General features: G+C 61.8%; 50 protein-coding genes, 2 tRNA genes and 1 other RNA gene (1 of these 53 only partly in view). 28 read left to right on the forward strand and 25 right to left on the reverse strand.

Annotated features, from left to right (window positions below; translation table 11 throughout):
• Window positions 1–24: 24 nt before the first annotated feature.
• Complete coding sequence (clpB, locus tag GOX01_RS08575; protein ID WP_011252999.1) at window positions 25–2,625, reverse strand: ATP-dependent chaperone ClpB; 2,601 nt, start codon at window positions 2,623–2,625, stop codon at window positions 25–27.
• 91 nt (window positions 2,626–2,716) lie between these two features.
• Window positions 2,717–3,796, reverse strand: a complete 1,080-nt coding sequence (locus GOX01_RS08580) for an aldo/keto reductase (RefSeq protein WP_011252998.1) — start codon at window positions 3,794–3,796, stop codon at window positions 2,717–2,719.
• A gap of 198 nt (window positions 3,797–3,994) precedes the next feature.
• Here GOX01_RS08580 and GOX01_RS08585 point away from each other — a divergent pair, with 198 nt between their 5' ends.
• Complete coding sequence (locus GOX01_RS08585; RefSeq protein WP_011252997.1) at window positions 3,995–6,214, forward strand: S9 family peptidase; 2,220 nt, start codon at window positions 3,995–3,997, stop codon at window positions 6,212–6,214.
• A 77-nt stretch (window positions 6,215–6,291) separates the two neighbouring features.
• Here the strand turns inward: GOX01_RS08585 and grxB are convergent, their stop codons facing one another.
• Together grxB and GOX01_RS08595 are read right to left on the reverse strand one after the other, a co-directional pair.
• A complete protein-coding gene (gene grxB / locus GOX01_RS08590; RefSeq protein ID WP_011252996.1) occupies window positions 6,292–6,945 on the reverse strand; it encodes a glutaredoxin 2 in 654 nt (217 codons plus the stop codon).
• Window positions 6,946–6,994: 49 nt separating this feature from the next.
• Window positions 6,995–7,609 carry a YqgE/AlgH family protein gene (locus GOX01_RS08595; RefSeq protein ID WP_024716743.1) on the reverse strand — a complete coding sequence of 205 codons (615 nt, stop codon included), beginning with the start codon at window positions 7,607–7,609 and terminating at the stop codon, window positions 6,995–6,997.
• A 134-nt stretch (window positions 7,610–7,743) separates the two neighbouring features.
• On the opposite strand from GOX01_RS08595, the gene GOX01_RS08600 reads away from it, so the two are divergent.
• Genes GOX01_RS08600 through GOX01_RS08610 form a run of 3 tightly spaced genes read left to right on the forward strand, consistent with a single transcriptional unit; the run spans window position 7,744 to window position 10,479 of the window.
• Window positions 7,744–8,499: an SDR family NAD(P)-dependent oxidoreductase gene (locus tag GOX01_RS08600; protein WP_011252994.1), complete on the forward strand. Its 756-nt coding sequence runs from the start codon at window positions 7,744–7,746 to the stop codon at window positions 8,497–8,499.
• Window positions 8,489–9,367 (forward strand): polyphosphate kinase 2 family protein, encoded by an 879-nt coding sequence (locus GOX01_RS08605; protein ID WP_011252993.1) that lies wholly within the window; start codon window positions 8,489–8,491, stop codon window positions 9,365–9,367. The genes GOX01_RS08600 and GOX01_RS08605 overlap by 11 nt, the downstream gene beginning before the upstream one ends.
• 8 nt (window positions 9,368–9,375) lie before the next feature.
• Window positions 9,376–10,479, forward strand: a complete 1,104-nt coding sequence (locus GOX01_RS08610; RefSeq protein ID WP_011252992.1) for a glycosyltransferase family 61 protein — start codon at window positions 9,376–9,378, stop codon at window positions 10,477–10,479.
• 63 nt (window positions 10,480–10,542) lie between these two features.
• Here the strand turns inward: GOX01_RS08610 and GOX01_RS08615 are convergent, their stop codons facing one another.
• A complete protein-coding gene (locus GOX01_RS08615) occupies window positions 10,543–12,354 on the reverse strand; it encodes a DEAD/DEAH box helicase (RefSeq protein WP_011252991.1) in 1,812 nt (603 codons plus the stop codon).
• 162 nt (window positions 12,355–12,516) lie between these two features.
• The gene (locus GOX01_RS08620) at window positions 12,517–13,167 is read right to left on the reverse strand and encodes a class I SAM-dependent methyltransferase (protein ID WP_011252990.1); all 651 of its coding nucleotides are present in this window, start codon (window positions 13,165–13,167) and stop codon (window positions 12,517–12,519) included.
• Window positions 13,168–13,251: 84 nt separating this feature from the next.
• On the opposite strand from GOX01_RS08620, the gene dapF reads away from it, so the two are divergent.
• From dapF to ftsY, 3 genes are read left to right on the forward strand one after another with little or no spacing between them, the layout of a single operon-like run.
• Window positions 13,252–14,025, forward strand: coding sequence for a diaminopimelate epimerase (gene dapF / locus GOX01_RS08625; protein WP_062269362.1), 774 nt, complete (start codon window positions 13,252–13,254; stop codon window positions 14,023–14,025).
• On the forward strand, window positions 14,022–15,224 hold the full coding sequence (locus GOX01_RS08630) for a MiaB/RimO family radical SAM methylthiotransferase (protein ID WP_062269346.1): 1,203 nt from the start codon (window positions 14,022–14,024) through the stop codon (window positions 15,222–15,224). Before dapF ends, GOX01_RS08630 begins: the two co-directional genes overlap by 4 nt.
• A 60-nt stretch (window positions 15,225–15,284) precedes the next feature.
• Window positions 15,285–16,244, forward strand: coding sequence for a signal recognition particle-docking protein FtsY (gene ftsY, locus GOX01_RS08635; protein ID WP_011252987.1), 960 nt, complete (start codon window positions 15,285–15,287; stop codon window positions 16,242–16,244).
• Window positions 16,245–16,269: 25 nt separating this feature from the next.
• On the opposite strand, the gene GOX01_RS08640 is transcribed toward ftsY, so the two are convergent.
• From GOX01_RS08640 to argC, 7 genes are all read right to left on the reverse strand, one after another.
• Complete coding sequence (locus GOX01_RS08640; RefSeq protein WP_062269348.1) at window positions 16,270–16,740, reverse strand: hypothetical protein; 471 nt, start codon at window positions 16,738–16,740, stop codon at window positions 16,270–16,272.
• A gap of 9 nt (window positions 16,741–16,749) precedes the next feature.
• Complete coding sequence (locus tag GOX01_RS08645; protein ID WP_062269350.1) at window positions 16,750–18,720, reverse strand: serine/threonine-protein kinase; 1,971 nt, start codon at window positions 18,718–18,720, stop codon at window positions 16,750–16,752.
• 89 nt (window positions 18,721–18,809) lie between these two features.
• Complete coding sequence (locus GOX01_RS08650; RefSeq protein ID WP_062269352.1) at window positions 18,810–20,099, reverse strand: adenylosuccinate synthase; 1,290 nt, start codon at window positions 20,097–20,099, stop codon at window positions 18,810–18,812.
• Window positions 20,100–20,153: 54 nt separating this feature from the next.
• On the reverse strand, window positions 20,154–21,293 hold the full coding sequence (locus GOX01_RS08655) for an ATP phosphoribosyltransferase regulatory subunit (protein WP_011252983.1): 1,140 nt from the start codon (window positions 21,291–21,293) through the stop codon (window positions 20,154–20,156).
• Window positions 21,290–22,447: a phosphoserine transaminase gene (locus GOX01_RS08660; RefSeq protein ID WP_062269354.1), complete on the reverse strand. Its 1,158-nt coding sequence runs from the start codon at window positions 22,445–22,447 to the stop codon at window positions 21,290–21,292. The genes GOX01_RS08655 and GOX01_RS08660 overlap by 4 nt, the downstream gene beginning before the upstream one ends.
• Window positions 22,448–22,501: 54 nt before the next feature.
• Window positions 22,502–22,585, reverse strand: a tRNA-Leu gene (locus GOX01_RS08665).
• 74 nt (window positions 22,586–22,659) lie between these two features.
• Window positions 22,660–23,559, reverse strand: a complete 900-nt coding sequence (argC, locus tag GOX01_RS08670; protein ID WP_011252981.1) for an N-acetyl-gamma-glutamyl-phosphate reductase — start codon at window positions 23,557–23,559, stop codon at window positions 22,660–22,662.
• A gap of 174 nt (window positions 23,560–23,733) precedes the next feature.
• Between argC and mazG the strand changes: the two genes are divergently transcribed.
• The 6 genes from mazG (at window position 23,734) to GOX01_RS08700 (ending at window position 30,808) form a co-directional block, all read left to right on the forward strand.
• Window positions 23,734–24,516 (forward strand): nucleoside triphosphate pyrophosphohydrolase, encoded by a 783-nt coding sequence (gene mazG, locus GOX01_RS08675; protein WP_062269356.1) that lies wholly within the window; start codon window positions 23,734–23,736, stop codon window positions 24,514–24,516.
• Window positions 24,517–24,696: 180 nt separating this feature from the next.
• Complete coding sequence (locus GOX01_RS08680) at window positions 24,697–24,960, forward strand: hypothetical protein (RefSeq protein WP_011252979.1); 264 nt, start codon at window positions 24,697–24,699, stop codon at window positions 24,958–24,960.
• 129 nt (window positions 24,961–25,089) lie between these two features.
• Window positions 25,090–27,510, forward strand: coding sequence for a glucose/quinate/shikimate family membrane-bound PQQ-dependent dehydrogenase (locus tag GOX01_RS08685; RefSeq protein WP_011252978.1), 2,421 nt, complete (start codon window positions 25,090–25,092; stop codon window positions 27,508–27,510).
• Window positions 27,511–27,599: 89 nt separating this feature from the next.
• The gene (gene queA, locus GOX01_RS08690) at window positions 27,600–28,643 is read left to right on the forward strand and encodes a tRNA preQ1(34) S-adenosylmethionine ribosyltransferase-isomerase QueA (protein WP_024717160.1); all 1,044 of its coding nucleotides are present in this window, start codon (window positions 27,600–27,602) and stop codon (window positions 28,641–28,643) included.
• Window positions 28,644–28,672: 29 nt separating this feature from the next.
• Window positions 28,673–29,818, forward strand: a complete 1,146-nt coding sequence (tgt, locus tag GOX01_RS08695) for a tRNA guanosine(34) transglycosylase Tgt (RefSeq protein WP_034954469.1) — start codon at window positions 28,673–28,675, stop codon at window positions 29,816–29,818.
• A gap of 210 nt (window positions 29,819–30,028) precedes the next feature.
• Complete coding sequence (locus GOX01_RS08700) at window positions 30,029–30,808, forward strand: MgtC/SapB family protein (RefSeq protein WP_011252975.1); 780 nt, start codon at window positions 30,029–30,031, stop codon at window positions 30,806–30,808.
• A gap of 12 nt (window positions 30,809–30,820) precedes the next feature.
• Here the strand turns inward: GOX01_RS08700 and GOX01_RS08705 are convergent, their stop codons facing one another.
• Window positions 30,821–31,897, reverse strand: a complete 1,077-nt coding sequence (locus GOX01_RS08705) for a purine nucleoside permease (protein WP_011252974.1) — start codon at window positions 31,895–31,897, stop codon at window positions 30,821–30,823.
• Entirely contained in the window at window positions 31,894–33,435 is a 1,542-nt protein-coding gene (locus GOX01_RS08710; protein ID WP_062269358.1) for an adenosine deaminase family protein, read from the reverse strand. Before GOX01_RS08710 ends, GOX01_RS08705 begins: the two co-directional genes overlap by 4 nt.
• A gap of 157 nt (window positions 33,436–33,592) precedes the next feature.
• Between GOX01_RS08710 and queG the strand changes: the two genes are divergently transcribed.
• Both queG and GOX01_RS08720 read left to right on the forward strand, forming a co-directional pair.
• On the forward strand, window positions 33,593–34,651 hold the full coding sequence (gene queG, locus GOX01_RS08715; RefSeq protein ID WP_024717158.1) for a tRNA epoxyqueuosine(34) reductase QueG: 1,059 nt from the start codon (window positions 33,593–33,595) through the stop codon (window positions 34,649–34,651).
• A complete protein-coding gene (locus GOX01_RS08720; protein ID WP_024717157.1) occupies window positions 34,648–34,878 on the forward strand; it encodes a ribbon-helix-helix domain-containing protein in 231 nt (76 codons plus the stop codon). Before queG ends, GOX01_RS08720 begins: the two co-directional genes overlap by 4 nt.
• On the opposite strand, the gene GOX01_RS08725 is transcribed toward GOX01_RS08720, so the two are convergent.
• On the reverse strand, window positions 34,875–35,159 hold the full coding sequence (locus GOX01_RS08725) for a hypothetical protein (protein ID WP_371858533.1): 285 nt from the start codon (window positions 35,157–35,159) through the stop codon (window positions 34,875–34,877). The two genes, GOX01_RS08720 and GOX01_RS08725, sit on opposite strands and share 4 nt — an antisense overlap.
• A 232-nt stretch (window positions 35,160–35,391) precedes the next feature.
• Between GOX01_RS08725 and GOX01_RS08730 the strand changes: the two genes are divergently transcribed.
• Window positions 35,392–36,222 carry a TerB family tellurite resistance protein gene (locus GOX01_RS08730; protein WP_041111801.1) on the forward strand — a complete coding sequence of 277 codons (831 nt, stop codon included), beginning with the start codon at window positions 35,392–35,394 and terminating at the stop codon, window positions 36,220–36,222.
• A 74-nt stretch (window positions 36,223–36,296) separates the two neighbouring features.
• Entirely contained in the window at window positions 36,297–36,449 is a 153-nt protein-coding gene (locus GOX01_RS08735; protein WP_080504750.1) for a DUF3309 family protein, read from the forward strand.
• Window positions 36,450–36,522: 73 nt separating this feature from the next.
• Here the strand turns inward: GOX01_RS08735 and GOX01_RS08740 are convergent, their stop codons facing one another.
• The 3 genes from GOX01_RS08740 to GOX01_RS08750 all read right to left on the reverse strand — a co-directional run bounded on the left by GOX01_RS08740 (window position 36,523) and on the right by GOX01_RS08750 (window position 40,805).
• On the reverse strand, window positions 36,523–37,980 hold the full coding sequence (locus tag GOX01_RS08740; RefSeq protein WP_011252969.1) for a mannitol dehydrogenase family protein: 1,458 nt from the start codon (window positions 37,978–37,980) through the stop codon (window positions 36,523–36,525).
• 149 nt (window positions 37,981–38,129) lie between these two features.
• On the reverse strand, window positions 38,130–39,197 hold the full coding sequence (locus GOX01_RS08745; RefSeq protein WP_011252968.1) for an FUSC family protein: 1,068 nt from the start codon (window positions 39,195–39,197) through the stop codon (window positions 38,130–38,132).
• A 27-nt stretch (window positions 39,198–39,224) separates the two neighbouring features.
• Window positions 39,225–40,805, reverse strand: coding sequence for a Do family serine endopeptidase (locus GOX01_RS08750; protein WP_011252967.1), 1,581 nt, complete (start codon window positions 40,803–40,805; stop codon window positions 39,225–39,227).
• A gap of 124 nt (window positions 40,806–40,929) precedes the next feature.
• Here GOX01_RS08750 and GOX01_RS08755 point away from each other — a divergent pair, with 124 nt between their 5' ends.
• The 3 genes from GOX01_RS08755 (at window position 40,930) to GOX01_RS08760 (ending at window position 42,435) form a co-directional block, all read left to right on the forward strand.
• Window positions 40,930–42,129, forward strand: a complete 1,200-nt coding sequence (locus GOX01_RS08755; protein ID WP_011252966.1) for an Mrp/NBP35 family ATP-binding protein — start codon at window positions 40,930–40,932, stop codon at window positions 42,127–42,129.
• Entirely contained in the window at window positions 42,126–42,281 is a 156-nt protein-coding gene (locus tag GOX01_RS12880; RefSeq protein ID WP_165919966.1) for a hypothetical protein, read from the forward strand. Before GOX01_RS08755 ends, GOX01_RS12880 begins: the two co-directional genes overlap by 4 nt.
• Window positions 42,282–42,360: 79 nt before the next feature.
• Window positions 42,361–42,435: transfer RNA gene (locus GOX01_RS08760), tRNA-Thr, on the forward strand.
• A 639-nt stretch (window positions 42,436–43,074) separates the two neighbouring features.
• Here the strand turns inward: GOX01_RS08760 and thyX are convergent.
• A complete protein-coding gene (gene thyX / locus GOX01_RS08770; protein WP_011252965.1) occupies window positions 43,075–43,986 on the reverse strand; it encodes an FAD-dependent thymidylate synthase in 912 nt (303 codons plus the stop codon).
• A gap of 94 nt (window positions 43,987–44,080) precedes the next feature.
• Between thyX and ssrA the strand changes: the two genes are divergently transcribed.
• The 3 genes from ssrA to GOX01_RS08785 all read left to right on the forward strand — a co-directional run bounded on the left by ssrA (window position 44,081) and on the right by GOX01_RS08785 (window position 45,565).
• Window positions 44,081–44,405: a transfer-messenger RNA gene (gene ssrA / locus GOX01_RS08775) on the forward strand.
• A 99-nt stretch (window positions 44,406–44,504) separates the two neighbouring features.
• Window positions 44,505–45,080 carry an SspB family protein gene (locus GOX01_RS08780; protein ID WP_011252964.1) on the forward strand — a complete coding sequence of 192 codons (576 nt, stop codon included), beginning with the start codon at window positions 44,505–44,507 and terminating at the stop codon, window positions 45,078–45,080.
• Window positions 45,081–45,172: 92 nt separating this feature from the next.
• Entirely contained in the window at window positions 45,173–45,565 is a 393-nt protein-coding gene (locus tag GOX01_RS08785; RefSeq protein ID WP_011252963.1) for a VOC family protein, read from the forward strand.
• 34 nt (window positions 45,566–45,599) lie between these two features.
• Here GOX01_RS08785 and GOX01_RS08790 read toward each other — a convergent pair whose 3' ends face one another.
• The 3 genes from GOX01_RS08790 to GOX01_RS08800 form a co-directional block, all read right to left on the reverse strand.
• Window positions 45,600–45,818, reverse strand: coding sequence for a hypothetical protein (locus GOX01_RS08790; RefSeq protein ID WP_011252962.1), 219 nt, complete (start codon window positions 45,816–45,818; stop codon window positions 45,600–45,602).
• Between the two features lie 93 nt (window positions 45,819–45,911).
• Window positions 45,912–46,709 carry an ABC transporter ATP-binding protein gene (locus GOX01_RS08795; RefSeq protein ID WP_011252961.1) on the reverse strand — a complete coding sequence of 266 codons (798 nt, stop codon included), beginning with the start codon at window positions 46,707–46,709 and terminating at the stop codon, window positions 45,912–45,914.
• Window positions 46,710–46,713: 4 nt separating this feature from the next.
• Window positions 46,714–47,583, reverse strand: coding sequence for an ABC transporter permease (locus GOX01_RS08800; RefSeq protein WP_011252960.1), 870 nt, complete (start codon window positions 47,581–47,583; stop codon window positions 46,714–46,716).
• 207 nt (window positions 47,584–47,790) lie between these two features.
• Between GOX01_RS08800 and GOX01_RS08805 the strand changes: the two genes are divergently transcribed.
• From GOX01_RS08805 to GOX01_RS08815, 3 genes are read left to right on the forward strand one after another with little or no spacing between them, the layout of a single operon-like run.
• Window positions 47,791–49,149 (forward strand): lytic transglycosylase domain-containing protein, encoded by a 1,359-nt coding sequence (locus tag GOX01_RS08805; RefSeq protein ID WP_011252959.1) that lies wholly within the window; start codon window positions 47,791–47,793, stop codon window positions 49,147–49,149.
• A gap of 51 nt (window positions 49,150–49,200) precedes the next feature.
• On the forward strand, window positions 49,201–49,749 hold the full coding sequence (locus GOX01_RS08810) for a peroxiredoxin (RefSeq protein ID WP_011252958.1): 549 nt from the start codon (window positions 49,201–49,203) through the stop codon (window positions 49,747–49,749).
• Window positions 49,746–50,333 (forward strand): DUF1643 domain-containing protein, encoded by a 588-nt coding sequence (locus GOX01_RS08815; RefSeq protein WP_011252957.1) that lies wholly within the window; start codon window positions 49,746–49,748, stop codon window positions 50,331–50,333. Before GOX01_RS08810 ends, GOX01_RS08815 begins: the two co-directional genes overlap by 4 nt.
• 32 nt (window positions 50,334–50,365) lie before the next feature.
• Here the strand turns inward: GOX01_RS08815 and GOX01_RS08820 are convergent, their stop codons facing one another.
• The gene (locus tag GOX01_RS08820; RefSeq protein WP_024717154.1) at window positions 50,366–50,992 is read right to left on the reverse strand and encodes a POTRA domain-containing protein; all 627 of its coding nucleotides are present in this window, start codon (window positions 50,990–50,992) and stop codon (window positions 50,366–50,368) included.
• Window positions 50,993–51,240: 248 nt separating this feature from the next.
• On the opposite strand from GOX01_RS08820, the gene GOX01_RS08825 reads away from it, so the two are divergent.
• Complete coding sequence (locus GOX01_RS08825) at window positions 51,241–52,800, forward strand: carbohydrate porin (protein WP_062269177.1); 1,560 nt, start codon at window positions 51,241–51,243, stop codon at window positions 52,798–52,800.
• Window positions 52,801–52,948: 148 nt separating this feature from the next.
• On the forward strand, window positions 52,949–55,198 hold the full coding sequence (locus GOX01_RS08830; protein WP_062269179.1) for a TonB-dependent receptor: 2,250 nt from the start codon (window positions 52,949–52,951) through the stop codon (window positions 55,196–55,198).
• An 87-nt stretch (window positions 55,199–55,285) separates the two neighbouring features.
• Here the strand turns inward: GOX01_RS08830 and GOX01_RS08835 are convergent, their stop codons facing one another.
• On the reverse strand, window positions 55,286–56,706 hold the 3' portion of the coding sequence (locus tag GOX01_RS08835) for a carbohydrate porin (RefSeq protein ID WP_131973871.1). 142 nt of this gene lie beyond the right edge of the window; 1,421 of the gene's 1,563 nt are visible here — the last part of the coding sequence; its start codon lies beyond the right edge, outside the window; it ends in the stop codon at window positions 55,286–55,288.

Consider the following 56,706-nt stretch of genomic DNA (forward strand, 5'->3'; position numbering starts at 1 on the left):
AACCGAAACCGGTTTTGACGGGGGTCAGTCTGCCAAGACAGCTTTCCCGTCAATCGTGAGGTCCTTGTCATTGGCCGAAACCTTGACCGTTTCCCCATCATGGATGCTGCCTTCCAGCAGCAGACTGGCAAGCGGGTTCTGCAGGCTGCGCTGGATGACCCTCTTGAGCGGACGGGCACCATAGACAGGATCGTATCCTGCCGCGGCCAGCCACTCGGTTCCCTTCTCGTCCAGCTCCAAGTCGATCTTACGATCTTCCAGCAGCTTCTGCAGACGGCTGATCTGGATCTTGACGATCCGGTCCATGTCCTTGCGCTGCAAACGGGAGAACAGGATGATCTCGTCCAGACGGTTCAGGAACTCCGGCCGGAAGTGGTTGCGGACCACCTGCATAACCTGCGGACGGACTTCATCCACGGATTCACCATCCGGCAGATTGGCCAGCACTTCAGAGCCGAGGTTACTGGTCAGGACGATGATCGTGTTGCGGAAGTCCACCACGCGTCCCTGCCCGTCCGTCAGACGTCCGTCATCGAGCACCTGAAGCAGGATGTTGAAGATGTCCTCATGAGCCTTCTCCACCTCATCGAACAGGATCACCTGATAGGGACGACGGCGAACGGCCTCGGTCAGCACGCCACCTTCATCGTAACCGACATAGCCCGGAGGCGCGCCGATCAGACGGGAAACTGCGTGCTTCTCCATGAATTCGCTCATGTCGATCCGCAGCAGGGCCTTCTCGTCATCGAACAGGAACTGCGCCAGAGCCTTGGTCAGCTCCGTCTTGCCCACGCCCGTCGGGCCAAGGAACAGGAACGAACCGATCGGACGGTTGGGGTCCTGAAGACCGGCACGTGCCCGGCGCACAGCATTCGATACGGCAACCAGCGCCTGCTCCTGCCCGACCACACGCTCACGCAGCGTGTCTTCCATCCGGATCAGTTTGGCGCGCTCCCCTTCGAGCATCCGGTCCACCGGAACACCGGTCCAGCGGGAGACGACCGAAGCCACGCCCTGCTCCGTCACGGTATCGGCGAACAGTCCGCTCTTTGACGAGGCGTCCTCTTCTTCCTGAGCCTTGGCGATCTGGGCCTCAAGGTTCGGGATCAGGCCGTACATCAACTCAGACGCCTTGCCGAGATTACCCTGACGCTGCGCCACTTCCACATCGGAACGTGCCGTGTCGAGCTGTTCCTTCAGCTTCTGGATCGCGTTCACCCGATCTTTTTCGGCGTGCCATTCAGCACCCATCGCATCGGACTGTTCTTCCAGATCGGCCAGTTCCGCCTCAAGCGCGACCAGACGGTCCTTCGAGGCTGTGTCGTCCTCCTTGCGGATGGCTTCACGCTCGATCTTGAGCTGGATGATGCGGCGGTCGAGTTCGTCCAGCGCTTCCGGCTTGCTGTCGATCTGCATGCGCAGACGGCTGGCAGCCTCGTCGATCAGATCGATCGCCTTGTCCGGCAGGAAGCGGTCCGTAATGTAGCGGTTGGAAAGCGTCGCTGCCGCAACGATGGCGTTGTCCGTGATGCGGACACCATGATGGAGCTCGTACTTTTCCTTGATGCCACGCAGGATCGAGATCGTGTCGGCAACGGACGGCTCACCTACGAAGACCGGCTGGAAACGACGGGCCAGAGCCGCGTCCTTCTCAATATACTTGCGATATTCGTCGAGCGTCGTCGCGCCCACGCAGTGCAGCGTGCCACGGGCCAGTTCGGGCTTGATGAGGTTAGACGCATCCATCGCACCATCGGACCGACCGGCACCGACCAGCGTGTGCATTTCGTCGATGAAGAGGATGATCTCGCCTTCAGCGGTCTCGATTTCCTTGAGAACAGCTTTCAGACGTTCTTCGAACTCACCGCGATATTTTGCACCAGCGATCAGCGCGCCCATGTCGAGCGACAGCAGCTTCTTGTTGCGCAGGGCCTCAGGCACATCGCCATTGACGATCCGCTGTGCAAGCCCTTCGACAATGGCCGTCTTACCAACGCCCGGCTCACCGATCAGAACCGGATTGTTCTTGCTGCGACGGGCCAGGACCTGAATGGTCCGGCGGATTTCCTCGTCACGGCCGATAACCGGATCAAGCTTGCCTGCCTGCGCGACAGCGGTCACGTCACGGGCATATTTCTTCAGGGCGTCAAAGGTGTTTTCCGCCGAAGCACTCGTGACAGTCCGTCCCTTGCGGATTTCCGCAACGGCACGTTCCAGAGCAGGCGCCCCCGCCTTGCCGTCAACAAGCGCCTTGCCCGCAGGCGTATGGCTGGCAGCAATCGCCACGAGCAGACGATCCTGCGCAACATGACTGTCACCAGCGACCTTTGCCGCGGATTCAGCAGCATCGAGCAGACGCGCCAGATCCGGCGTCATCTGCGGCTGGCCCGCACCGGCACCCTGAACTTTTGGCAGTTTTGCAAGGGCTGCGTCATTGGCGGTCTGAACGACCTTCGGATCACCGCCTGCGGCACGGATCAGGCCGGATGCCGCACCCTGTTCATCATCCAGCAGGGCCTTGAGCAGATGCTCCGGCGTCAGCTGCTGGTTGTAATCCCGAAGCGCAATGGTCTGTGCGGCCTGAAGAAAGCCCTGGCTGCGTTCGGTGAAATTCTGAATGTCCATTCTCTTAAATTCCTCTCATGCCCCGTTACGGCAGCATTGATGTGCTTGGCCGCCCCCCGGAGGCAGCGGCCTGTGATTAATATTTAGGCAGTCATTTTTTCGTTTCAAGGGCCTCCCGATGACGTTTTGCCGGTCCCTGCAAAACAAGATCCGCCTTGGAGAGACGATCAAAGGCATTCCGGTTCTGATGCCAGTACGGATAGATGAGATCCGGAGCGCTGACATCGTCAAGCCGGCGAACCTGTTCCTGCGTCAGACGGAGCGACGCGGCCGCCAGATTATCCAGAAGCTGGCTTTCCTGGCGTGCGCCCAGAACCAGTGACGTGATCGCCGGCTTGTGCAGCGTCCAGGCCAGTGCCACACGGGCAGCGGAAACGCTGTGCTCTTCGGCGATCTGCACCAGAACCTCAACCGTATCGTAGAGCTTCTTCAGATCCCGGACTTCCGGCTCAGGCCAGCCGGAAATGCGGCGGGAATCTTCCGGCGCCGTCTTGCCGCGCCGGTATTTGCCCGTCAGCAACCCACAGGCGAGCGGACTCCAGACCTGCACGCCCAATCCCTGATCGACGGCGAGCGGCAGCAGTTCATATTCGGCGTCGCGGGCTTCCAGCGAGTAATAAAGCTGCTGACTGACCGGCGCGATCAGACGGTCCCGCTCGGCGGCGCCCAGCAGTTTCATGGCCTGCCAGCCCGCAAAATTGGAAATCCCCGCATAGCGGATCTTGCCCTGATCGCGCAGGGTCTGGAGCGCCTCAAGCGTCTCCTCGACCGGCGTCAGACCATCCCATTCATGCAGATAATAGAGATCGATGTGATCGCGCCCCAGGCGACGCAGACTGTCGTCGCAGGCATTGAGGATATGGTGACGCGACAGACCCTGTTCGTTCGGCCCTTTTCCCGTTGGGAAACGCACCTTGCTGGTCACGAGCAGTTCGCGGCTGCGCCCCTGAAGGACGCGGCCGAGAATTTCCTCGGCTTCACCGCCGGAATAGGCATCGGCCGTATCAAACATGTTCACGCCGTGCTCGACGCAGATGTCCACCATGCGGGTCGCTTCGGCGATGTCCACCTTGCCGGTGGCGGCAAAATTGCCCTGTCCGCCGAACGTCACCGATCCGAAATTGAGTGCTGAAATCTTGAGGCCCGAGCGACCAAGCTGACGATACTGCATATCCATCAGGCTCCTTCTTGCTGAGACATACCACGATACACAACACACGAACCCGGGATCGGTCCCGGTAAAATCGCCCCCGCTCCCATAAACGTGAGAAGGGGGCGTTCCTCTCTTTTGGAAACCCTGTTCACAAACGACGGCCCGGTCCATGATCGACGTCAAAATCCTGTCCGTCGTCATGCTTACGGAGATGCAATGCTGTCACGTCCCCTGCGCCTTCCCCTGCGCCGAACCCTTCTGGCCTGCGCCATCCTGTCGCCGCTGCTGTCAGCCGGCGCCCTTCAGGCCACAGAACCTCCCGCCTGCATGGTCGATCTCGCAAAGACCCGGAATGGCTCACTTGGTCTGCCCAATCACGCCGAAGTCACGCCAGATGGGCATTCCGTCCTGTTCCTGCGCTCGGGGCCGTTCGACACGCATCTGCATCTTTACCGCTACGACCTGCCCGACCATTCGCTGCATGAACTGGCTGCCCCCGCCTCGGGTCCGGAGCATCTGTCGGTCGAGGAAAAGGCCCGGCGTGAACGGGCGCGCCAGATCATGTCGGGCATCACCGACTATCAGATGAGCGAGGACGGCGGCACGGTTCTGGCATCTCAGGGCGGGCAGCTTGAACGCATCGCCACCGATGACGGCCGTGTCACGCCGATTGAAGGTCAGTGGATTGCCCCGCGCCTTTCCCCGGACGGGCTGACCCTTGCCGCGGTGCGGGACAATGACCTGTACAGCGTCGATCTCGTCAGTGGCCACGAGACACGCCTGACGACGGGCGGCAGCGACACCCTGACGCATGGTCTCGCCGAATTTGCCGCGGCTGAAGAACTGGAGCGCGCGGATGGCGCCTGGTGGTCTCCTGACAGCAAGACCATCCTGTTCGAGGAAGCCGATAACAGCGACGTCGAAAAGCATTACATCACCAATCCCGAAACCCCGCAGACCGAGCCTGTCTCGTTCCGCTATCCCCGCGCCGGGACAAACAACGCGAAAACGCGCTTTGGTCTCGTGGACGCAAAAGGCGGCCCGGTCCGCTGGATTTCCTGGGATCACGAGACATGGCCCTATCTTGGTCGCGTGGTCTGGCGGAAGAACGGTCCTCTCGCCGTCGTGCTGCTCAACCGTGCCCAGACGCAGGAACAGCTTCTCACGATCGACCCTGCAACCGGCGCCACCCATCTCCTGCTCGCCCAGTCCGACCCCGCCTGGATCGAACTGGACCCGCGCGCGGCCTCCGGCGGACACAGCCTCCCCGTCTTCCTCGCCAATAATGCCGGTTTCCTGTGGGCCGCCGACCGGGGCAAGGACTGGCAGCTCGAACTCCATGCGCCTGATGGGAAACTCCAACGCGTCCTGACGCCCCCCAGCCTGTCCTATGTCGCCTTCGACGATTACGACGCCGAACACAACACGATCACCGTGACGGTCCGGACCACCCGGCTGGACAATGAGGTCGTGCATATCGACCTTGCAACCGGTGCCGTAACGCCGTTCGTGACGGAGCGTGGCATCCATAATGTCCATGTCACGAATGGCACGCATACGGCCATGGTGGACACATTCGCCAGCGCGAATGGCACGCGCCAGACGCTGGTCCGGAATGAGAACGGTCATGTCATCGCGACACTGCCCAGCGTGGCACAGCCGCCGAAACTTCCGGTTCATGTCGAGTTCACGACGGCCGGTCCGCGTGAGTTCGATGCGGCTATCATCCGCCCGGAAAACTTCAGCGCCTCAAAACGCTATCCGGTTGTGCTGTCGGTCTATGCCGGTCCGGGCTCCAAGATGGTCCATGACACGCCGACCTCCTATCTCGATGACCAGTGCCTGGCCAATCAGGGCTATATCGTCGTCACGCTTGATGGGCGCGGAACGCCGGGACGTGATCATGATTTTGAGCGCGCCATCAAGGGCAACCTGATCGACCTGCCGCTTCAGGACCAGATCGACGGACTTCAGGCGCTCGGCAAGCGCCATCATGAAATGGATCTCTCCCGCGTCGGCGTGCATGGCTGGTCCTTTGGCGGCTATTTCACCGCCATGGCGACCATCCGCCGTCCGGACGTGTTCAAGGTTGGCGTCGCGGGGGCGCCTCCCGTCGATTTCGCGGATTACGACACGGCCTATACCGAGCGTTATCTCGGCACGCCACAGGAAGACCCGGAAGGTTATCGCAAGAGCAACGTCCTGACCTATGCCGACACGCTGAAACAGCCTCTGCTGCTCATGCACGGCATTACGGATGACAATGTCTATTTCGAGAACACCATGAAGCTGACGCAGGCCCTGCTTCATGCCGGCAAACCTTATGACCTGCTGCTGCTGCCGGGCACGCACATGCTGCCTGATCCAGTTATTCGCGCCCGGGTGGCCGAACGGCGCGCGCAATTCCTGAGCACGGTTCTCCAGCCCGGAAAATAACGTTCCGTCATACAGACATAAAAAGGGGGCCGGATCACACGATCCGGCCCCCTTATTTTTGTAAGGCTTGTCTGAAATCAGACGGCGATATCGTCGAACAGACCCACGCCAGAGCGTGCGGCCATGGCCTGTCGGTAGGCTTCGACCTCGGCCGGATATACGACGCCCCGGATCAGCGACATGCTGTGCAGATGCGCATAAAGATGGATGTCATCCGTGGAGAGTTCGCCATTCACGGCCTCGGGCGAACGGATGAGCGGCGCCAGTTCCTTCAGCATCGCATTCAGCTGCGTGAGCTCGTCGGTCTTTTCTTCCAGAAGGGCACTGAACGAACCCACAGACGGCTCCTTGCGCCGGATGAAGCCAGCACGCGCGGATGTCGTCGCAAATTCCGGCAGAGGAGCCGCCGCAGCGCGGGGCAGGAACAGGCGATAGAGCGGCGTTCCCGCCTTCTTCAGCCAGGCCGCGATCTCGGGACGAGTCTCACCCGTCAGGACAGGGGTTCCGATCGCATCGATATGGGCGACGATATCCATGCTTTCGGGCATGAATGTCCCGTTTTCCTCCAGGATGGGCACAACCTTGCGGCCGACCATGCGGACCGGGCCGTCAACATCGTCATTGAGCAGGATGCGCTGCTCATACGGGATGTTCTTCAGCCCGAAGATCATCCGCGCTTTGGTGCAGAACGGGCAGTGTTCATAGATGTAAAGGATATGGGGTGTGCTCATGCTGCCCTCCTGTGTCTGGTGGATCATTTCTGCGGAACAGGACGCCTTTTCAGGCTTCCCCGACCGAGGACGAAAGAAGAAGCGGGTCAAAATCTATGGCGACGAGGGCCTGTCGCCATTTTTTCGCATGATCGGTTCCGAACACGATCTCGTCGGTCGCAGGCGCGATGAACCATGAACTGTCGCGCAGGATTTCCTCTTCGAGCTGCCCCGGCGCCCAGGCGGCATGTCCGAGCGCCATCACGGCCTGTCTGGGGCCATGCCCCGCGGCGATCTCACGCAGGATGTCCAGACTGGCGGTCAGGGTCGTATGCCCATCGACATCCAGACTCCCCTCCCCCGCCCAGTCCGCCGAGTGCAGGACAAACCCACGGGCATGCTCGACCGGGCCGCCCATGCACACACCGATCCGGCGTTCAGGGGGGCTGGGTTCGATTCCCAGCTGGGCGAACAGGTCATCCAGCCCCGGCTGGGACAGGCGCCTGTTGACGATCAGTCCCATCGCGCCGTCCTGCTCCGAATGGGCACAGAGATAGATCACCGTCCGTTCAAAGAACGTCTCCGCCAGTGCAGGCGCAGCCACGAGCAGTTTTCCCGTAAGACCGAGTTCCATGAGACCGGCGTCTGTCAGGTTGTCATTCCGTCCGTCGAGTGTTTTCTTCATGCCTGCCAACATGGGTGCATCCCTTCCTGTATTGCAAGCGTTTGCCTTCAGGAGTGTTAATGACATCCAATGTCACTGACCTGGGTATCCCGTGCCGCCCCTGCCGGGTGCGGCCTGTCCGTCTGGAGATTGCCATGCCTCTCACCGTCCTCGTCACCGGCGCAACCGCAGGTTTCGGTCACGCCATAGCAACGCGCCTCGTCCGCGAAGGTCACCGTGTCATCGCGACCGGCCGCCGCAAGGAACGTCTGGAAGCCCTCAAGGACGAACTGGGCGAGAGCGTCCTTCCCTATACGCTCGACATGACCGACCGTGAGGCCCTGCGCGCCCTGCCGGCCGCGCTGCCCGAGGAGTGGCAGGATATCGACGTGCTGGTGAACAACGCCGGTCTCGCACTCGGCATGGAGCCGGCGCAGGATGCCGAGCCCGACAACTGGGAATCGATGATCGCCACGAACGTTTCGGGCGTCGTGGAGCTGACCCGCGCGCTCCTGCCGGGGATGGTCCAGCGCAATACGGGCTACATCATCGCACTGGGCAGCACGGCCGGGACCTATCCCTACACCGGCGGCAACGTCTATGGCGCGACCAAGGCCTTCGTGCACCAGTTCACCCAGAACCTGCGCACGGATCTGCTCGGCACCCGCATCCGCGTGACGAATATCGAACCCGGCCTGTGTGGCGGCAGCGAGTTCAGCAACGTGCGTCTGGGCGATGATGCCAAGGCGGCCGCTGTCTACAAGGACACGACGCCGCTGACGCCCGAAGACATCGCCGGGACCGTCTCCTGGCTGATTGGCCTGCCCTGGCATGTGAACGTCAATTATCTGGAAATGATGCCGGTCTGTCAGGCCTCGGGTGGACTTGCGGTGAACCGTCATGTCGGCTGAAACCGGGCTTCCTTCCCAACTTCGCATTACGGACGGAAAGAAGTTCCTTCTGTCCTCCATCGCGACGAACGACAAGCTCGGCCGCCAGAAGAACACATCCCGCACCCGGATCCGCGACTGCGTGGACCGGATGTCCGTCCTGCAGCAGCGGCTCGCGGCCTATGCCACCCACGGCATTCTGGTCGTGCTTCAGGGTATGGACACCGCCGGCAAGGATGGGGCGATCCGTCATGCTTTCTCCGGCCTGAATCCGCAGGGCGTGCATGTCACGTCCTTCAAGGCTCCCGTCGGCATTGCCACACGTCATGACGATCTGTGGCGCATCCATCTTGCCGTGCCGTCGCGCGGGGAGATCGGTATTTTCAACCGCAGCCATTATGAAGATGTCCTGGTGGAGCGCGTGCATCCGGACATGGTGCGGGCGCGCGGGCTCGACCCTGATCTTCCGGATTTCTGGGATCACCGTCTCGGCGATCTGCGCAATTTCGAGAGCTATCTGCGTCGGCAGAACATCATCGTCCTCAAGCTGTTCCTGCATATTTCACCCGAAGAGCAGCGGCAGCGCCTGCTCAAGCGGCTGGACCATCCGGAAAAGCGCTGGAAGTTCAGCCCGTCGGACCTGAAGGAACGCGAGTTCTGGCCGCATTATACCGCAGCCTACGAAGAAGCCATCCGTGCGACCGCAACGCCGGACGCCCCCTGGATCGTCATTCCGGCGGACCATAAATGGCTCGCCCGCGTGCTTGTGGCCGAGGCTTTGCTGGATACGCTGGAAAGCCTGCACCTCAAGGAGCCGGAACAGAAAATGTCCGATGCGCTCAAGGAGGCCCAGCAGGCCCTGCTCAAAGGCGCGGCCAAGACCGTCTGACCCTGACCATGCCACTTTTCTCCCGTCTCAGGCGCCTGTTCTCTCCACCAGCCGGCCCCTCCGGTCTGGCGGAGATCGCACGTAGCACGACCATTCTCGAAACCTGTCCCGTCCGACCGGTTCCCGCGCCCTGCGCCTCTGCCCTGAGCCATCCGGAACGCAACCCGTTCCGGGACTGGGAGAGCATGCCGGTTACGGTCAGTCAGTTCGCCCTGCGCGACGTCGTGCTGGACCAGCCGCTGATGACGCTGCTGCATGCAGGTTATCCGGTCACTGAAACCGCCTATGTCCAGGATCCGGAGGCCGTGCGTAACCTGAAGCTGCGTTCTGCGGATATCGTCCGCTGCGCACCCTTCAAGGGCGTGACCGCAAGCTGTGTCGATCACTGGGCTTCGAACTTTTATCACTGGGTCGCTCATACGGTCCCCACCCTGCATGTCCTGTCCCAGGCAGGCAGGCCGGTGCGCCTTGGCCTGCCCGAACATATGCATCCGTGGCAGTTCGAGACGCTGGAGCTTTTTGGACTAAACGGTGACGCCCATATCCGTCTGCAGCAAGGGCGGCAGTACGCCTTCCAAGCCCTCGACTATATCGCCTTCGTCAATGGCAGCGCCGATTTCGCTGTCTCCGACCTGTCACGCGCCGCCTATGCACGGCTGCGTCAGGCCGCAGGTGCCACAACGCCATCTGCCGGACGACGGCTCTATATCGAGCGTGGCAGTTCGGCCAACCGGCATGTTCCTAACGAAGCCGAACTGGCGGCAGGGCTGGAAAAACTCGGCTTCGAGCGCGTGCATCCCGAAACGCTGTCGCTATCCGAGCAGATCCGTCTGTTCAGCGACGCCGGGATGGTCATGGGGATGCTGGGGGCCGGCATGGCTAATATCGCCTGGTGTCAGCCGGGAACGCTCGTTTACGAACTCGTTCCGTCCCATCACATCAATCCCTGTTTTGCCGCCATGGCGACACAGGGCGGGCTGAAATACTGGGCGGATGTCTTCGAGACAGGGGCGGCACGGGAAAACCATACGGACGATGCCGCCATCCCGCTTTCGGTCGCAGACATCCTTGACCGCGTCCGGGAACTGGTAGCTCTTCTTCCCGACGCCTGAAAAAACAACCCCGCCGGAGACCTGCTCCGGCGGGGTTCTGTTTCTTAGATCCTGAAAGACGGATCAAGAACGGCGCTTGCGGCTCGAACCGTCACCGCGCGGACCGTCACCGGCTGCGGGCTTCGGACGGCCATAGCCCGAACCGCCGCGGCCCTTGTAACCACCGCCGGCACCACCGCGCGGACCGCCCTTGAAGCCACCGCCCGAACGGCCACCGCCGCCAAAGCGCTTGCCTTCACCCGGGTTGCGGCCACGGGGACCCATGCCACCGGCAGGGGCCTCGGACGGCTCGATCGTCACTTCGTCGGCTTCCGCGCCGGCGAGGCAGGACTTGAAGCGGGCCACGCTCTCATCCGCGATCTGGAAATAGGTCTGTTCCTGATCGATGCGGATGCTGCCGATCTCACGCTTCTGCACGCCACCCAGACGGCAGATCAGCGGGATCAACCATTTCGGATCAGCACGTTCGGTGCGACCAACGCCCATCTTGAACCACTCACCGGACATGGTGTGCTCTTCACGCGGTGCACGCTCGCCACGCTCCGTACGGCGCGGAGCCTCGACGGACATCGGGCGGATCTGCTCGACCTTCGGCAGACGCGCACGATACAGACCGACCAGCGCGGCTGCGAGCTTGGTGGCGTCGTACTTCTCGACCAGCTGGTTGACCAGCTCGTCGGACATGTCGTCCACGGCGTTCGTCAGGATCGGATCGTGCATCAGGCGCGTCTTGTCCTGCTCGGCAATGGCATCGGCCGTGGGAACGGCTTCCCATTCGGCCTGGATCTTCGCCATCTGAAGCAGGCGCTCGGCCCGGCGGCGCTGGTTCAGCGGAACCATCAGAACGCTGGTGCCCTTGCGGCCTGCACGACCCGTACGGCCCGAACGATGCAGCAGGGTCTCGGCAGCCGTCGGGATGCTTGCATGGATCACGAGGCTCAGCGCCGGCACGTCAATGCCGCGTGCTGCAACGTCGGTCGCAACGCAGACCCGGGCCTGACCGGAGCGCAGGCTCTCGATCGCACGGCTGCGCTCGTTCTGGCCCATCTCGCCGGAAATGGCGACGGAGGCGAAACCGCGCTCCAGAAGAGCAGCCTGGACCTGGTTGACCATCATGCGGGTGTTGCAGAACACCATGGCCGTCGGGCTCTCGTAGAAACGCAGCACGTTGACGAGCGAGCGTTCGATTTCCTGCGGCTGCGTGATGACGCAGCGATAGGTGATGTCGGAATGCTGCTTGGCACCCGACACCGTGTCGATCCGCTCGGCATTCTTCTGGTAACGGCGTGCCAGCGAAGCGATCTCGCGGGCGATCGTTGCGGAGAACAGCAGCGTACGGCGCTCGGCCGGGGCGGCATCGAGAAGCTGCTCCAGCTCCTCGCGGAAGCCCATGTCCAGCATTTCGTCGGCTTCGTCGAGCACGACGCAACGCAGGGCGGACAGGTCAAGCGAGCCACGCGACAGGTGATCGCACAGACGGCCGGGAGTTCCGACCACGATATGGGCGCCGCGGTTCAGCTCACGGGCTTCACTGCGGGCATCGGTGCCGCCAATGCAGCTCGCGATGCGGGCGCCGGTTTCGGCATAAAGCCATTTGAGTTCGGACTGGACCTGAAGCGCCAGCTCACGCGTCGGCGCAATCACAAGCGCCATGGGCTGAGGGGACGGCGGAAGGCGATCGGCGTCTCCGAGCAGGGTCGGAGCGATGGCCAGGCCGAAGGCGACGGTCTTGCCCGACCCCGTCTGCGCGGAAACCAGCAGGTCGCGCTCGTCCAGCCCCGGCTGCAGAACTGCTTCCTGAACAGGAGTCAGCTGTTCGTAGCCACGTGCCTCAAGGGCGCGCTTAAGGGCAGGATGGGTATCGGGAAAAGGCATATTTTATGAACACTCGGCAAACGTCACGCCGACGACAGGATGCGGCGGCTGGAATGCCGCTGCATAAAGACTTCCAGCCGAAAATGCCAGAAAGAACGTATGGAAGGCTTTTTCTTGTTCTTCCCGCTCCGTCCGGCACCCGCGACGCAGTCCCTGCCCTGTTCAGTTCCTCGGCTTGCGCCCGATCACCGCATGCACCGTATCGCGCCATGCCGTGAGGTCCTCAGGCGGCACGACCTCGCCCGTATCCAGTTCGGCCAGCCCGGCGCGGGACATCAGCACACTGGCCAGACGCACGCGATCCGCCGGCTCAAGCGCCTGCCAGATCGCCACGGCTTTCACCGCATGGAACTGGTCGGAAAACGTCAGGATCAGCGGCGCACCGGGCTTGAGGACACGTACGACTTCCGTCAGCACGGCCAGCGGCTGCGTCAGATAGGCCAGCCCGTCGCAGAGTGTTACGGCATCGAAGCTGTCATCCTCGAAAGGCAGCGTCGTGACTTCGTTAAGGTCCTGCACCACACGCTCGCCCAGCACGGGATTGGAATCCAGGGCACTCTTGGAGATCCCGAGCCCGACCACGCGCTGGAATGTCGCTTCCTCGGGATAATGGCTGAGCGCGCCTGCCATCAGATCCAGCACCGCTCCACCGACCGGCAAGGCCGTCTGATACAGGGCCGTCACGGCAGTCCGCGCGCCCATATCCATCAGCGAATCCGGCACGCGCTGGGCATAGAAAATCGTGTCGGGCTCGCTGTTGGCGCGCGTGAACGCCGCTGCGTGCATTCCTTCAAGCTGTTCCGGGCCGCTCATGTCCACTCCTTCTGATCCAGCAGCCGAAATGAGGGCATGTTCCCCGTGCGTCAACCCGCGGGATGCTTTATGAGAGGCGCCATCATGACCCTCTCCTTCACGAAAATGCACGGTCTGGGCAACGATTTCGTCGTGATCGACGGCCGCCAGAACGATCCCGCCCTTGATACTGCGACGATCCGCCATCTATGCGACCGGCGCTTCGGAATCGGCTGCGACCAGCTTGTCCTACTGACGCCGCCGACGCTGGCAGGGGCAGACGTGCATGTCCGTTTCTTCAATCCGGACGGTTCGGAGGCCGGGGCCTGCGGCAATGCATCGCGCTGCGTGGCGAAGTTCGTCGGCGGCACTCCGACGCTCCAGACGGCCGCCGGCCTCCTCCCCACGGCACAGGATGGCGATCTCTTCACGGTCGATATGGGCGCGCCCCGACTGGACTGGCAGGATGTGCCATTGTCCAAGGCCTGTGACACGCTGCACCTGCCATTGCATGACGCGGCCGCCTGCTCGATGGGAAATCCGCACGCCACGCTGTTCGGTGACGCTTCCCGCGCAGAAACGCTGGGACCGGGCCTCGAACGCGATCCCCTCTTCCCGGAACGCGCCAATATCGGTTTTGCGCAGATCCTCTCCCCGACACACATGCGTCTGCGCGTCTGGGAGCGTGGCGCTGGCCTGACGCTCGCCTGTGGATCGGGTGCCTGTGCTGCGGTCGTAAACACTGTTCGTCGCGGCCTGACAGAACGGACCTGCACGGTCACGATGGATGGCGGAGACCTGCGCATTACATGGCGCGAAGACGAACATGTTCTCATGACAGGCCCCGCCGTCACGGTCTTCCACGGGACAACCGCGTGACAGCGTCCGTCCTGACCTTCGGCTGCCGCCTCAACGCCCATGAAAGCGACGGCATAGCCCACCACGCGCGCGGGCAGGACGACACGATCATCGTCAATACCTGCGCCGTGACGACCACAGCCGAACGACAGGCCCGGCAGGCCATCCGGCGCGCGCATCGTGAGAATCCGGACGCAAAGATCGTCGTAACGGGTTGTGCTTCCGACATCGCACCGGATCGCTGGGCCGGGTTGCCGGGCGTTGTCCGCGTGGTGCCCAACGAAGACAAGCTCAAGCCAGCCATCTGGGGTGACACCAGCGCAGGCCTGCCGCCATCCCGTCACGCGCGCGCCCTCCTTCAGGTCCAGCAGGGCTGCGATCACCGCTGCACTTTCTGCATCATTCCGTATGGTCGCGGAGATTCCCGATCCACTCCCGTTGAAGACGCCATCGCGCGCGCCGAAGCGCTTGTCGAAGCCGGGCATCAGGAAATCGTCCTGACCGGCGTGGACATCGCCTCATGGCAAGGGTCCGGGGGCAAGGGACTGGGCGCGTTGTGTCGCGAACTGCTGCGCCGTGTGGACGGCGTACGGCGACTGCGCCTGTCTTCCATCGACCCTGTCCTTCTTGATGCGCAAACCGGGGACGCGGATTTGTGGTGGCTTCTGGAAAACGAACCCCGCCTGATGCCGCATCTGCACCTGTCCCTGCAGGCCGGCTCGGACCTCATTCTTAAGCGCATGAAGCGCCGCCATGATACGGCAGGGGTCGCGGCAACATTACGCCGTGTTCGATCCATACGCCCGGAGACAGGCGTTGGCGCCGATCTGATCGCGGGCTTTCCCACGGAAACGAATGCCCTGTTCGAAGAGACCCGCGCCTTTATCGAAGAGCAGCAGATCCCCTTCCTGCATGTCTTCCCTTACAGCGAACGCCCCGGCACGCCCGCCGCCCGCATGCCGGCCGTCCCCAATGCCGAACGCCAGAAACGCGCGGCCTGTCTGCGCGATATCGGCGAGGCAAACCGTGACCGTTTCCTGCAACGCCTCATCGGCACCGACTTCGATATTCTGGCCGAGACGCCGGATCGCGGCCACTCGCCGGAATTTGCCGCCGTGCGCCTGACCGGAACCGCGCCTGCGCCACTCCGGGGCAGTTTCGTGCCTGTTCGCGCCACAGGACTGGAAAACGGAACACTTCTGGCCGAAATCCGCAGCTGAAACGCGCTCAGATCTTCCTATACCCTTGACGTTCGGGCCGACCTGTCCGAACTCCCTTGCATGGCTGGATTTTTCTCACGACTCAAACAGGGTCTCTCGCGGTCGAGCTCGCGTCTCGGCGCCGTCTTCACGCATCGCAAGCTGGATGAAACAGCTCTTGAAGAGCTCGAGGACGAGCTGATCGCAGCCGATCTCGGACCGGCCGTGGCCGAGCGCGTCATCGAGAACTTCCGCAGCACTCGCTTTGGCAAGGACGTCACCAGCGACGAAATCCGCGAGACCCTCGCAACCGAGATCGCCCGCGTCCTTGAACCTGTTGCCATTCCCTTCGAGCCCGACCCGAAGAAGAAACCCCATGTCGTGCTGGTTGTCGGCGTCAACGGTGTTGGCAAGACCACCACGATCGGCAAGATGGCCCGCCATTACACGGAAGAAGGCAAATCCGTGATGCTGGTGGCTGGCGACACGTTCCGGGCCGCCGCCGTCGAACAGCTTGAAGTCTGGGGCAAGCGCGCCAACGTGCCCGTCATCGCCGGCAAGCATGGTGCCGATGCTGCGGGTCTGGCCTATGATGGCCTCAAGCGCGCAACCGAAGCCGGAACCGACCTGCTCCTGATCGACACTGCCGGGCGCCTGCACAACAAGGGCGCGCTGATGGAGGAACTGGCCAAGATCATCCGCGTCATGCGGAAGTTCGATGAAACCGCGCCCCACTCCGTGCTCCTGGTTCTGGACGCAACCACCGGCCAGAACGCCATCGAACAGGTGCGGGTCTTCCGTGAGCTGGTGAATGTAACCGGCCTGATCGTGACCAAACTGGACGGTTCCGCCCGCGGCGGGATTGTTGTGGCACTTGCGGAGCAGTTCAAACTGCCGGTTCACATGGTCGGTGTCGGAGAACAGGCCGAGGATCTGCGTCCTTTCTCGGCGCAGGAATACGCAAAGGGTCTGGTCGGTGGCTCCAACGATCTGGCATCCAGACTGATGGAAACTTCAACCGACGAAACGCCTTCCGCGTAAGGCGCCAAATCCTGCGGCCTGCCGATCAGGTCGCAGGCGCATCCTCGTCCGAAGACATCCATTCTTCCTGAAGATACGCGATGCGTTTTTCAATGGACTTGCGCTCGCGTCGCGCGATTTCCGCGTTCCAAAGCCGGCCGCTGATGGCCGATGCTTCCGCCACGAGCCAGGCTGCCCCCGCAGCAAGCCAGTCCAGCGCCAGCGTCACGGGCTGCGTGATCTGCGCGATACACGTCTCCCAGTCCCCGTTTGCAGCCCAGGCCTCGTGCAGAGGATGCACCATGGCAGCGCCGACATAGAACATCACGATCATGATCCGCTGACCGTCAGCATTGGGATCAACGAGCTTCAGGGCAACCAGAGGAAGCAGCAGAACGCCGGCAACCAGCAGGCTTCCGGGAACATAGGAAAGCAGCAGCCCGATGATGATCCCGTGCCACCACCGGAATCCCGGGGCCCGGAGCGATCCCGGGTCTGCCTGTCTAACGGACGCCATGAGTCTTCCTCACTGACAGAACTCCAGCCAGATACTCACCATTGCCACGGCGATGCCCGTCAGAAGTGAAAAGAATTCTCCCGAATTGCGTGCTTCACGATCATTGGCCGCCCTGCGCTCGGGCGCTTCATCAAGAACACGCATCAGATTGCTGATTTCCGCTTCGGCTTCCTGCGCCTGACGCTGATCCAGCCGAAGACCCGTCGGATCATTGACGATCGCCAGGAACGTACCGAGATTTCCGTCTTCCGCCGCCTTTCCAAGGCGCACGCGCCGTCGGGCACGCGAAGTCTTGCTCCGCCACTGGCGCAGTTCCGTTTCCAGCAGCGGCAACGCCCGCTGCGCCAGGAAGCTGAGCGGTGTTCTGTCGAACTTCCTCTGTACGGCCGCAAGCACGGTCAGATCAGCGAGCCAGCCCGGCAATCCTGCTTTCTGAGACTGGGAGAGCGGAATAATCCTCTGACGCGCGCAGTTCGCTTCAAGAAAGGAACGCATCTGATCATCCAGAAAGCCGCTCCGTCCCAGAGCCTCGTCCGGCAGATCCTCAATTCCCGCATGCCGGTTCAGCCATTGCAACAGCCCTTCCGGCAGGGAAATCCGGGCCTCCAGACATCTCTTTGAAAGGCAGGGCAGAAATCTGTTCAGCTCATAGGGGAAACGTCTGACCAGATCCGCCCCCCTGGTACCGATGCGTCGTGCCGCCACGGACAGGGCGCTAATCTGATGGCTCTGCCGCTGAGGCAGATGGGCGGACATGAAGGCATCGGGATTGGCTGCCATGAAACTCAGGATATTCCGGACCGTCCGCTCTTCATCCGGCGTGGACGGCTGAACCGTGGCCTGAACCACCATCTGGGGAAGCGCCTCGGGCCAGAACCAGGTGCCACCCCAGAACATGGGCGCGGCAGGATCGAGGACGGAAATCGCATGCGTGATGACCATCGTGGCAGGATCAACCGCCTTGCTGCCACCGGCCGGAAGAAATGAGGCACTCGCCTGTTCGATCAGCCCCGCCATGACGGAGAGTTCAAGTTCGCGACCCAGCCAGTTGCTGACGACTTTCCTCTGAAGCAATGCGGAAAACTCCGCAGGGTGCCGCCCCGCATACCAGGCGAGGGCCTGCGGCGTGTAGACGGCATTTCCACCGATCATGAGGGGGATACGCGCGGGAATAACCGGACGAACCGTAAAGACCTTGCTGGGCGCGATCGTCACAAGATCGCGCGGCGAGGGGCGGCTGACAGGATCATCGGAAAGCATCGCCGTCAGAAGCGAGCGCAGCCCGACCGGCACGTTCTGGCCATCCATATAGGCGGCGGGTGTGCCGATTTCGAAACGCCGCTTGAGAATATCCGTATCGGAGAGGCCTTCAAGAGGGAGCTTTCCGATAGCGAGCGCAAGAATGACGACCCCCAGAGAAAAAACATCGCAGTCCGTCGTCCCCTCGCCGCGGGCGGAGGGACGACAGACCGCTGAAGACAGGGGTTCGAAAAGAACAGGCTGTTTTTCACCCGGTGCGGCCACTCCCAGAGGCCCAAGCACGACCTTGTGCAGCCCCTGCCCGACGAACAGGTTGTCGGGACGGATGCTGCGGCATGTCAGCTTTTCAGCCTCCAGCCGCTGAAGGAGCGACGCCATCGGACGGATGACACCGTCGATCAGTTGGCTCTCGGTCCACAACCCCAGCCCTTCCGCAAGCGAGGGACCGGGGGGATGGGGACAGAGCAGCCATAAGGTGCCCTGAGAGTATTCATGGGTCTGGATCGGAATCACGCTCTCATGACGAAAGAACATGATTTCCGTAAGTCGGGGCGAAGGCGCGAAGGGAGCCAGGGCCAGATAGGACGCCCCGGATGCCGTTACGTCCTGGGCGCTATAGGTCGCACAGCCGCCGAGATCGGGCTGTTTGCGGTCCAGGCTGATCAGATACCGCTCGGCGATGAGCAGTTCCTGGCTGTTATCTGCCTGTGTGTCGGCCATTGAAGTCCCGTTGTTTCCCTATCCGGTCTTTTGTGCCGGACAGGGATTGAGACTTCGTTAATGCAGGGCCGATTCCGAAGTTGAAGACCTCAGTCCTCGAACGGATCACGCATCAGGATGGTGTCGTCGCGCTCCGGGCTGGTGGAGAGCAGCGTCACCGGAGCTTCGATCAGTTCCTCGATGCGACGGACGTACTTGATGGCCTGTGCCGGGAGTTCAGCCCAGGAACGGGCGCCTGCGGTCGTTTCTTTCCAGCCCGGCATCGTCTCGTAAACCGGCTTGACGCGGGCCTGTGCCCCCGGAGCGGACGGGAAGGTCTCGATCTTCTGACCGTCCAGTTCATAGCCGACACAGATGGAGATCTCGTCCAGACCATCGAGAACGTCGAGCTTCGTCAGGGCAATGCCGCTGACGCCACCGACGCGGACAGCGCGACGGATCAGAACCGCGTCGAACCAGCCGCAGCGACGCGGACGACCGGTGACGGTACCGAACTCATGGCCACGCTCGCCGAGGGTGCGGCCGGTCTGGTCATGAAGTTCGGTCGGGAACGGCCCCTCACCCACGCGGGTGGTGTAGGCCTTGGCGATCCCGAGCACGAAGCCAACGGAAGACGGGCTCACACCACTGCCCGACGCTGCCACGGCCGCAACCGTATTGGAGCTCGTGACGAACGGGTAGGTGCCGTGATCGACGTCCAGCATGACGGCTTGCGCACCTTCGAACAGGATGCGCCGACCGGCACGGCGGGCTTCGTCCAGACGATCCCAGACCTGACAGGAGAATGGCAGAAGGCGCGGGGTGATCTCGGCCAGGAAGTCCTTGAGCTGCTCCTTGGTGAACGTCTCGGCACCCAGACCGGCGAGCAGCGTGTTGTGATGCAGGAGCAGTTCGTCCAGCTTCCAGTCCAGCGTCTCGGGCTCGGCGAGATCGCAGATGCGGATGGCGCGACGGGCCACCTTATCTTCGTAGGCCGGACCGATACCGCGACCGGTCGTACCAATCTTGTGGTCGCCGCGAGCGGCTTCACGCGCACGGTCGAGCGCACCGTGGACCGGTAGGATCAGCGGCGCGTTCTCGGCGATCCACAGCGTCTCGGGCGTAACAACCAGACCCTGCGCCGTCACGCGGTCGATCTCGGTCATCAGGGCCTTCGGGTCCACGACGACACCATTGCCGATCACGCCGATCTTGCCACGAACCAGACCAGACGGCAGCAGGGAAAGTTTGTAGATCTGATCGCCCACGACCAGCGTGTGACCGGCGTTGTGACCACCCTGAAAGCGGACAACGATATCGGCGCGGCTGGCGAGCCAGTCGACGATCTTGCCTTTACCCTCGTCCCCCCACTGGGTTCCGATCACGGTGACGTTGGACATGAGCTGACTTCCTAGAACTGAAGAGACTGGGGAAAAACGAAAAGAAACGATGGATCAGAGCGGCCGGGCCGCACCATCCTTCCAGACATGGGTGCAGCGCAGATGCCGCGCCTGAGCGGCCGCGTCTTCGTCGTGCGACAATGCAGAGACCGTGGCATAACCGGCCTTATGCAGACCGGACAGGCTGGCCGCATCGAGATCAACCGGAACATAGCAGCGCGGACGCGACGCAGAGACCGGAGCTGCACGCAGAAGGGCCTGCGGACGAAGCGTCAGACCACAGGCTGGCTCCTGCCCGGCCAGATAGCGGCCGCCACGTCCCAGTTCCTCACGGGAACTGGTGGAGAACACCGTTACACACAGTCCGGTATGATAGCGCCATCCCCGGAAATCGACGGGATCAATCGTCAGACGCAGATCCGGGCTACGCTCGCGGATTGCGGCCACGGATGCCGCCAGACGCTCGAAATACCCGACGACGTCCTTGGGGTAATCCAGCGAAGCCAGCAGATCCAACGCACGGTCGGCAGGACCGGCAGCACGCAGCATGACCGCCAGCATCCCGGCAATCGGACCACCCAGTTCGGCCACGGCGCTGGCATCCTTGCGGTCCAGCGCATGCAGCAGGGGTTCACGATCGGCTTCGGGAATGACGCCTTCGATCAGGCCCAGCGCCAGTGCGGGCATGGACAGATCGAACGAGACGCCTTCAATTCCGAGCTCCGCGAGAGCCTTCGCACCAAGCGCAATGACTTCCGCATCCGCCTGCGCGCTGTCCGGGCCGATCAATTCGATCCCGGCCTGAGAAATCTGGCGGTCGGCTTCGCGGCCCGGCGTGCCGACAACGATGCAGCTTCCCGAGTAGGACAGGCGCAGCGGGCGCGGCGCGTCCTGAAGACGGATGCTCGCAATGCGCGCGATCTGCGTGGTCATGTCCGGACGTAGCGCCATCATGCGATGCGAATTTGGGTCCATCAGACGGAAGGTCTGGGGCGCAAGGGATTCGCCCGATCCACCAAGCAGCGACGTTTCGAACTCCAGCAGGGGCGGACGGACGCGCTGATAGCCGTGACGAGAAAACGCTTCCATTACACTGGCGATGCCGCGGGCTTCCGCTTCGGCTTCACCGGGCAGCAGGTCCGCAAAACCGGACGGCAGAAGCGCGGCGCTCGGGGTCTCGGAATACAGGCTCATGCCGAAAACTCCGCACGGGTCTGCTCATGCGCCCAGTCGAGCCAGGGTAGGAGCGCTTCGATATCCGCCGTCTCGACCGTGGCGCCACCCCAGATCCGCAAGCCGGCCGGGGCATCACGATAGAATGCGAGATCGTAACCCGCGCCCTCTTTCGCCACGAGACCCGTCAGATGCTTGACGGCCTTGCCCTTTGCTTCGGCGGACAGGCTTTCAAACCAGGGGGCTGTGATTTTCAGGCAGATGGACGTGCTGGAGCGCGTCTCTTCCTTGGCAGACAGGAAGGACACCCAGTCCGCTGTTGCAATCCACTTCGTCACGGCAGCCAGATTCTGCTGCGAACGGGCCTTCAGGGCGGGCAGGCCGCCAATCTGTTCAGCCCAGCGCAGACCGTCCAGCGCGTCCTCGACGCAGAGCATGGACGGCGTGTTGATCGTATCGCCTTCGAAGATGGCCTCGATCAGGCCCTTCTTGTTGGCCAGACGGAAAATCTTGGGCAGCGGACGCGGAGACGGCTGGGCCAGACGGGCGGCGGCACGCGGGCTCAGCGCCACCATGCCATGCGCGGCCTCGCCACCCAGCGCCTTCTGCCAAGACCAGGTCACGATATCGAGCCGGTCCCAGGGCAGATCCATCGCAAAGGCCGCAGACGTGGCATCGCAGATGACCAGCCCTTCGTGCTCAGCCGGAATGGCACTGGCATCCGGGATGCAGACACCCGACGTCGTGCCGTTCCATGTCAGGATGACATCGCGGGTCCAGTCCACTTTCGTCAGATCAGGCAGTTCGCCATAAGGCGCGTCCAGAACCCGCAGATCCTCGATTTTCAGGACGTCGCGCAGATCCTGCGCCCAGGTTCCGGAGAAGCTTTCGAAAGACAGGACATCAATCCCGCGCTCACCCGCAAGCGCCCACAGGATCATTTCCACGGCCCCCGTATCGGAAGCCGGGACAATGCCGACGCGCCAGTCCGACGGAATGCCGAGCACGTCTTTCGAGCGCGTGATGACTTCCCTGAGACGCGCGCGGCCTTCCGGCGCACGGTGCGAACGGCCCAGCAGGGCCTGGTCCAGACCGGACAACGACCATCCGGGGCGCTTGGCGCAGGGACCTGAGGAGAAGAACGGGCGGGAGGGTCTGACAGTCGGCTTGGACATGCTCGTTCCGGGCTGATCGGTCCTGAGGTCATTCCGGCAGGAAATGACCGCTCATGGTGCGAGAGAGGGGACTCGAACCCCTATGCCTTTCGGCGGTCGATTTTGAGCCGACTGCGTCTACCGTTCCGCCACTCTCGCGCGGGCGGCCCGAACCCTAATGCATTCCCGGCGAAAGTGCCAGACTGCAAAATCTGAGGCGCAGAATGCAGACTTTAAAGCCCCAGCATCAGAAGCAGGTTCTGGATCGCGGCGCCCGAAGCTCCCTTCCCCAGATTATCCAGCCGCGCCGTCAGGACGACCTGCTCGCCATTATGATGGACGCGCAATTCCATGTCGTCGGTATTGGCCAGGGTGTCGGCCACAAGCTGCGTCTCGGCAGGAAGAACGCGCACATGTTCACATCCCGCATAGGCGTCCTGAAGCGCGGCTTCGAGTTCCGCGGCCGAAGGCTGCCCCGGCAGGTCCTTCAGGTGCAGCGGGATGGAAACAATCATGCCCTGCGGGAAATGCCCGACCGACGGCACGAACAGCGGCTGGCGCGTCAGGCCCGAATAGTGCCGGATTTCAGGCAGATGTTTGTGCTTGAGGTTCAGCCCGTACAGGAAGAAAGCCGGACCACCGTTCTTTTCATGCTCCTCGATCGCCACACGGCCTGCCCCGCTATAGCCGGAGACGGCGTTGATCGAGACGGGATGATCGGCCGGGAGCAGCCCCGCCCGGACGAGCGGACGCATCAGGGCAATGGCGCCCGTCGGGTAGCAGCCGGGATTGGCGACAAACCGCGCGCCCTTGATGGCAGCCGCCTGTTCCGCGTCCAGCTCGGGGAAACCATAGACCCAGCCATCTGCGATCCGGTGTGCCGTGCTGGCATCCAGAATCCGGACGCCCAGTCCTTCCGCCAGCGCCACCGTCTCCCGCGCCGCATCATCCGGCAGGCACAGGATAGCGACATCGGCCTGCTCAAGCATGGAGCGACGGGCTGCAGTATCCTTGCGCAACGCAGGGTCGATGGACAGGATTTCCAGACCATAAGACGCGGGCAACGCCTCGATCCGCTGGCGGATGCCCAGACCTGTCGTGCCTGCTTCCCCATCAATGAAAATGCGTGCCATGCGCCATCCACCCTGTCTGCAAATCCGTTCCGCCCCGGCAGATGCCTGAAACGTCCGGCAGTCGTTTTACGTCGGGAATGTCATGCTGTCACCCGCTGCCACCTTACCCAGTGCTTTCATCCATGAAGCCACGCGGGTATGAACCTTGCAGCACGATAACAGCAGGATGTTTCCATGACCCAGTCCTCCCCCCGGCAGATCGACCGCCTGCTGGACGTCATGAAGCGCCTGCGCGACCCGGAGGCCGGTTGCCCCTGGGACGTGGAGCAGACCCCGGCCACGATTGCGCCGTTCGCGATTGAGGAAGCTTACGAAGTCATGGATGCCATCGCCCGTGACGACCGCGAGGCCATCCCTGACGAACTGGGCGATTTGCTGCTTCAGGTCGTCTTTCAGGCCCAGATGGCCTCGGAAGTCGGGCATTTCGACTTTGAGACCGTCGCAGGCACCATTGCTGACAAGCTGGTGCGCCGTCATCCGCATGTCTTCGGCGATGCGGCGCTGGATGACGACACATGGGAGCGGGAAAAGGAAGTCGAGCGCCAGCGGAAGGCGGAATACGGCACGCTGGCGGGTGTCGCCCTGCCCCTTCCCGCACTCATGCGGGCCGCCAAGCTGACGCGCCGCGCGGCCCGCGTGGGCTTCGACTGGGACGATGCCACCGGTATCCTCGACAAGGTTCATGAGGAGATCGACGAACTGAAAGCCGAAATTGGGGGAGACCGTGACCGGATCGAGGACGAACTCGGCGACGTCCTCTTCACGGTCGCTAGTCTGGCCCGCAAGCTGGATATCGACCCTGAAGCCGCTCTGCGCCGGAGCAACGACAAGTTCACCCGTCGCTTTGAAGCCATGGAAACCATGCTGGCCGAAAAGGGACAGACCATGGCCGAACAGGATCTCCCGACGATGGAAGCCCTCTGGCAGGCCGCGAAGAAGATTCCTGGCATGAAATGAGGTCCGGATTTTCGGTACGGGCGTCTATTCTGAATGTAACAGGCGCTCAATCCTCAATGTAACAGCCGCGCGGTTCATGGTCCTGTACAATCCGTATCACTCAGTTACATCAGTCCTTATCCTTTATTAACCTTCTGATCCGAAAATGACTTCGTTCCTATCCCACGGAGTCTTTTCCTCATGACAAGCATTTCCTCTATCGGCTCGTCCGCCATGAGCAGTCTTTACAGCACCAGCAGTGCGTCCTCTTCCAGTTCGTCCTCGTCATCCAGCGGCACGTCCTCCACGCAGGAAACCACCACGACCAAGCTGAACGCCGATGGCTCTACGACGACCATCGTCGAAGACGCCCAGGGCAACATCATCTCCGAGAGGACGTCCGGCGGCTCCTCGAACTCCGGTTCCAGCAGCGACACGAGCCACCTGCTCAGCGTCTCCGCTTAATTCCAGACCGCGGGCAGCCGGTTATGTTCAACGCTGCCCAACCCGTCCCCTGCACTTTATATTTTAAAGAAACTGCATTCTGACGCTGCGCTTTAGATCCTTCAGATCCATTCCGAAGGAAAAACATCCATGGCGCCGTCTTCCGCCCGGCCGTTATTGCAGACCCTGACCGGTATTGGTCTCGCCATACTGGGACTGGCCCTCTTCCTGCCGGGGCTGCGGCTCATCGCACTGGGTGGTTCATTCTATTATGCCGTGGCTGGTCTGCTCATGATCCTGTCCGGTATCATGCTGACCATGGGGCGGCGGTCCGGTCTGGCAATCTATGCCGCCCTTCTGGCCTATACCCTGATCTGGGCGCTGTGGCGTGTCGGGCTTGATGGCTGGCGGCTCATTCCGCCCCTTGCCCTTCCTGCCGGCATCGGTCTGTGGGTTTTCGGTCCCTGGATCGGCGGGCGGATGATGGACAGCCAGAGCCATGTCCGGATCAACAGCACCGTCCTAGGAGGCATGGGAGGCTGTCTGGCGCTGTTCGTCGTCATGTTTGCCTGTGGCTGGTACATCACGGGCCAGCGCTACCAGCAGTTCAACCCTTTCCCAGGCTCAACGGGAGCGAGCCTGTCCGGAAGTGACCAGATGGCCGCCAATGACTGGCAGTTCCATGGCGGCACACCGGCCGGAGACCGTTTTGCAGCCCCGACGCAGATCAACGCACAGAACGCCCATAACCTGAAGGTCGCCTGGGTCTATCACAGTGGCGATCTTCCCCGACCCGGCGAGAACTCCCGCGGCCGCGAGTTCAGTTTCAAAGCCACCCCCATCAAGATCGGCAATCGTCTGTTCTTCTGCACGCCGCACCGTGACGTCGTGGCGCTGGATGCCACGACCGGCAAGGAAGTCTGGCACTACCGGCCCGGCGGCGAGTTTGGCGCGAATATCTATCAGGCCTGCCGCGGCGTTTCCTATGCCGATATTCCGGGAGCAACGGACTGCACCCATCGCATCATTTCAACGGATTCCGGCTCCCCGCCGACGCTTTTCGCGCTTGATGCCGAGACCGGGCAGCTCTGTCACAGCTTCGGGCATGACGGGAAGATCGACCTTCGCGACGGCATGGGCACCATTCCGCCGGGCTTTCATTTCATCACCTCCCCGCCCATGGTCCTGCACAACCGGATCGTCACCAGCGGCTGGGTCTATGATGACCAGTCCGTTGATGAGCCCTCCGGCGTCATCCGCGCCTTCGACGCCACGACCGGGCAACTCGCCTGGGCGTGGGACATGGGCCGCGTTCCGGCCAACAGCCCGCTCGGCCCCAACGAAACCTTCACGCGCGGAACACCGAATGGCTGGGGCGTCTATACGGCTGATGCCGGGCTGAACATGGTCTATGTGCCGCTCGGCATTGCCACGCCGGACTATTATGGCGTCAAGCGGCGTCCGTTTGACGAGAAATACGACACGTCTCTCGCTGCGCTGGACCTGACGACCGGCGAGGAACGCTGGCATTTTCAGGCCGTGCATCATGATCTGTGGGATTTCGATCTTCCCGTCGGCCCGTCTCTGGTCGATCTGCCGGATGCCAGCGGCACGCTTACGCCGGCCCTCGTCCAGACCACGAAGCAGGGCGAACTCTTTGTTCTGGATCGGCGGACGGGGCAGCCGTTCTATCGTGTGCAGGAAAAACCCGTTCCGGGTGGGGACATCCCAAACGAACGCTATTCCCCGACCCAGCCCTATTCGGTGGACATGCCGAACCTGCGTCGCCCCGATTTGACAGAAGATGATCTGTGGGGCGCCACACCATTCGATCAGCTTGCCTGCCGGATCGCCTTTCATTCCATGCGCTTCAAGGGCCTCTACACACCACCCAGCGAACAGGGCACGATCGGCTTCCCCGCCTTCGATGGCGTGGCGGACTGGTATGGCGGAACGATCGATCCGACGCATGGCGTCATGTATATCAACACGACGTTCATCCCGTTCCTTATGACGCTCGTGCCGCATGACAGGGCCGTGCAGGAAGGCCTGTTCAAACCCTGGCATGGATGGAATCAGCCCTATCCGGAGCCGGTTTTCACCAACAATCCGCAGCATGGCCTGCCCTATGCCGCCGTCATCAAGCCCTGGCTCGGACTGTTCGGCGCTCCGTGCCTTGCGCCGCCCTGGGGCAAGATGCAGGCGATCGATCTTGTTCATCGCCGGGTCATCTGGGAGCGCGCACTCGGCACCACGAAGAATGTCGGGCCGACAAACATGCTGCGGATGCCTGTCGGCCTTCCCACCAGCATCTTCTCCATGGGCGGCAGCGTGACGACGCCCAACGGCCTCGTTTTCATGGGGGCGCTGGCGGATCAGAGCTTCCATATTCTGGACGGGCATGACGGACACACCCTGTTCAGAACCGAGCTTGATGCCGGCGGCAATGCCACACCCATGACCTATATGGGAGAGGACGGACGGCAGTATGTCGTGCTGGCCGTGGGCGGACATGGCGGACTGAAAACGCGGAACAGCGACGAGGTCGTGGCGTTCGCGTTGCCGAAATAAGCCCGAACAGGCGTTTTTCATCCAAAAAGATGCGCCGGGCCTGCGGGTCCGGCGTTTTCATGTGGGCTGAACCTGCTAGAGAGCATCCCATGACGGATGATCTCGCCCCATTCGACTTCGAACTCCCGCGCGACCACATCGCGACAGAGCCTGCCCGCCCGCGTGACAGTGCAACGCTGCTGCATGTCCGGCCCGGTCTACCACCCGATCCGCATGTGATTCGCGACCTGCCGGATTTCCTGCGTGAAGGGGATCTGCTGATTGCCAACAATACGGCCGTCATCCGCGCCCAGCTTGCCGCCACACGCGGCGAAGCGAAGATCGGCCTGACGCTCGACCGTATTCTGGCGAATGGAAGCTGGCATGCCCTGGCGCGCAATTCCCGGAAGCTGAAGCCGCAGGACATCCTGCATTTCGGCGATGATCCGGTCACGGCCACCGTGATCGAGAACGAAGGTGACGGCGCGGTCAGCATCCGCTTCTCGGTCGAGGGAGACGAGTTCGACGCGTTTCTCGAACGGGTCGGCGCGCTGGCCCTGCCCCCGTATATCGAGCGTCCTTTCGGCCCGACGAAGCAGGACGATGCGGATTACCGCACGATTTTCTCGCAGTATCGCGGTGCCGTGGCCGCTCCGACGGCCGGCCTGCATTTCACGCCTGAAGTGCTCGCAGCTTTGGACGCAAAAGGCATCCAGCGCCGGACTCTGACACTGCATGTTGGTGCGGGGACGTTCCTGCCGGTCCGCTCCACCATCGCCGAGCACAAAATGCACGCGGAATGGGGCGAGATCGACGCCGAAACTGCGGCCGCCATCAACGAGACCCGTGCGCGTGGCGGCCGGATCGTCGCCGTTGGCACCACGTCCCTGCGCCTGCTGGAAAGCGCGGCCCGCGAAGACGGCACCGTCGCACCATGGCGCGGCGAGACCTCTATTTTCATCAAGCCCGGATACCGCTTCAAGGCAGTGGACGTGCTGATGACGAACTTCCATCTGCCGCGTTCGACGCTGTTCATGCTCGTCTGCGCGTTCAGCGGCACCGAGACCATGCGTGAGGCCTATGCCTACGCCATCGCCAACGGATTGCGGTTCTATTCGTATGGCGATGCCTGCCTGCTGGAGCGCGCCCCATGAGCGATCACAAGACCGATCACGCTACCAAAATGACCTGGGTGCCCGAAGCAACCTGCGGCATGGCGCGCGCAGGCCACCTGCACACCCGCCACGGCACGATCCCGACCCCGACCTTCATGCCGGTGGGCACCGTCGGCACGGTCAAAGGCATGACGATGGATGCCGTGCGCTCCACGGGTGCGGGCATCGTTCTGGGCAATACCTATCATCTCATGCTGCGCCCCACAGCGGACCGCGTGCAGAAGCTGGGCGGCCTGCACAAAATGATGGATTGGCCCGGCCCGATCCTGACCGATTCCGGCGGGTTTCAGGTCATGTCGCTCGGTGCGCTGCGCAAGCTCGATGAAGATGGCGTGACGTTCCGCTCCCACATCGACGGCAGCAAGCATCGCCTGACTCCGGAAATATCGACCGATATCCAGTTCAAGCTCGACGCGACCATCACCATGGCGTTCGACGAATGCCCCGCACTCCCCGCCACGCCGGAAGTGCTGCGGAAATCCATGGAAATGTCGATGCGCTGGGCCGCCCGCTCCCGCGAGGCTTTCGTGGCGCGCGAAGGATATGGACAGTTTGGCATCGTACAGGGCGGCACCGAGCGCGATCTACGCGAATATTCCATCAAGGCTCTGACTGATATCGGCTTTGAAGGCTATGCGATCGGCGGTCTGGCTGTGGGCGAAGGTCAGGAGCTGATGTTCTCGACGCTGGACTTCACCGCGCCAATGCTGCCGCAGGACAAGGCGCGGTATCTGATGGGCGTCGGCACGCCGGACGACCTGCTGGGCGCAGTCATGCGAGGCGTGGACATGTTCGACTGCGTGATGCCTTCCCGTGCCGGTCGCACGGCTCGCGCCTATACCGAGCGCGGTACGATCAACCTGCGCAACGCCCGTTTCGCTGACGATACCCGCCCGCTGACGCCGCATGACGACACACCCGTCGCCGGACGCTACAGCCGCGCCTATCTGCACCATCTGTTCCGCGCCAACGAGATGCTCGGCCCGATGCTGCTGACCTGGCACAACCTGGCCTATTACCAGCGCCTGATGCGCCAGATCCGCGCCGCCATCGTGGACGGCACGCTTGATGCCCTGGCCGTGAAACTGCGGGAAGACTGGGCGAAGGGCGACTGGACCGAAGACGAATGGCCGATGCCTGATCTGGCTCTGTAAGCTGGGGCTTTACCCCAGACCCCACAAAGGGACGCGGTCCCTTTGATCCCGATTCATGAATTGGGGTGAAGGGGTCCAGACCCCTTCCCGGTGCAGGGCAGAGCCCTGCAATACGGCCCAGCGCGCTCCGCCCTACGCCCTGATCCCGACAAACTGTCACAACATTCCCGTGCCCGCCTGCGTTAACGTCGCAGGAGGAGCAGACACGGCATGCACAATCTCATCACGCTGACGGCTCAGGGACTGGTGGGCGAAGGACGGCTTCAGCTTGAAGAGCTGGCGCTCGCATTCGTTCTGTCCTCCCTTGTGGGACTGGAACGTGAGATCCGGCAGAAAAGTGCGGGTCTGCGGACGCATACGCTGGTCGGGGTTTCCGCCGCCCTGTTCATGCTGATTTCCAAATACGGCTTCATGGATGTCATCGATGCCGGGCGGATCGTGCTGGATCCGTCCCGCGTGGCCGCGCAGATCGTCTCGGGGATCGGCTTCATCGGGGGTGGCGTGATTTTCATGCGCCGCGATGCCGTGCGGGGCCTGACAACGGCCGCGGCCATCTGGTTCACGGCGGCTCTGGGAATGGCCTGCGGTGCAGGACTGCCCATTCTCGCCATTGCCACGACAGTTGCCCATTTCATCGTCATGGTGCTGTTTCCAAAACTGCTGAAACAGCTTCCCCGCTCGGGAGAACAGTCAACCGAGCTGACGATTTCCTATGAAGACAGCCGCGGTCTGCTCCGGACCATTCTGGTGAGTTGCACGGAACTGCGCTTTGCCATTGATGGCGTGCGCCTCGAAGAAGAAAGCCAGAATGCTGAACAGCTTCTGGATGCGGCGGACCGTGAAGGGACAGCTCCCGCCTCACCACGTCCGCGCCTCGTCACGCTGACCATGCTGGTTCATGGCAAGCGGCCCGTTTCCCATCTCATTACGGGACTGGGCGCGATTGATGGTGTTCATGAAGTCAGGAAAATCGATCCTGACCATGACTGAACACCATCGTGTTTACCGGGCCGTCGGCAGCGCCTTTTCATACCGGTCCCAGTGCGTCGCCAGTTCCTTCACGACCACACTCCCCACCGTATAGGCGGCATCGACCGAGGCCTGGAATCCCGAAAAACCGGTCTCATGCGCTTCATCCGACAGAAGCTGCGCGGCGCTCTGGCCCGGTGGCTGCATGTCGAAATTGCTGGCCGTCCGCAGGATTAGCGCGCGCTTCGGATCAACGCGCCCCGCCTTCCCCTGAAGCGCCAGAGCCTGACAGAATGCGACGTCTTCTTCAGCCGTTGTCGCCATGACGCCCTGCCCGTCCGTCCAGTATTTCACCCAGCGTTCGGCCCACTGGTTCATTTTCGCACCAACCCAGAAGGTTTCGCCTGAGATCGTGTCGCCAAGCTGTACGGAAGGCGGTTTCTGGGCTGCGGCAAAACCGGTATAGCGTAGGCGGGAGACCTTCAGACCGGCATTGTCCGGCAAGGCAATGTCCTTCGTCAGACCATAAGCCCACTGCACCAGTGCCGGATCGAGCGTGTATTCCATGTCCCCCATGCCGGAATGGGACGCAGGGCGGGGCTTTTCATCCGGCGTGCTGCCCTGCACGGGTGTGAACCCATCCGGCCAGGAGGCCGGAATTTCGCGCGGGTCGATCAGGTGCGACAGGCCGCCATTAATGACGTGCGGCGCCCAGACGGCCGAACCTATGGTCCCGAAATTCGGATCAATTCCACCGATCCCGGCCAGCACGAAATAGGCGTGGCGCAGATCAAAACGCGGGTCGAGCACGAGGGCTGTGATGGCAGATGCCATGTGCTCAGGCCCCTCACCGCTCGCGATCCCCAGAACATGCAGGTCCGGATTGTAATGCATCACGTCATGATCGGTGCCGGGTGCCGGGATCGTCTTCTGCAGCGGCAGTTTTTCGATCCAGTTCTGGTATTCGCCCGCCGTGTCTCCCGTATCCCTGCCGATCTCGAAGGTTGTGACGACAACCACGCGCACGGGGATTGGCGCATGAGCCGAAGCCGAACCAAAGGCACAGAGGGACAGGAGCGCGGCCCCAAAAACGGTTGAGACAGATTTCACTGGTAGAGTCCCTCATGTGTGACAGTGGCTTCAAACGTGCCGAACCGCTGTTCGAGCGTCCATTGCAGACGGGCCTTTTCGCTGGATTTCAGGAAAGTCGTGCAAGAGCTGGATACGATGGGCAGTGTCCGGCAGGCGGGCACAAACTGCCCCGGCTGATGATCGACCCACAGGCTTTCGCCTGGCACGAAGGCATATTCCAGACCAGTGCGGGACAGGGTTTTCAGAGCGGCATAAGACAGATCATAGGTCTGGGCTGCGCGGACATATTCCTGCGTCAGATCCCCACGCGAAACCCCCTCGTCATCCGTGGACAGCGCGACGGGTACGCCAGCCCGGCGATAGAGCGGGAACGGATGGGCCGCGCCTTTGATACCAAGGATCTCGTCATTGCTGGTCAGGTTGACTTCCACCATCACATGGCGCCGCGCCATCTCGGCCAGAAGCGAGGCCGGATCGTCCTCAAGCGCCACGTCCACGCCATGCCCGATCCGGTTGGCTCCTGCCACGTCAATGGCTGCTCGGATGTGGTGACGCAGACCTTCCGTGGGGACGAGACCGGTTGTCAGTTCGCCAGCATGCAGGCTCAGTTTCACGCCCGGATAAACGCCGTTCAGGAAATGGAACATCCGCATGTGCAGGTCATAATCGCGCATGGCCGTTGGATCGTCTTCAGGGGCCACGATGTTAAGCCCGACAAAACGCGGATCGGCTTCCACGGTCGCATAACCGGCATCCAGCTGCGCATAGACGGCCTGCGGCGGTAATGTGCGCAGGGTCTGGAACAGATAGCGCACCGTCACCGCACATCCCGGATGGGCCTGCGGGGTTCCGCATTTCAGAACATCCCGCGCCTGCGCTTCCATCTGGTCCGTCTCGGCGCGGGCTTTCTGCACGAGGCCCGGAATTTCCGGCATGAGCGCCTGGTGCGCGGCCGGGAAGTCATCGCCCTTCAGCGGGTGATGAAAGCCCGCGCCAATCATCCCGCCGATCCCAGGTGAAATCATCAGCTCCAGATAGGTTACATGGTCGCGGGCCGCCCGGTCACGCGCTTCGGCCAGCATATCGCCCGAATGCGCATCGTCGATGGAGCCAAACCGGGCGAATGTCGCGAAGAAATGGTCATGCCCGGAGGCGTCGCCGAGAGCAGGCACGAAGTCCCGCATGGACAGCGCATCGATCAGGACATTTTCCGATTCCGCGTGATGCGACAGTTCGGCGGCAGGAAGCTCACCCTCTCCCAGATGTGTACAGGCATGGTCGAGGATGCGTTTCTCCTTCAGCGACACACACAGACCATCGCGCGCGGCCCAGTCCAGCATGTTTTCGGCGTAGACCGCACCAACCAGATGGTTGTGCAGGTCCGCCCCTTTCGGAAAGGCACGGAGAAACATGTTCAGCCTGACCGGATCGTTCCGGATCCGGTCATAAACCTGTGCAACAGACTGCGGAGCCGCATGTACAGCCGGAATCATCGTCAGAGCAGAAGTCATACCCAGAAAAACGGCAGGCAGAACACGAAAGAAAGGATGTCGCATGGCGCGACGATGCCGCCCCGTCCCCGACGTGGCAAGCCATTTTCAGATCGTGACAAATGCTGTCTGCATCAGCCGTTCCGGACAGCAGAAAAGCTGGTCCGTCTGCCTCCCTGATGGCATAACGGCTCCCCGTTCACCGGCGAGACCTGTCCCTTCCATGCCAGCTTCCCCGAAACCCGATACAGGGCCTGAAGCCCGGATTGCGGCGCATGCCCGTCATCTGGGCTTCGATGCGGTCGGGTTCTGCAAGGCGGAACTCGGGCCGGATGTGGCTCGGAACCTGCGGGAGTTCGTCGCGCAGGGTCATCACGGCACGATGGAGTGGATGGAAACGCGTCTCGAGGAACGTGCCCATCCGAAAGCCCTGTGGCCCGAAGTCCGGAGCGTGATTTCACTCGGCCTGTCCTATGCGCCAGCCGAAGGACCGACGACCGATCCCGAATGCGGCAATATTTCCGTCTATGCCCGCAACCGAGACTATCACGACGTCATCAAGGGCATGCTCAAGCATCTGGCGCAGTTCGTCGTGAAGCTGGGCGGCCCGGAAACGCAGGTAAAGGTTTTCGTCGATACAGCCCCCGTCTCGGAACGCGCATTGGCGGAGAAAGCACATCTTGGCTGGACAGGAAAACACACCTGCCTCGTCTCGCGCGAGCATGGGTCATGGCTGCTTCTGGGTGAGATCTACACCACGCTGGAGCTGACACCGTCCGAGCCCACTGGCGGAAGCTGCGGCTCCTGCACGCGTTGCCTAACCGCCTGCCCCACAGAGGCCTTCACCGGCCCGGGAAAAATGGATGCCCGGCGCTGCATCTCGTATCTGACGATCGAGCATAAAGGCCCGATCCCGCATGACCTGCGCCCTAAAATCGGCAATCATATCTATGGCTGCGATGACTGCCTGTCTGTCTGCCCGTGGAACCGTTTTGCCGAGACCGCGCGGCACATCAAGCTTCAGGCCCGGCCGGAGCTGATCGCGCCAAAACTCGACGAGCTGGTCCGATTGGATGATGCGACGTTCCGGACATTCTTTTCCGGCTCTCCGGTCAAGCGGATCGGACGCAACCGCTTCGTGCGCAACGTCCTGATCGCGATCGGCAACTCCGCCGATCCGTCGCTCGTATCTTCTGCACGGGATCTGCTGAATGATCCGGACCCTGACGTTTCCGAAACCGCGCAATGGGCTTTGAGCCGCCTTGAGGAGCAACCGGCATGAGTGATCTCGTCAAACGCAGCCTGTCTCTGTCAGGACACCGGACATCCGTGGCGTTGGAACCCGAATTCTGGACGGTACTAGATGCGATGGCGGCAGTCCGCCAGCAGAGCTTTGCGTCTCTGGTCGCCTCTCTCGATGCCGCGCGACCACCCGAACGCCCGCTGGCCTCAGCCCTGCGGGTTGCAGCGCTGATGCATCTTCAGAAAAGCATTCAGACGGCCGGTTAGCTCCCGGCGCTGTCTGCGGGCAGGCCCAGCCATTCCGGATGTTTGCGCTCGATCCAGCGCAGGACGCGACCCTGAAGGCGGCGGAAGAGCGGAATATCCTGCGAAAGCAGCATCACGCCGACCGGCAGCATCCACAAACCCAGAACAGGCAGGATGGACAGAACGCCGCCCAGCATGAACAGCACGCCCGCCGGAATCCGGACCCATTTGTGATCCGGCTCCCTCAGCCAGTTCAGCACTTTCTGCAGCCGCTCGGGCAGACGCTGGATCAGAAGATCCATCAGTTCGTCATCAGAGCGGAAAGGGGTCGAAGGGGCAGTCTGAATCGGGGTGGGCATGAAAATATCCGTCATGAAACGAGCTGAAGAACCTGCGTCTCAAAAGCATGAGACGGCGATAAGTTCGTAATTCCCACCTTATACTACACCGCGGGTCCGGACGGTTGGCTCTTCCGGAGCCCCCTGCCTGCGATCTGTCATTTGCCGCTGTGAGCGGGCGTGCTAGATTGATGCCATGGCTATCTGGGGCAAGATGTTCGGTGGTGTCGCGGGCTTCGCGGTTGGTGGTCCTTTCGGAGCATTGATGGGCGCAGCGCTGGGACATGCGGCCGATAACGGTTCGCTACTCAAGCCCTCGACGGGCGGCTGGAGCGAGCGTTTTCCCGCGAATGGCCGGCCCGATCCCAACAGCGCGGCCTTTTTCGGCGCCGCCAAGATCGCTGCGGCCCTGGGCAAGCGCGATCAGCTTTATGCCATCGGCCTTGTCGCCCTGTGTGCAAAGCTGGCGAAGATCGACGGGCCGGTGAACCGGCACGAAATCAACGCTTTCAAGACCTGCTTCCAGTTCCCCCCTGATAACGTCAAGGAAGTCGGCATGCTGTTCGATCGCGCCCGCGACCGGACGGACGATTTCGAGATGTATGCCCGCGAAATGGGCAAGGCCTATGCCGATAACACGGCGCCTCTTGAAAACCTCATGACGGCCCTGTTCCGCATCGCCCGTGCCGATGCCGGGCCGAGCCGAGAACTTCACCCGAAGGAAATCGATTTCCTGCAGCGCGTGCACCGGGCATTCGGCCTGCCGCCAGGTGCGTGGGACCGGGCGGAAAGCGGCAACAGCCGCGCCGCCAGCGGGAACGAGCCGGACGCCTATCGCATTCTCGGCATCACCCGCAGCGCGACCGATACGGAAATCCGCGTGCGCTGGCGCACCCTCATCCGCGAGCACCATCCGGACGTCCTGGCGCAGAAGCCCATGTCGGAAGCAGAGCGCCGGCGTGCTCAGGACCGGGTGGCCCGCATCAATGCCGCCTGGGACCGCATCAAGCGCGACCGGCAGCTTTGATCTTTCGCAATCCTGCGGAAACTTTCAGTCACCCGGAAGCGTAGACCAGTCTCAACCGGCAAGAGAGACGTGCCATGGGACTGATTCTGCTTGTAATCCTGATCCTCCTGCTGATCGGTGCGCTGCCGTCATGGCCGTACAGTTCGAAATGGGGCTACTACCCTTCCGGCGGCCTCGGCCTGATCGTGGTCATCGTCGTGATCCTTGTCCTGATGGGACAGATCTGACCCCAAAAAATCTCTCCACAAAAAAAACCGCGCCCCTCCCGGAGCGCGGTTTTTTGTGCCCTGAAGAAGAGGATCAGGCCGGAATAGCGGCCTTCACGCCTTTCTCGCGGATGACCTTGCGCAGAGCGATGACCTTCTGGTCCAGCTCGGACGTGTCCAGATCGCGCCAGCCGTCGAACGCCGGCAGCTTGAGAGCACTTTCAAAATCGTCGGCCTTGGCCAGCTTCTTCTGGGCCTCGCCATAAGTCGGCTCGGACGATTCATACGTCCCGCCCTTCTCGTCACGACCGCGGAGCATCTCGAGATAGGATGCAATCCCGAACGCAATCCGCGACAGATCGCGCTTGCACTCGATCGCCCGGCGCACGGTTTCCGTCCAGAACACCTGGATCTTGGAGCAGCCGTCACTCGCGATCCGCAGCGTCTGATCGGACATGGCCTTGTTGGAAAAACGGCTGATGACGCTGTCCCGGTAACCTTCAAGCGTCATACCCGGCGGTGCCTTCAGGGTCGGGATGACGTCCTTGTTCAGGTAGTTTTCAAGGTTGCCGCGCAGATCCTTGTCCTCGATCGCGTCATCCACGTTCTCGTATCCGACCAGAATACCCGGGAAGCAGAGCGTGATATGACCGGCATTGAGCATCCGGATCTTCACGTGCTCCCAGTCCGTCACATCGTCCACCAGCTGCACGCCAGCCTTTTCCAGCGGCGGGCGTCCGTTGGCGAACCGGTCTTCCAGCACCCACTGGTGGAAATCCTCGGCCACCAGTGGCAGGTCGTCATCCAGTCCGCTGGCCGCGTTCAGCTTCTTCGCGATTTCCGCCGAGACAGTCGGGGTAATGCGATCGACCATGCCGTTCGGGAAGGTCGCGTTTTCCTCGATCCACTTGGCCAGTTCCGGATCGCGGGCCTTTGCATAGCCGAGGAAGGCCTTGCGGGCGACATTGCCATTATGGCGCAGGTTATCGCAGGACATGACCGTAAACGCCTTGCCACCGGCATCCCGGCGACGGCGCAGGGCTTCCACGACATAACCGAAAACGGTGGACGGCTTTTCCGGATTCTGAAGATCGGCCTTTACTGCCGCATTCTCCAGATCGAACGCACCGGTCGTCTCGTTGATGTTGTAGCCGCCTTCCGTGATCGTCATGGAAACGATGCGGATGGCCGGATCAACGAGATGCTTCAGCACGGCTTCCGGATCGGCCGGGGCGAGCAGGTAGTCACGCAATGCGCCCATGACACGCACCGTACTCTTGCCGGACGGGGCCGTCTCGGTCAGGGAATACAGGCAGTCCTGAGCCTTGAATTCCTCAGCCTTTTTCTTCGAGCGGTCACTGCCCGTCAGGCCAACACCAACAATCGCCCAGTCCGGCGCATGCTCAAGGATCTGCTCGACGTAGAACGCCTCATGGGCCCGGAAGAAGTTACCCACGCCGAAATGCACGATCCCCGGCTTGATCCCGTCGATGTCATAGGGGGGAGCCTGGACATTGGCAGGAAGAGACTTGAGGGTTTCGCGCGTAATCATGGAATTCTCCGTGGTTTCGGGCCGGTCGCTGACGGGGACCGACAAGGCCGGGCATGTGCCATCTTAGCCCCGGAACAACGTAAAAACCGAATGACGGTTTCAACAGGAGCCATTCCGCCCCCCTGGCTGCCATTCGCGGGACGGCCTGTTCAGAGGCCTTTTGCGGCGCTCGCATCGGAGCGCATGACCACCCCGACGGCCCGTTCGAGATCCTCGCGGAACAGGGACATCACAAAGCGCATCTCAGGGCGGGTCTGCTCTTCCAGCCGTGGCAGGAGGTCGAGGATTTCCTCGTCTTCGGACTGCTGTTCGTGCTGGTTCCGCTTTGCGCGCAACTGCTCTTCACAACTATGTGCCAGCGCCCGCAGCGCATGACTCAGCCCCTTGTAGAGGGGCAGCAGACCTGTGTTCCCTGCCGCACGCCCCGTCGCAATGGCGCGTGCCACCAGCATCGTGTCGTTCAGCAGCCGCCGCATCAGTCTGGGAAGTGACGCCAGAACCGGATCGCGCTTTTCCAGTTCCTTCCAGCGCTCACGCCGTGCCTCGGTCACGGCGTCTTCCAGTTCCGTCAGCAGGGCCACACAGTCATCACTCTGGCGCTCGATCGCCGCCCAGCCCATATTCTGGTCGAGCGCGCTCTTGAGAAGCTGGTCCATGCGACGCAACAGGCGCGCGGCCGTATGGAAGGCCTGTTTGCGCGCGCTGCTGTGCAGGATGAAGAACGGCACCACGATCGAGACCGCAACGCCCACCACGATGGCCAGAAGCCGCGTGATCATGGGCAGGAACGGGCTGCCCTGGCTCGGGAAAAGATACACGATCATCAGCGTGATGCAGGCAAAACGCAGCGTCGGCTGGATGGCGCTCAGAAACACCAACGGGGCCAGCATGATCCAGAACGGGATCCAGCGCAGGCCCGTCGTGATCTCCAGCACGACCGCACACACCCCTGCCAGCGCTCCGATCAGCGTACCACTGATCTGGTCCCGCGCCGTCGTCATGGTCTGGCTGATGCTGGACTGCGTGACAATCAGCGCTGTCACGAGCGCCCAGATCGTCTCCTGCAGATGCATGAGCGAACCCACGATCCAGGCCACTACGACCGACACCAGAACGCGGATGGTCTGGCGCGTCGCGGGGCGCATCACTTCGCGCCATCTGCTGTGTCGGGGCGGCACGGACAGCCATTTCCGGCTCAGACGTGTCAGAAGGTTCATGGCAGCTTTCAGCGCAGGAAAACGACGTCAGTTCCCGAGGAAGGGCACCGGCACCCAGCGCAGTCCATCATCGTCCTGAACCAGCAGCAGCACTTCCGTCTTCTTGCGCTCATGCAGACGCTGCACGGCCTTGGCGAAATCATCCGGCGTGTTGATCTGGTCCTGCCCGACCTGCGTAATCACGTTCCCTTCCGCAATCCCGCGCGATGCGGCGGGGCTTCCGGCCTCGACACGCGAGACGAGAACGCCACGCTGATCGTCGGTCAGGGCATACTGCGTGCGGGCATCCGCATCGATCGAACTGACCGTTACGCCCAGCTCGCCCAGTGCCGCATGACGATGTTCGGGCTGATGCGTGTCTGAAGGCGGCATATCCGGCGGCGTAGGCGACTGGCCCAGCGTAATCGGCAACGTCTTGAGCGCACCCTTGTGCCAGACCGTCAGCTGCGCCTTCGCACCAGGCAGGATGGACGCGATGATGCGCGGCATGGTCTGGCCGGTCACGTCCTGATCGCCCACGCGGGTGATGATGTCGCCAACCTCAAGCCCCGCTTTTGCAGCAGGGCCTTTCGGATCGATTTCCGAAATCAGCGTCCCCTTGCCATTGGAACCATCCGGCTTGTGGAAATCGAGCGTCTCGGCGATGTCGTTCGTCACGTCCTGGAACTTCAGCCCCATCCAGCCACGGGAGACATGCCCCGTGCGACGCAGCTGGTCGATAATCCCGCGCGCATCATCAGCCGGAATGGCAAAGCCGATGCCAATGGAATCGCCGCCCGCACCGCCATAAATCAGTGTGTTGATGCCGATGACTTCGCCGGACAGATTGAACAGCGGACCACCCGAATTGCCGCGATTAATGGCCGCGTCCGTCTGGATGTAATCGTCATACAGCCCGTGTTCGACGTTTCGTCCGCGCGAGGAAATGATGCCCGCCGTCACGGTTCCGTTCAGCCCGAACGGATTGCCGATCGCCAGAACCCAGTCCCCGATCCGCGCCTTGTCGCTCTGCCCGAGCGGAACGGTCGGGAGCGGATGCTTCGGCTTGACCTCGAGCACCGCCAGATCGACCTGACTGTCCCGCCCTACGATCCGCGCCGGCATTTCAGTCCCGTCCTGAAGCGTCACGCTGACCTGATCCGCCCCTTCGATGACGTGGTTGTTCGTCACGATGATGCCGGACGCATCGATGATGAAGCCCGAGCCCAGAGCCTGCTGCCGGCGCGGCGGCTGGTTCGGGGCCGGTTTGTGCTTCAGGTAATCATGGAAGAACTTTTCCAGCGGGGAGCCCGGCTGGAAAGGAGGCACCTGGGGGCCGTCCGGATCGCTGGAATCCGGGCCCTTGTCGTCATTCTTTGACGGCTTGAGAACCGCGGATGTCGAGACGTTCACGACCGAGGGAAGCAGCCTGTTCGCCAGATCCGCGAAGCTCGACGGCACGGAACGCGGCGCCGGGGTCGGCACCGAAGACGGCTGGCTTGAGGTCGGCGGCGCGCTCTGGGCAAAGGCAGGGCCCACACTCCAGCCTCCCGAAAGGGACAGGGCCAGACCGGAAACAGCAAGACAGGCAGCACGACGGGCGCCGGAACGGGCGAGCAGGTTTTTCATACCTGCACGCTAACGCAGAACGTGGTCCTTCGTCACCATCCCGCCGTTCAGGATGCGTTTTCGGCCCGGTCATGCTAGGGTCAGAGTCCTTTCCGATACCATATTCCCCTGATGAGAGCCCGGCATGACTGACACCACGCCCCCCAACGACATGCCGCCCGGCTCCCCCGAGACCAATCTTCCCAGCGCCGAGACCCGCATTACAGACATCCTGAAAAACGAGCAGGACGCCCAGGGCTCAAACGTCCTGTCCTTCGCCGCGCTGGAGAGTGTGTCGGTCCGCAACGGTCATGCCCATGTCTCGCTGGCGACGTCGCGCGACAATGCCTCGCGCGTGGAGCCTCTGCGGCCGCGCGTCGAAGCCGCGATTGCGAGCCTGCCGGGCATCACGGGCGCCACGCTGTCCTTCACGTCCCATCGTCCCGCAACGCCGGCCGCTGCCAATGCCCCGGCTCAAAGCGGCGGGCACCGGCCTTTCAATCTGGGCGACAAACGCCGCAATGCCGCGAGCCGGCATGCGCCTGAAACGCTGCTGCCCGGCGTCAAGGCCGTCATTGCGGTCGCATCGGGCAAGGGCGGCGTCGGGAAGTCCACCACAGCCGTCAACCTGGCGGTCGGGCTGGCCCAGCAGGGCCTGAAAACCGGCCTTCTCGACGCCGACATCTATGGCCCGTCCCTGCCCCGCATGCTGGGACGCAACGCCCGCCCGGAAGTCGTGGACGGGACGATCCTGCCGATCGAAGCCTGGGGCCTGAAAAGCATGTCCATCGGCTATCTGGTAGACGAGAACCAGGCCATGATCTGGCGCGGCCCGATGGTCATGGGCGCCCTGACGCAGTTTCTGGGTGAAGTCGAATGGGGCGAACTGGACGTCCTCGTGATCGACATGCCGCCCGGCACCGGAGACGCCCAGCTGACCCTGGCCCAGAAGCTCGGTCCCAAGCTTGCTGCCGGTGGCGCCGTCATCGTCTCCACACCCCAGGATATCGCGCTGCTGGATGCACGGCGCGGTGTGGCCATGTTCGAGCGGATGGAAACGCCTATCCTCGGCGTCGTCGAGAACATGTCCTATTTCTGCTGCCCGAACTGCAACCATCGCACGGAACTGTTCGGACATGGGGGCGCCAAGGCCGAAGCAGAGAAAATGGGGGTCCCGTTCCTGGCGGAAATCCCGCTGCTGGCCGATATCCGCGCAAGTGGCGATGAGGGAACCCCGATCATCCTTTCCGCACCACAGAGCGAAGCCGCACAGGCCTATACGAGGCTCGCGCAGGCTGTGGCCCGCTCCCTGTCTTCCGAACACAGCACGAAAGAACGGCCATGATCCGTCTTCTTCTCATCGGCGCCTGCCTGACACTGGGGGCCTGCTCCCAGATGGTCACGCATCGTGGCCTGTCTTCCGATGGTTACGGCTTCACGCAGGACTCTCAGCATCTGCCGCCACCCGCTGACCTGATGACGCCTATCCCGCACTAAAATCCTGCGCAGGCACAGAGAATCGCTCTCCGAAGCTTGACCTGATACGCCCCGGCATGGAAAAAGCCGCACTGCTGATGCCGGGTTAGCACAGTGGTAGTGCAGCGGTTTTGTAAACCGAAGGCCGGGGGTTCAAATCCCTCACCCGGCACCAGCTTTTTCCAAAAAGCGGCCAATACCCCGGGCGACTGGAAAATGTTGTTCAAACCGGGACTTGCACGTCGAAATGCCGGCATTTCCAAGGCCACGGACTCCAGAAACACCCTCTGAAAATCAGTAATGCACAAGTATCGTAATCGCAGAGGGTGGAATGTGGGTATTCCCAGAATCCTCTTGACAGCTTTGTGCTGAGAATCGGATTGCACCCACGATTCGTGGATGAAATTATCAAACCAAATCAGATACTTAAAAACATAACCCCGAGAATCAGTCCGAATCGAACCGCCTTAAAGAGAGTCTCCAAGCCTGTGGATAACTCTGTTCGTAAAAAAATCAGCAGCTGTTGTGATGAGAGTCACACGAATTCGGTCTGAATCTCCCAAAAAACCCACGCAAATAAAAACAGACAAGAAAATCTGCTTTTACCTGACGTTTACAGTCATGAATATTTTACGACGCAGGCCAGAAAAAATGAATGGCCAGAGAAGTCAGAACAAGAGCAATAGCTATTGCCGTCCATAGAAATAGATTTGGCGCTCTTTCTGGTACATCTTCGACTGGATTGGCCGCCTGTGCTTCTCTTGCGACGAGCATCAGGCGTTCAAGATCGTTTCCGGCAGGTCCCGGAGCGGGATCAGGATGCGCCATCCAGAACCGCCGCCATTTCCGACCACTCGCGCTTGGTCAGGCCGGAATTTTCCTGCGTGACCGTTTCACCGGCCAGACGGCGGCGCACCACCTTCAGCATACCGGCAGAAAGCGTGAAGGCGCCGAGACGATATTCCTCAAAGGCCGCCGCCGTTGCCGGAACCCACGCCTTGAGAATCTCGATCATTTTTTCCGCATAGACGCGGATTTCATACTGCGCGTGCGGATCGGCCCGCAGGGCAAGGAAATGCATCAGATTATGCAGATCGATCTTCCAGTACCACTGCGTATAGGTGTTCAGGGTCAGGTTGATCCGCGCGAGTTCACGCGCCAGACCTCTTCCTTCCGGGTTCAGAAGGCTTTCGTAGTCATCATAGCACTGGCTGGCATCGCGGCGCAGGATCTCCAGAACCTGATGCGCCGTATCGGCATCCAGGGCATCGCTCCGCCCCTGCCGGTTCGAACTGCTCTGTGCGGCGACCTGGTCCATCGCCGGCAGATAGAATTCGCGGTCCAGAATGGAATAGCGCGCGGAATACTCATTCACGCTCGCCATGCGATGGCGGATCCACTGACGCGCCACGAACACGGGCAACTTCACATGGAACTTGATCTCGCACATCTCGAACGGCGTGGAATGACGGTGACGCATCAGATAGCGGATCAGCCCCGCATCCTCGGACACCTTCTTCGTCCCGCGGCCGTAAGACACCCGGGCCGCCTGCACGACCGCACCATCATCGCCCATATAGTCGACGACGCGCAGGAAGCCATGATCCAGCACCTCGAAAGGTGTGAAAAGCAGGTTTTCCATCGCCGCCACGGTCGGACGGGAGGTCAGCTGGGGTTCGCTGCGCTGCGCTTCGATTTCAGCGCGCTGTTCGGATGTCAGTGCCATGGCGGCGGCTTTAGCATGGGCTTTTGCCCGACGTCATCCGAATGAATCGGATTGACACGATTCCGGAGGCTTAATTTTTTTCATCCCCGCCTTTTCCCTTGCGACGGGACACGCGCACTCCTATGTTCAGCAGTGCAAGGGGTTCGTCCCCGGCTATGGCGATAAACGGTAAGTGAAATAAGTGTTGTGGACCCGGGGGCAGTGCCCGGCGTCTCCACCAAGAACAACCCCTCGCAAAAGGGGTCTGTGGGGACGAAACAGGCTCGACACGCATGGTAAAGACTTATCTTTTGCCCGGCATTGTACCACCGTCATCGGGCTAAACTTACAAGTGCCAACGATAACTCAGAGGTGCTCGCTGTCGCTGCATAAGCGATAAGCGCGGTTCGGGAGGGCACCGGGCAACAGAAGCCCTCCCACCTCATCATGTCCCCGACATTCACAGCAAAGACGGCTTGCCATCCGCGCCCGTCTGTCGCATCCCTGAGCAAGTTGACCGAAACATCAGGCTTGCGACCATGAGCGACGACGATCACAACGGCCAGGACGGCTTCGAGCACGAGCTTCCCGAGAGCCTTCTCCCTTATGATGACTGGGTGGAAGACGCCTATCGTGAAGTCATGCTGCGTGCGATCGAGCATGTCGCGGCTGAAGGCCTGCCGGGCGCCCACCACTTCTATCTGACGTTCCGCACGAACCGCCCGGATGTCATCATCCCTGCCCGTCTGCGGGCGCAGTATCCCGAAGAGATGACCATCGTCCTGCAGCACCAGTTCTGGGACCTGGCACTGGACCGCGAGAAGAACGTGATTTCCGTTGGCCTGTCCTTCGGCGGCGTTGGCAGCATCCTGTGCATCCCCGTGAACGCCATCACGGCTTTTGCCGATCCCCATATCCGCATGGCACTGCGCTTCAGCCATTCCCCGCTGGAGGAGGATGAAGACGTCGAGATCCCCGAAGGCGCCGTGGAGCCGGACGATATCGATCCCGCCCACCATCCTGAAGTCCAGCCGGAAACGACTTCGTCCGAAGACGTGAAGAAAGATGCGGAAGTCGTCAGCCTGGCCGCATTCCGCAAGCGGCCACCGACCTGAGCATCCGCCCTGCAGGGTTTCGAAAACGGATTGGCCAGACAGTGTTTTTCCGGCCTATACTGGCCGGAACGTCGCTCTCATGAGGGATCCCCATGCGCTTTACCGTCGATCGCCTTGACCATATCGTGCTGACCGTCCGGGACCGGACCCTGTCTGCGTCCTGGTATCAGCGTGTTCTGGGGATGGATATCGACGAATACGGCCGCAACAACCGTGTGGCCCTGAGCTTTGGCGGACAGAAGATCAATCTGCGTCCCGAAGGTTCGGAAGGCTGGGAAACGGCGGGCGATGCCGCGCCGGGAACGTCAGACCTGTGCTTTACGACAGCCATTGCCAGCGAACATATCGTCCGGCATCTGGAAAAATGCGGGGTGGAGATCGTCGAAGGACCGGTGGCGCGTCTGGGGGCGCTGGGTCCGATCACGTCCGTCTATTGCCGCGACCCGGACGGCAATCTGATCGAACTCGCCTCCTATAACGGCTGAGGGCGGCAGAGCGCACGCCCCGCCGCCCGCCGGGTCACCAGTTCTTGGAAATCAGCCAGAACTCTTCGGAAGTCAGCGTGATGGCATTGCAGTCCTTCGTTTCGGCTGCAGCCTTGGCAAGGGCATGAATGCGCTCGATCATGATCGTCTTGCGCTGGTGAGCCTCGGACGTTTCCTTGACGGTCGATAAGGTCTGCAGAGCGGACTCGGACGCTTTGGCGACGCGCGCGGCGTCAATGGCGGCATAAGACATGAACTGTCTCCCTGAATGTCAAAACCGGGAGGCAGCCTACTCCACGCGGGATCGGATACCAACTCCGCCGCCCCCGCATCGCCGCAGCACACCCTAGACGGGCGTTGCTGCCACCGCCGCCTCATAGGCATCCAGCACATCCGCAGCCGGACCATCCATGCGGACTTCCCCGCTCTCCATCCAGATGATGCGCGTGCACCATTGACGCAGAACCGTCAGCGCATGGGATGTCACGACCAGGATCTCAGCCGCATCGACCATCCCTTCCAGCCGCGCCCTGGCCTTGTCCTGGAACTTCTGGTCACCGGCCATGAACCATTCGTCCATCAGCAGGATCCGCGAGCGCGGCACCGTTGCCAGCGCAAATCCCAGCCGAATGGACATGCCCGAGGAATAGAGGCGCACCGGAAGATCGAAAAACGCCCCCAGATCGGAGAATGCCTCCACATCCTTTTCCAGCTCCTGCGTCGCAGCCCGGCTCAGTCCCATCCGGCAGGCGAAGAGCTGGATGTTTTCCCGCCCCGTGAGCTCGCTGTTCATGCCGGCTTTCGGATCGATGAGAGCATGGGTATCGCCTTCGATATCCAGGATCCCATCATCCGTTTCATAAATCCCGGCCAGAACACGCAGCAGCGTCGATTTTCCCGCGCCGTTATGCCCGACGAGGCCGACCCTTTCCCCTTCCGAAATCGTGAAGCTGACTTTGGAGAGAGCCTGGACTTCCACGACCTCGGTTGCATTGCCGCTCATCCGCATCCGGCCGCCAACCGCTTCCGTCTTCCCGGCCACAGTGCTTCGGGCGCGCGACAGCAGGGTCTTTTTCAGGGAGCGGGAGCCGCCATGGAGTACGGGGAAAGACAGGGACAGGTCTTCAAGGCGGATATGGGCCATAGCGTCAGATCCAGAAAACCAGGCGCGACCGCACCCGGATGAATGACCGCACGGCAATCAGCCAGAACACCACGCTGGTGGCCAGCGCAATGCCCCAGATCTGCAGGGACGGCACATGGCCCAGAAGAGGCTCGCGCACGATTTCCAGCAGCGGATAGAACGGATTGTACAGCAGGTAAGCTGCCCTGGGTCCGAGCTGCTGCGGCATCCAGATGACCGGCGTGACATAAAACACGATCTGCAGCAGCGCGCCGATGATCGGTGCAACATCGCGGAAACGCGCGCAGAGCGAACCGAACAGCATACAGGCGGCAAAACCGTCCAGGCCCCACAGCACAAGCGCAGGGATCGCCAGAAGGGCGTCCATCCCCGGCCAGAGATGATAGAGGGCGAACACGCCAAGCGGCACGACGATGTTGTGGGCGAAGACGATCGCGTTGCGCACCACGACCCGCACCGCATACAGCAGGAACGGCAGCCGAACGGACCGCACCATGTCCTCGGCATCAAGGAAGCAGGTGCAGGATTCCTGGATCAGGCTGGAAAACCCGACGCTCCACAGGGTAAGCGACAGCGACAGGAACGGCAGATAGGACGCAAGCTGCATGTGAAACAGCTTGCTGTAGAGAACCCCCATCGAGGCGACCATCAGGGCAGAGGTAATGGTCAGCCAGAACGGCCCCAGTGCGGACCCGCGGTACCGGAGCCGGATATCGAGCCAGCCCAGCCTGACACCCAGCCGCCACAGACGCCGTGTTTCCTTCCAGTCCGCCCAGGCCCGGGCCGCAGGACTGCCCCGCAGAGCGTCACGACTGACCTGCCTGTGCGGCGCATCGTTACGTGCGACATCTGAAGCTGGAGAAGATACACTCATATCGTCCGCCTACCCGATCCCCCCACCCCCGGCAAGAAGGCGGGCGGGGGAAGTTCATATTCGGGAAATGAATCTCCGCTACACTCCTTTCCGTAAGCCGTTCCCTGTCAGAAAATCTGTTCTGCAGAGCCCTTTTTCCTAGTTTCGCCTTAATCCCCGTGTATGCTTGTCACATTGAGACAAGTTTTCCTCAGGTGCCCAGACCCGATGCCCAGACCCGTCTTTCCGTTCCGGACCACTGTCCGCACCCTGTCTCTCATCCGTGCGGGTGCTGCTTTGGGTCTGGTCGGACTGCTCGCCGCCTGCGCCGGCAACAATGCTGACATGGGCGGCGGATCGGAGCTTCCGGTTTCACAGGAAGCGGCGAATTACCGCGCCCACGCAAAATCCTATTATGCTCCCCCGGGCCCGCCCAGTGATCCCTGGGGGCCGTACATCCAGGAAGCCTCCAACCGCTTTGATGTGCCCGAGGCCTGGATCAGGGCCGTCATGCAGCAGGAATCCGGCGGGCACCTTTTCGATCATAACGGCAATTTCATCACCTCGGTTCCCGGCGCCATGGGCCTTCTTCAGCTCATGCCGCCGACCTATGACGACATGCGCCAGCAATACGGGCTCGGCGAAGATCCTTACGATCCGCACGACAACATCCTCGCGGGGACGGCCTATCTCCGGCAGATGTATGACATCTACGGATCTCCCGGCTTTCTCGCGGCCTATAACGACGGACCCGGAAGCCTCGACCGCTATCTCCGCCGGGGCCGCGCCCTGCCCCGCGAAACGCGCCGCTATGTGGCTGCCATCGGCCCGCATATCGCTGGCATCACGCCACATAACCGCTCCGCGGCTGACCTTCTGGTCGCCCAGCATGATCCCAACTCCCAGGTCATGCTGGCCCAGAACACACAATCGGCAGACATAGCTCCGGTCACTTCGGCCTCCGAGCGGCAGGCCGTCAGCGCAGCATGGAACCACAGGGAAGCCGCCGACACGTCGTCTGACGATTCAGATTCGGACACTCCGACCGCGACACCTCAGACGGCTCCTGTTCAGGTCGCATCCGCCGCAGGATCCGAAGCTCCCGCGAGCATCAGCGCCGCCTGGGCCGCACGTGGCTTTACGCCGACGCCGGCCCGCCCCGCCGTCCGGCAGGCATCCGTTCCCGATGACGAAGTCGCGGACAACCGGGTTACAGCGCAGGAAATCCCGATCGGGCATCACCTGCAGCCGCAGCCGATCATGGCCGTCATGCCGGCCAGCCGGGTTCAGCCCCGCATTTCCCTTCCGGCCGTTTCCGCATCGTCCAAAGCAGCGACGGGCAACTGGGCCATTCAGGTCGGCGCCTTCGCCAATGCGAAGCAGGCAAGCATCGCCACGTCTGCAGCCCATAGCAAAGGTGGCGTCGTGGTGGCTTCGGCCCGATCGCAGGTTGAGAGCGTGAAGGGGGGCCGTTCGCATCTCTATCGCGCCCGCCTGACCGGTCTGACGCATGAAAATGCAGTTGCAGCCTGTCGCCGTCTGTCGCACGGTTCTCCATGCGTCGTGGTTCCGCCCGGCGCATATTGATCCGTTTCCGGGCCTTTTCGCCCGCTTTTCTGACAGGGATACACCACCCCGATGCGCCGCTTCTTTGCAACGACCGCTTTCTGCGCTGTCTCCCTCGCCGGCGCCCTGACCACCGCTCCGGCGCATGCTGCCCTTGAAACCGGCACCCATGCTCCGGATTTCTCCGCTTCTGCCAGCCTCGGCGGGCACGAGTTCACTTATCATCTGGCCGATGCGCTCAAGACCGGGCCCGTCGTCCTGTATTTCTACCCGGCGGCCTTCACCAAGGGCTGCACGATCGAAGCCCATGAGTTTGCGGATGCCATCCCGGACTTCAAGGCACAGGGCGCCACCGTCATCGGCATTTCCATGGATCCGATCGACAAGCTGAACCGCTTCTCGGTCAGTGAATGTCGCAGCGTTTTCCCAGTCGCAGCCGATCCGACCGGCAAGATCACCCTCAGCTATGCCGCCAAGATGCCCCTGCTCCACATGGCAAGCCGCACGTCCTATGTCATCGCACAGGACGGCCATATCGCCATGAGCTATGCCTCGATGTCTCCTGACGAGCATGTTTCGCGCGCCCTGGCCGCGGTAAAGGCCCTGAAGCAGCATCCGTGAGTACCCGTTCTCCGTCCACAGCTCGGGACCTGTTCGGGCAGCATCACGTTGGCGATTCACGCCCCCTGAAGCTTGCTGAAGACATCACCAGCACGGCGATCTATGGCGGCCCGCAGGACTGTTACCGTTACACCCTGCACCGCGTCTGGGACGAAAGCCGTCCCATGATCATGTGGCTGATGATGAATCCGTCTGTCGCGACCGAGTTTGGCGATGACCGGACAGTCGCCAAGTGCCAGCGCTATGCACGCGCCTGGGGCTATGGCGGCATGTTCGTGGGCAACAGCTTTGCCTATCGTTGCACGGACCAGAAGCGGCTGCTGGAAGTGCCCGATCCTGTCGGACCTGACAACGATGCCCATCTTCTGGACATGGCCCGGCAGGCCGATCTTGTGGTTCTGGCTTACGGCTCCCCACAGGCCAAGGGCCTGCGCGCCCGGGGGACGGAAGTCGCCCGCATGCTGGCTCATCACGGCATCAAAGTGACAGCCCTGCGTCTGAGCAAAAGCGGGCGTCCGGAACACCCGCTTTATCTCCCCTCAGCCCTCACCCCGCAGCCGCTCGATCCGGATATGCTGGACTGAGCGGCATTTCTGGCGGGACGCAGGCCTGACGATCAGTTCCCGGCCTTGTCCTGCTCGTGGATGCTCCAGACGAGCACCACATGCTGGTCATGGTTGGGATAGGTCGCCTGCGGCTGGATTGAACCGGAGGCCTTCTTGCTCTTGTACAGGGCCTGAATGGCCTGCATGTCCGCGGCCAGAAGTTCGTTCGTAACCGGGCCGCCGGCCCGAAGCTTCGTCGCCGCTTCCAGATCAGCGGTCGAGACCTTCTTGTTCCCCTGGAACTCCACCTTGTCGAGCACCAGAGCGGTCGGGCTCGCTGCGCCTGCAGCCTGTTCTTCGATAACCAGCTTGACGGAGACGGCCTTGCCGGAAATCCGCATCTGCTCTCCGAGGCTGACACCCACCTTCCGGGCCGAATACAGATCGCCCACGCGCTTCTGCGCAGCGGCCAGTTCATCGCGCGTGACCATGTCACCCGCGTGATGACCGAAGGCCTGGAGAATATCCGCCGTCGGAACGCGGCTGTTGCCCTGAACAGCCACAGTCATCAACTTTAGCGGAACAGTTGGCGCCGGGATGGCGGCGTGAGCCTGCTCAGTGATAATCATTCCGGTAACAGGGACCACGGCAAGCGAAACGCCAAGAAAACTCCGGGCCAGCAGGGAGCGAAGGGACATCTGGCAATCTCCTGTAATGAAAAAAATGAGAAATTCTCTGACTTTTACGCTACAGGACTTCCCTGCTTTGGCAAATCTTCCTCTGAACCCCGGTGGCGCCTTCTTTTTGACGCCTTTCTTCCAATACTGGCGCCTCGGGTCCAATTCTGCCCCTGACAGGATCTTCAGGGATACACCGCTCCCAGCAGCTCTGGACCACCACCAGGCTCCCGTTTCACCAACTCCATTGAAAAGGCCCCGCCCGCTTCATGCCTGTACTCGCTTCTTTCGCCCGGACTTCTTCCCGAATCCGTTCCGAACCCCTGCGGTCTGTCCTGATGGGGCTTTTTTCCGTTTCCATGCTGGCTGCCACCGTCGACAGTGCTCAGGCGCAGTCCGATCCTGACCCCAACAGCGCCCGCAACCGCGTTTCCCGAGCTGCTGCCCTGTCGTCTCCTGCCCCCCAGAACAGTGAGACACCGGCCAATGGTGGCAGCAACACGCCCATCATGCAGAACACCGTCTCCGGTTTCGCCCAGACGGAAGGGGACCCGGGGCCATACTTTTCCGCGCCCATGGGATCGCAGCATTTCCTGGGAGACTGGGGCGGCGTACAGCCCTGGCTTCTCAAGCGCGGCATCCACCTCATGGCCGCCATCAACGAAGAATTTGCCGGTAATTTCACAGGCGGCAAGGAGCGTGCCTATTCCGACGCCGGACAGTTCGGCATCGAACTGGATATCGACTGGGACAAGCTCGCCGGCGTGCGGAATTTCTGGACGCATACCCTGATCGTGAACGGCCATGGCCAGAGCGTTTCGCGCAATTTCGGCGACTCCATCGCTGGCGTGCAGCAGATCTACGGTGCCCGAGGCAACGTGGTGGCGCACATGGTCGCGATGTATGGCGAGATGTCCTTCGTTCATAACCGCATCGATGTCAGCGCGGGCTGGATTCCGGTCGGCAGCTTCTTTGCCGCCTCCCCCCTGTTCTGCGACTTCATGAACGTCGCCATGTGCGGCAATCCCGCGCCGAACAAATATACGGAAGGCAACCGTGACTGGCCGTCGGGCAATCTGGGCGCCGTCGTCCGGGCCATGCCGACCATGGACACCTATATCATGGCGGGCCTCTTCGCGGTCAGCCCGCACTCCTATAACGGCGGCATCTCGGGCTGGTCCTGGGCGCAGTCGGGCCTTGGCAAGTTCTCCACGCCCGTTGAAATCGGCTGGACCCCCAAGTTCGGCCACAACCAGCTTCAGGGCCATTACGTCATCGGCTATTCCTACGACAATTCGCGTTACGTGAACCTGTACGAGGATATTCACGGCAATTCCTGGCAGCTCACGGGCCAGCCCCGCCGCTATGAGGCAGGCCGCAACAGTGCGTGGCTCATCCTCGACCAGATGCTGGTCCGCAATGGCCCCGGCAACACGAACGGTCTGATCGCCATGGCAGGCGCGATGTACAGCGATGGCAAGACCGTCGCGATGCGTGACCATGAATGGGCCGGTCTGGTCGATACCGGTTCCGCCTGGGGCCGTCCGCTCGATACGGTCGGCGCAATGTACCAGCATTTCGACATGAGCCACACGGCAGCCCTGCAGCAGGAATCGTCCCTGGCGCTTGGCCTGCCCTATCAGGACAACCAGTGGGGCGCGGTCTACGGTCCGCAGAGCCATGAGAACGTGTACGAACTGTTCTATTCCGCCCATATCGCCCGGGCGATGGCGCTTCAGCCGGACTTCCAGTACATCCAGCGCCCGAGTGCCACGACGACCTTCCATGATGCCGCCGTTCTGGGCGTTCAGTTCACCGTCGTTCTCTGATACGCGAAACACAGCGGTTTTTCTGCGAAGCGGGGCCTGAAGGGTCCCGCTTTTTCGTATCCGGTCATCTTCGGTAATCACAATTTAGTTGCGAATAACTCGCATTATACTGATAACCCGCCAGACTGTTCATTGTTCCGAGGTTTTCGTGCGCGCATCGCTTTCTGCACCGTTCTTACGCCCATGGCGGGCTGCGCGCCTGTCCTGCCTGCTTCTGGCAGGAACAGCCTTCCCCGTTCTCGCAGCCGATCCTGTCCCGGCCACGGCAACCGCCACGGCCCCCAAAACCAAGCCAGCCGCCAAAACTGCCAGCGCTGCCGCGCAGGTCACGCCTGACGAGGAGATCGTGGTCCGGGCCAGAAAGCGGGACCAGATGCAGGTCAGCAGCGGCGGGCAGCTTGGCGCTCTGGGCAACAAGAAAGGTCTGGACGTTCCGTTCAACATCCGCAGCTATAACTCCAGCCTGATCCTGAACCAGCAGTCCCAGACTCTCGGCGAAGTGCTGGAAAACGATCCATCCGTCCGCACGACTTTCGGCTACGGCAATTTCTCGGAAATGTTCGTCATCCGGGGGTTTGCGGTGGATGGCGACGACGTGTCGATCAACGGCCTGTACGGCATCACCCCCCGTCAGCTCGTCTCACCCGAGCTGTATGATCAGGTGCAGGTTCTCAATGGGGCCAGCGCATTCCTCAACGGCGCAGCACCGAGCGGGTCAGCCATTGGCGGCAACATCAACCTGCTGTTCAAGCATGCGACGAACGCCCCCCTCACCCGCATCACGGGTGACTACACCAGCAGCGCCATGGGCGGTGGCAGCATTGATGTCGGCCGTCGTTTCGGCGAGGACAAGGCCTTCGGTGTGCGGCTGAACGTGGCGGGCAAGAGCGGCGAGGATTCTGTCACGGATGAATACCGGCATTCCACGACGCTGGGCGCGGATTTCGACTGGCATGACCGCGACAACCGTACCCGCATCACCATGGATATCGATTACGAAAACCAGGGCGTGAACGGTGGCCGACCGGCGATCTTCCTGGGCAGCGATGTCACATCCGTTCCCCGCCCCGCTGCGCCCTCGCACAATTTCGGTCAGCGCTGGGCCTATAACGACCTGAACTATGTCTTCGGCATGCTCAACGTCGAGCATGACCTGACGAAGAACGTCACGCTCTATGGTGCCTTCGGGGCCCTGACCAGCAACGAGAAGGGCAATTACTCCAACCCGACCGTCACCGACGCGGCGACCGGCTCTGGAACCGCCGGTGCCATGTATGTGCCGTACGATCAGACCAACGAAAGCACGCGCGCAGGTGTGCGCGCCCATTTCCGCACCGGCCCCGTCCGCCACGAGATCAACGCCGGCGGCTCCGGCCTGTGGGAAGACAGCGCCGCCGCCTATGCGATGGCTCTCACGCCCGGTACGACCAACATCTACAACACGCCACAGTTTGCCGCCCCGGCCGAGACCTTTGCGGGTGGCGTCGTCAACGATCCGCAGACGATCAGCCGAACGCGCCTGTACAGCCTGTTCTTCTCGGACACGATGTCGTTCTTCCATGACCGCGTCGCCCTGACAGGCGGCTTCCGGTACCAGAACATGCTCATCAACGGCTATAATTACAGCACGACCGGTCAGGGCGCGATGAGCAGCCATTATGACCAGGATGCCATCACGCCGGTCGTCGGGCTGGTCATCCACCCGACCCGCCGGACATCGCTGTATTTCAACCGGATCGAGGGCCTCTCCCAAGGCCCGACGGCGACCGGAAACGTTCAGAACGTGGGCGAGATCTTCCCGCCCTACAAATCCACCCAGTATGAAGTCGGCGCAAAATACGACACGGGCCGCTTCAGCGCCGCGCTTGCCGTCTATGAGATTTCACAGCCCAATGCCTATTCCGTGGCGGTCGGCAATACGGGTGAATTCGCATTCCGCGAAGACGGTCTGCAACGCAATCGCGGTATCGAACTGACGCTGAATGGAGAAATCCTGCCCGGCCTGCGCTTCAATGGCGGTGGCACGGTGATCCAGGCAGACCTGCGCCATACGGCAGGCGGCCTTCAGGACGGCAACACGGCCATCGGCGTGCCGAATTACACGATCAACGGCAATCTCGAATACGATCTGCCGTTCCTCAAAGGCGCCACGGTCGTGGGCCGCGTAGTCAACACGGGCAAGCAGTGGGTCAACACCGCCAATACGCTGCACATTCCGGTCTGGACACGCTTTGATCTGGCGGGCCGCTATACGTTCGTGACGCATCACACGCCGGTCACGCTGCGCTTCGGCGTCGATAACCTGGCCAACACGCGCTACTGGTCCTCGGCATTCAACGGCTATCTGATGCAGGGCATGCCCCGCACCTTCAAGTTCTCCTTCACGACGGATCTGTAATCCGCCTCAGACCGCCGAAAACGAAAAACGCGCCCTCCCTTCCGGGAGCGGCGCGTTTTTCATATCCGGTTTTCCGGTCGGGAAAGATCAGAACGTGATACCCGTCTCGAAATCCAGAAGCAGCGGGTTCTTGTAGCGGTTCGTGCCGCCAGTGCTCCAGATATACTGCGCACCTGGGCGGATCACGAGCCAGGGCGTCGGGCGCCAGCCATAGTTCAGCTCAAGCGCATGCTCGCCGGACGGCTTGTTGATGCCTTCGGCCCCGGCAGCCTGCATCTGGCGCGCCCAGATCGTCAGCTTCGGGTTCACCCACAGCATCTTCATGCCAATGCTGATCGTATCGTTCGGACGGCTGCGGAACGTGCCCTTGCGGGTCACACCCCAGGTGATGAAATACGGTGCGACAGACGTGCGCGGATCACCCCAGGTGAAGGATGTGAACAGCGTCGTGCCACGGTTCGGATCGGCCTCATCACGCTGAAGCATGCGATCGAACTGGAACCAGCCACCAAACCGGCCGCGGACCTTTTCGCTCGGGGCCGAAATCAGGTACTGCGCCGGCACACCGAAACTTCCAAGCTTGGAATAAACGTCGCTGACTTCAGACGTATCCCAGTAGCCGCCGATCTTGATGTTGGTCTGGAGCGGACCGCTGTAGTCGTCCTTGCCACCCTGATGGCAGCCAAGCTGGAACGGCAGATAGGTGCCGGTCGCATCGTGAAGGTTCAGCTTCCAGCCGTTATGCGTGTTCGAAATCACCGGATCGACCGAATACGCACCGAACTGCACCAGGTAATGGTCGTTTCCGGCCGGATAGAACTTCACCCAGGCGCCCGGATGGGCCGTCGGATACCAGCCATAGCCCGAGTTCATCGCAATGGACTGCGGCATGCCGCAGATCGCATTTGATTCGAACTGGCAATACTGGCTCATGCCCCAGTAGACCGAAGACTGCTCGAAGTCGTTTTCGGTGTTGATCTCACCGACCTCGGTCGTGACGTATTTGTTCCAGGGCATTTCCCAGGACAGACGCGTCAGACGCACCGTCTCACCCGAGCCGAAAATCTGCTGCGGGCTGTCCATCGCCGGAAGCGTGGCACCGATGCCCAGACCCTGACGCGCCGTGATCAGCGTGTGGAACATACCCAGATTCAGGCCGGTCAGCTTCTTGAGGTTGAAGTCGATATTGATGCCGAACTCATCCGCATAACGCGCGGCCTTGGTCTTGCCGCCCATCGGATTGCCGGCACTATCCTCAAGATAGTGTCCGCCGATATTGATGCCCTTGTCGGTCAGCCAGGTACGCCAGCCACCCCAGTCACCCGTCATGGTGCTCTGGGTCAGCCAGTCATGAAACGATGCCGGGAAGAAACGGCTTTCCGTCGTATCGGACGTTTTTGCTGCAGTTTCGACGCCTGTCTTTGTCGGAGCCGGTTTGACCAGCAGCGGAACCGGAGAAATGGATTTCGTCCGGATCTGCGGGGTGCCCATGGTCGCCGTGCTGGTTC

It is taken from the genome of Gluconobacter oxydans (assembly GCF_006539685.1).
GTDB classification, from domain to species: Bacteria; Pseudomonadota; Alphaproteobacteria; order Acetobacterales; family Acetobacteraceae; genus Gluconobacter; species Gluconobacter oxydans.

Excerpts from the sequence above, each read along its gene's own strand:
- GOX01_RS08610 (WP_011252992.1), top strand. The coding sequence starts at position 9,376 with ATGCCACTTTTCTCCCGTCTCAGGCGCCTGTTCTCTCCACCAGCCGGC.
- GOX01_RS12880 (WP_165919966.1), top strand. The coding sequence starts at position 42,126 with ATGATCCGTCTTCTTCTCATCGGCGCCTGCCTGACACTGGGGGCCTGC.
- GOX01_RS08790 (WP_011252962.1), bottom strand. The coding sequence starts at position 45,818 with ATGTCTTATGCCGCCATTGACGCCGCGCGCGTCGCCAAAGCGTCCGAG.
- GOX01_RS08740 (WP_011252969.1), bottom strand. The coding sequence starts at position 37,980 with ATGATTACGCGCGAAACCCTCAAGTCTCTTCCTGCCAATGTCCAGGCT.
- GOX01_RS08710 (WP_062269358.1), bottom strand. The coding sequence starts at position 33,435 with ATGCGACATCCTTTCTTTCGTGTTCTGCCTGCCGTTTTTCTGGGTATG.
- GOX01_RS08745 (WP_011252968.1), bottom strand. The coding sequence starts at position 39,197 with ATGAACCTTCTGACACGTCTGAGCCGGAAATGGCTGTCCGTGCCGCCC.
- GOX01_RS08620 (WP_011252990.1), bottom strand. The coding sequence starts at position 13,167 with ATGAGCGGCCCGGAACAGCTTGAAGGAATGCACGCAGCGGCGTTCACG.
- GOX01_RS08780 (WP_011252964.1), top strand. The coding sequence starts at position 44,505 with ATGAGCGACGACGATCACAACGGCCAGGACGGCTTCGAGCACGAGCTT.
- GOX01_RS08755 (WP_011252966.1), top strand. The coding sequence starts at position 40,930 with ATGACTGACACCACGCCCCCCAACGACATGCCGCCCGGCTCCCCCGAG.
- GOX01_RS08580 (WP_011252998.1), bottom strand. The coding sequence starts at position 3,796 with ATGCAGTATCGTCAGCTTGGTCGCTCGGGCCTCAAGATTTCAGCACTC.
- GOX01_RS08730 (WP_041111801.1), top strand. The coding sequence starts at position 35,392 with ATGGCTATCTGGGGCAAGATGTTCGGTGGTGTCGCGGGCTTCGCGGTT.
- clpB (WP_011252999.1), bottom strand. The coding sequence starts at position 2,625 with ATGGACATTCAGAATTTCACCGAACGCAGCCAGGGCTTTCTTCAGGCC.
- grxB (WP_011252996.1), bottom strand. The coding sequence starts at position 6,945 with ATGAGCACACCCCATATCCTTTACATCTATGAACACTGCCCGTTCTGC.
- GOX01_RS08655 (WP_011252983.1), bottom strand. The coding sequence starts at position 21,293 with ATGAGCCTGTATTCCGAGACCCCGAGCGCCGCGCTTCTGCCGTCCGGT.
- GOX01_RS08605 (WP_011252993.1), top strand. The coding sequence starts at position 8,489 with ATGTCGGCTGAAACCGGGCTTCCTTCCCAACTTCGCATTACGGACGGA.
- GOX01_RS08805 (WP_011252959.1), top strand. The coding sequence starts at position 47,791 with ATGCCCAGACCCGTCTTTCCGTTCCGGACCACTGTCCGCACCCTGTCT.
- queG (WP_024717158.1), top strand. The coding sequence starts at position 33,593 with ATGCCAGCTTCCCCGAAACCCGATACAGGGCCTGAAGCCCGGATTGCG.
- GOX01_RS08600 (WP_011252994.1), top strand. The coding sequence starts at position 7,744 with ATGCCTCTCACCGTCCTCGTCACCGGCGCAACCGCAGGTTTCGGTCAC.
- GOX01_RS08595 (WP_024716743.1), bottom strand. The coding sequence starts at position 7,609 with ATGAAGAAAACACTCGACGGACGGAATGACAACCTGACAGACGCCGGT.
- queA (WP_024717160.1), top strand. The coding sequence starts at position 27,600 with ATGACGGATGATCTCGCCCCATTCGACTTCGAACTCCCGCGCGACCAC.
- GOX01_RS08700 (WP_011252975.1), top strand. The coding sequence starts at position 30,029 with ATGCACAATCTCATCACGCTGACGGCTCAGGGACTGGTGGGCGAAGGA.
- tgt (WP_034954469.1), top strand. The coding sequence starts at position 28,673 with ATGACCTGGGTGCCCGAAGCAACCTGCGGCATGGCGCGCGCAGGCCAC.
- GOX01_RS08585 (WP_011252997.1), top strand. The coding sequence starts at position 3,995 with ATGCTGTCACGTCCCCTGCGCCTTCCCCTGCGCCGAACCCTTCTGGCC.
- GOX01_RS08650 (WP_062269352.1), bottom strand. The coding sequence starts at position 20,099 with ATGTCCAACGTCACCGTGATCGGAACCCAGTGGGGGGACGAGGGTAAA.
- mazG (WP_062269356.1), top strand. The coding sequence starts at position 23,734 with ATGACCCAGTCCTCCCCCCGGCAGATCGACCGCCTGCTGGACGTCATG.
- GOX01_RS08645 (WP_062269350.1), bottom strand. The coding sequence starts at position 18,720 with ATGGCCGACACACAGGCAGATAACAGCCAGGAACTGCTCATCGCCGAG.
- GOX01_RS08800 (WP_011252960.1), bottom strand. The coding sequence starts at position 47,583 with ATGAGTGTATCTTCTCCAGCTTCAGATGTCGCACGTAACGATGCGCCG.
- GOX01_RS08810 (WP_011252958.1), top strand. The coding sequence starts at position 49,201 with ATGCGCCGCTTCTTTGCAACGACCGCTTTCTGCGCTGTCTCCCTCGCC.
- GOX01_RS08795 (WP_011252961.1), bottom strand. The coding sequence starts at position 46,709 with ATGGCCCATATCCGCCTTGAAGACCTGTCCCTGTCTTTCCCCGTACTC.
- GOX01_RS08615 (WP_011252991.1), bottom strand. The coding sequence starts at position 12,354 with ATGCCTTTTCCCGATACCCATCCTGCCCTTAAGCGCGCCCTTGAGGCA.
- GOX01_RS08685 (WP_011252978.1), top strand. The coding sequence starts at position 25,090 with ATGGCGCCGTCTTCCGCCCGGCCGTTATTGCAGACCCTGACCGGTATT.
- argC (WP_011252981.1), bottom strand. The coding sequence starts at position 23,559 with ATGGCACGCATTTTCATTGATGGGGAAGCAGGCACGACAGGTCTGGGC.
- GOX01_RS08785 (WP_011252963.1), top strand. The coding sequence starts at position 45,173 with ATGCGCTTTACCGTCGATCGCCTTGACCATATCGTGCTGACCGTCCGG.
- GOX01_RS08720 (WP_024717157.1), top strand. The coding sequence starts at position 34,648 with ATGAGTGATCTCGTCAAACGCAGCCTGTCTCTGTCAGGACACCGGACA.
- GOX01_RS08725 (WP_371858533.1), bottom strand. The coding sequence starts at position 35,159 with ATGGATCTTCTGATCCAGCGTCTGCCCGAGCGGCTGCAGAAAGTGCTG.
- GOX01_RS08820 (WP_024717154.1), bottom strand. The coding sequence starts at position 50,992 with ATGTCCCTTCGCTCCCTGCTGGCCCGGAGTTTTCTTGGCGTTTCGCTT.
- GOX01_RS08750 (WP_011252967.1), bottom strand. The coding sequence starts at position 40,805 with ATGAAAAACCTGCTCGCCCGTTCCGGCGCCCGTCGTGCTGCCTGTCTT.
- GOX01_RS08680 (WP_011252979.1), top strand. The coding sequence starts at position 24,697 with ATGACAAGCATTTCCTCTATCGGCTCGTCCGCCATGAGCAGTCTTTAC.
- GOX01_RS08660 (WP_062269354.1), bottom strand. The coding sequence starts at position 22,447 with ATGTCCAAGCCGACTGTCAGACCCTCCCGCCCGTTCTTCTCCTCAGGT.
- ftsY (WP_011252987.1), top strand. The coding sequence starts at position 15,285 with ATGGCTGGATTTTTCTCACGACTCAAACAGGGTCTCTCGCGGTCGAGC.
- GOX01_RS08825 (WP_062269177.1), top strand. The coding sequence starts at position 51,241 with ATGCCTGTACTCGCTTCTTTCGCCCGGACTTCTTCCCGAATCCGTTCC.
- dapF (WP_062269362.1), top strand. The coding sequence starts at position 13,252 with ATGACCCTCTCCTTCACGAAAATGCACGGTCTGGGCAACGATTTCGTC.
- GOX01_RS08640 (WP_062269348.1), bottom strand. The coding sequence starts at position 16,740 with ATGGCGTCCGTTAGACAGGCAGACCCGGGATCGCTCCGGGCCCCGGGA.
- GOX01_RS08735 (WP_080504750.1), top strand. The coding sequence starts at position 36,297 with ATGGGACTGATTCTGCTTGTAATCCTGATCCTCCTGCTGATCGGTGCG.
- thyX (WP_011252965.1), bottom strand. The coding sequence starts at position 43,986 with ATGGCACTGACATCCGAACAGCGCGCTGAAATCGAAGCGCAGCGCAGC.